43 protein-coding genes (2 of these 43 cut by a window edge) are annotated in these 57,671 nt (G+C 44.7%); 31 read left to right on the plus strand and 12 right to left on the minus strand.

Going from position 1 to position 57,671, the window contains the following annotated elements; translation table 11 throughout:
* Together A8708_RS12765 and A8708_RS12770 are read right to left on the minus strand one after the other, a co-directional pair.
* Positions 1-1,183, minus strand: the 5' portion of a protein-coding gene (locus A8708_RS12765; protein WP_068663908.1) for a DEAD/DEAH box helicase. 1,766 nt of this gene lie to the left of the window's left edge; the window shows 1,183 of its 2,949 coding nt (coding positions 1-1,183); the start codon lies at positions 1,181-1,183; its stop codon lies beyond the left edge, outside the window.
* Positions 1,180-2,736 (minus strand): SWIM zinc finger family protein, encoded by a 1,557-nt coding sequence (locus tag A8708_RS12770; protein ID WP_068663910.1) that lies wholly within the window; start codon positions 2,734-2,736, stop codon positions 1,180-1,182. Before A8708_RS12770 ends, A8708_RS12765 begins: the two co-directional genes overlap by 4 nt.
* Positions 2,737-2,971: 235 nt before the next feature.
* On the opposite strand from A8708_RS12770, the gene A8708_RS12775 reads away from it, so the two are divergent.
* From A8708_RS12775 to A8708_RS12810, 8 genes are all read left to right on the plus strand, one after another.
* Positions 2,972-4,228, plus strand: a complete 1,257-nt coding sequence (locus A8708_RS12775; RefSeq protein WP_068663912.1) for a carbon-nitrogen hydrolase family protein — start codon at positions 2,972-2,974, stop codon at positions 4,226-4,228.
* Between the two features lie 120 nt (positions 4,229-4,348).
* On the plus strand, positions 4,349-5,275 hold the full coding sequence (locus tag A8708_RS12780; protein WP_068663920.1) for an ABC transporter permease: 927 nt from the start codon (positions 4,349-4,351) through the stop codon (positions 5,273-5,275).
* 10 nt (positions 5,276-5,285) lie between these two features.
* The gene (locus tag A8708_RS12785; RefSeq protein WP_068663921.1) at positions 5,286-6,176 is read left to right on the plus strand and encodes a carbohydrate ABC transporter permease; all 891 of its coding nucleotides are present in this window, start codon (positions 5,286-5,288) and stop codon (positions 6,174-6,176) included.
* A 44-nt stretch (positions 6,177-6,220) separates the two neighbouring features.
* A complete protein-coding gene (locus A8708_RS12790) occupies positions 6,221-7,774 on the plus strand; it encodes a DUF3502 domain-containing protein (protein WP_068663927.1) in 1,554 nt (517 codons plus the stop codon).
* A gap of 106 nt (positions 7,775-7,880) precedes the next feature.
* Positions 7,881-9,452, plus strand: a complete 1,572-nt coding sequence (locus tag A8708_RS12795; RefSeq protein ID WP_068663931.1) for a response regulator — start codon at positions 7,881-7,883, stop codon at positions 9,450-9,452.
* A complete protein-coding gene (locus A8708_RS12800; RefSeq protein ID WP_068663934.1) occupies positions 9,449-11,263 on the plus strand; it encodes a cache domain-containing sensor histidine kinase in 1,815 nt (604 codons plus the stop codon). The genes A8708_RS12795 and A8708_RS12800 overlap by 4 nt, the downstream gene beginning before the upstream one ends.
* A 311-nt stretch (positions 11,264-11,574) precedes the next feature.
* Positions 11,575-15,378 carry an OmpL47-type beta-barrel domain-containing protein gene (locus A8708_RS12805; protein ID WP_082927465.1) on the plus strand — a complete coding sequence of 1,268 codons (3,804 nt, stop codon included), beginning with the start codon at positions 11,575-11,577 and terminating at the stop codon, positions 15,376-15,378.
* A 141-nt stretch (positions 15,379-15,519) separates the two neighbouring features.
* Positions 15,520-15,894 carry a hypothetical protein gene (locus A8708_RS12810; protein ID WP_068663938.1) on the plus strand — a complete coding sequence of 125 codons (375 nt, stop codon included), beginning with the start codon at positions 15,520-15,522 and terminating at the stop codon, positions 15,892-15,894.
* A gap of 657 nt (positions 15,895-16,551) precedes the next feature.
* Here the strand turns inward: A8708_RS12810 and A8708_RS12815 are convergent.
* The 3 genes from A8708_RS12815 to A8708_RS12825 form a co-directional block, all read right to left on the minus strand.
* Positions 16,552-17,379 (minus strand): 3'-5' exonuclease, encoded by an 828-nt coding sequence (locus tag A8708_RS12815; protein WP_082927466.1) that lies wholly within the window; start codon positions 17,377-17,379, stop codon positions 16,552-16,554.
* Between the two features lie 46 nt (positions 17,380-17,425).
* The gene (locus tag A8708_RS12820; protein WP_068663940.1) at positions 17,426-18,577 is read right to left on the minus strand and encodes an MFS transporter; all 1,152 of its coding nucleotides are present in this window, start codon (positions 18,575-18,577) and stop codon (positions 17,426-17,428) included.
* Between the two features lie 89 nt (positions 18,578-18,666).
* The gene (locus A8708_RS12825) at positions 18,667-19,464 is read right to left on the minus strand and encodes a helix-turn-helix domain-containing protein (protein WP_068663942.1); all 798 of its coding nucleotides are present in this window, start codon (positions 19,462-19,464) and stop codon (positions 18,667-18,669) included.
* A gap of 129 nt (positions 19,465-19,593) precedes the next feature.
* Here A8708_RS12825 and A8708_RS12830 point away from each other — a divergent pair, with 129 nt between their 5' ends.
* A complete protein-coding gene (locus A8708_RS12830; RefSeq protein ID WP_068663944.1) occupies positions 19,594-20,433 on the plus strand; it encodes a phytanoyl-CoA dioxygenase family protein in 840 nt (279 codons plus the stop codon).
* A 99-nt stretch (positions 20,434-20,532) separates the two neighbouring features.
* Here the strand turns inward: A8708_RS12830 and A8708_RS12835 are convergent, their stop codons facing one another.
* On the minus strand, positions 20,533-22,017 hold the full coding sequence (locus A8708_RS12835) for a glycosyltransferase (RefSeq protein ID WP_068663946.1): 1,485 nt from the start codon (positions 22,015-22,017) through the stop codon (positions 20,533-20,535).
* Positions 22,018-22,022: 5 nt separating this feature from the next.
* Complete coding sequence (locus tag A8708_RS12840; RefSeq protein WP_068663947.1) at positions 22,023-23,486, minus strand: glycosyltransferase; 1,464 nt, start codon at positions 23,484-23,486, stop codon at positions 22,023-22,025.
* A 203-nt stretch (positions 23,487-23,689) separates the two neighbouring features.
* On the opposite strand from A8708_RS12840, the gene rfbH reads away from it, so the two are divergent.
* The 9 genes from rfbH to A8708_RS35855 all read left to right on the plus strand — a co-directional run bounded on the left by rfbH (position 23,690) and on the right by A8708_RS35855 (position 35,895).
* The gene (gene rfbH / locus A8708_RS12845; protein WP_068663948.1) at positions 23,690-25,009 is read left to right on the plus strand and encodes a lipopolysaccharide biosynthesis protein RfbH; all 1,320 of its coding nucleotides are present in this window, start codon (positions 23,690-23,692) and stop codon (positions 25,007-25,009) included.
* 3 nt (positions 25,010-25,012) lie between these two features.
* Positions 25,013-25,783 (plus strand): glucose-1-phosphate cytidylyltransferase, encoded by a 771-nt coding sequence (gene rfbF, locus A8708_RS12850; RefSeq protein ID WP_068663949.1) that lies wholly within the window; start codon positions 25,013-25,015, stop codon positions 25,781-25,783.
* Positions 25,784-25,806: 23 nt separating this feature from the next.
* Positions 25,807-26,889 carry a CDP-glucose 4,6-dehydratase gene (rfbG, locus tag A8708_RS12855; RefSeq protein ID WP_068663950.1) on the plus strand — a complete coding sequence of 361 codons (1,083 nt, stop codon included), beginning with the start codon at positions 25,807-25,809 and terminating at the stop codon, positions 26,887-26,889.
* A gap of 15 nt (positions 26,890-26,904) precedes the next feature.
* A complete protein-coding gene (locus A8708_RS12860) occupies positions 26,905-27,843 on the plus strand; it encodes an NAD-dependent epimerase/dehydratase family protein (protein WP_068663951.1) in 939 nt (312 codons plus the stop codon).
* 13 nt (positions 27,844-27,856) lie between these two features.
* Positions 27,857-29,653 carry a thiamine pyrophosphate-binding protein gene (locus tag A8708_RS12865; protein ID WP_068663952.1) on the plus strand — a complete coding sequence of 599 codons (1,797 nt, stop codon included), beginning with the start codon at positions 27,857-27,859 and terminating at the stop codon, positions 29,651-29,653.
* A gap of 240 nt (positions 29,654-29,893) precedes the next feature.
* Positions 29,894-30,331, plus strand: coding sequence for a hypothetical protein (locus A8708_RS12870; RefSeq protein WP_068663953.1), 438 nt, complete (start codon positions 29,894-29,896; stop codon positions 30,329-30,331).
* A 232-nt stretch (positions 30,332-30,563) separates the two neighbouring features.
* Positions 30,564-32,528, plus strand: coding sequence for a collagen-like triple helix repeat-containing protein (locus tag A8708_RS36450; protein ID WP_239696657.1), 1,965 nt, complete (start codon positions 30,564-30,566; stop codon positions 32,526-32,528).
* Positions 32,529-32,883: 355 nt separating this feature from the next.
* Positions 32,884-34,200 (plus strand): exosporium glycoprotein BclB-related protein, encoded by a 1,317-nt coding sequence (locus tag A8708_RS12880; protein ID WP_068663954.1) that lies wholly within the window; start codon positions 32,884-32,886, stop codon positions 34,198-34,200.
* A gap of 456 nt (positions 34,201-34,656) precedes the next feature.
* Complete coding sequence (locus A8708_RS35855; protein WP_068663955.1) at positions 34,657-35,895, plus strand: glycosyltransferase family 2 protein; 1,239 nt, start codon at positions 34,657-34,659, stop codon at positions 35,893-35,895.
* 55 nt (positions 35,896-35,950) lie between these two features.
* On the opposite strand, the gene A8708_RS12890 is transcribed toward A8708_RS35855, so the two are convergent.
* On the minus strand, positions 35,951-37,678 hold the full coding sequence (locus A8708_RS12890; RefSeq protein ID WP_068663956.1) for a sigma-54 interaction domain-containing protein: 1,728 nt from the start codon (positions 37,676-37,678) through the stop codon (positions 35,951-35,953).
* A gap of 230 nt (positions 37,679-37,908) precedes the next feature.
* Here A8708_RS12890 and A8708_RS12895 point away from each other — a divergent pair, with 230 nt between their 5' ends.
* Positions 37,909-38,823, plus strand: coding sequence for a proline dehydrogenase family protein (locus A8708_RS12895; protein WP_068663958.1), 915 nt, complete (start codon positions 37,909-37,911; stop codon positions 38,821-38,823).
* Between the two features lie 63 nt (positions 38,824-38,886).
* On the plus strand, positions 38,887-40,458 hold the full coding sequence (pruA, locus tag A8708_RS12900; protein ID WP_068663959.1) for an L-glutamate gamma-semialdehyde dehydrogenase: 1,572 nt from the start codon (positions 38,887-38,889) through the stop codon (positions 40,456-40,458).
* Positions 40,459-40,871: 413 nt separating this feature from the next.
* Here the strand turns inward: pruA and A8708_RS12905 are convergent, their stop codons facing one another.
* The 3 genes from A8708_RS12905 to A8708_RS12915 form a co-directional block, all read right to left on the minus strand.
* Positions 40,872-41,516, minus strand: a complete 645-nt coding sequence (locus tag A8708_RS12905; RefSeq protein ID WP_068663960.1) for a transcriptional regulator — start codon at positions 41,514-41,516, stop codon at positions 40,872-40,874.
* A 182-nt stretch (positions 41,517-41,698) separates the two neighbouring features.
* Positions 41,699-42,013, minus strand: coding sequence for an MGMT family protein (locus tag A8708_RS12910; protein ID WP_068663961.1), 315 nt, complete (start codon positions 42,011-42,013; stop codon positions 41,699-41,701).
* A complete protein-coding gene (locus A8708_RS12915; RefSeq protein ID WP_239696659.1) occupies positions 42,010-43,098 on the minus strand; it encodes a lactonase family protein in 1,089 nt (362 codons plus the stop codon). The genes A8708_RS12910 and A8708_RS12915 overlap by 4 nt, the downstream gene beginning before the upstream one ends.
* A 397-nt stretch (positions 43,099-43,495) precedes the next feature.
* Between A8708_RS12915 and A8708_RS12920 the strand changes: the two genes are divergently transcribed.
* From A8708_RS12920 to murI, 10 genes are all read left to right on the plus strand, one after another.
* Positions 43,496-45,247 (plus strand): sensor histidine kinase, encoded by a 1,752-nt coding sequence (locus tag A8708_RS12920; RefSeq protein WP_068663963.1) that lies wholly within the window; start codon positions 43,496-43,498, stop codon positions 45,245-45,247.
* Between the two features lies 1 nt (position 45,248).
* Entirely contained in the window at positions 45,249-46,856 is a 1,608-nt protein-coding gene (locus tag A8708_RS12925; protein WP_167355881.1) for a response regulator, read from the plus strand.
* Between the two features lie 112 nt (positions 46,857-46,968).
* Positions 46,969-48,375 carry an ABC transporter substrate-binding protein gene (locus A8708_RS12930; protein WP_068663966.1) on the plus strand — a complete coding sequence of 469 codons (1,407 nt, stop codon included), beginning with the start codon at positions 46,969-46,971 and terminating at the stop codon, positions 48,373-48,375.
* A gap of 86 nt (positions 48,376-48,461) precedes the next feature.
* Positions 48,462-49,364 (plus strand): carbohydrate ABC transporter permease, encoded by a 903-nt coding sequence (locus A8708_RS12935; protein WP_068663967.1) that lies wholly within the window; start codon positions 48,462-48,464, stop codon positions 49,362-49,364.
* A gap of 14 nt (positions 49,365-49,378) precedes the next feature.
* Positions 49,379-50,278, plus strand: coding sequence for a carbohydrate ABC transporter permease (locus A8708_RS12940; protein ID WP_157264740.1), 900 nt, complete (start codon positions 49,379-49,381; stop codon positions 50,276-50,278).
* 84 nt (positions 50,279-50,362) lie between these two features.
* Entirely contained in the window at positions 50,363-50,497 is a 135-nt protein-coding gene (locus A8708_RS36810; RefSeq protein WP_157264742.1) for a hypothetical protein, read from the plus strand.
* 97 nt (positions 50,498-50,594) lie between these two features.
* Entirely contained in the window at positions 50,595-54,272 is a 3,678-nt protein-coding gene (locus tag A8708_RS12945) for a family 16 glycoside hydrolase (RefSeq protein WP_068663968.1), read from the plus strand.
* 173 nt (positions 54,273-54,445) lie between these two features.
* Positions 54,446-54,976 (plus strand): ATP-dependent Clp protease proteolytic subunit, encoded by a 531-nt coding sequence (locus A8708_RS12950; protein WP_068663969.1) that lies wholly within the window; start codon positions 54,446-54,448, stop codon positions 54,974-54,976.
* A 126-nt stretch (positions 54,977-55,102) separates the two neighbouring features.
* A complete protein-coding gene (locus A8708_RS12955; protein ID WP_068663970.1) occupies positions 55,103-55,873 on the plus strand; it encodes a Cof-type HAD-IIB family hydrolase in 771 nt (256 codons plus the stop codon).
* Positions 55,874-55,943: 70 nt separating this feature from the next.
* The gene (murI, locus tag A8708_RS12960; RefSeq protein WP_068663971.1) at positions 55,944-56,714 is read left to right on the plus strand and encodes a glutamate racemase; all 771 of its coding nucleotides are present in this window, start codon (positions 55,944-55,946) and stop codon (positions 56,712-56,714) included.
* A gap of 60 nt (positions 56,715-56,774) precedes the next feature.
* Here the strand turns inward: murI and greA are convergent, their stop codons facing one another.
* The gene (gene greA / locus A8708_RS12965) at positions 56,775-57,245 is read right to left on the minus strand and encodes a transcription elongation factor GreA (protein WP_057314376.1); all 471 of its coding nucleotides are present in this window, start codon (positions 57,243-57,245) and stop codon (positions 56,775-56,777) included.
* A gap of 302 nt (positions 57,246-57,547) precedes the next feature.
* On the opposite strand from greA, the gene A8708_RS12970 reads away from it, so the two are divergent.
* On the plus strand, positions 57,548-57,671 hold the beginning of the coding sequence (locus tag A8708_RS12970; protein WP_068663972.1) for a sensor histidine kinase. Its footprint extends 1,628 nt past the window's final position; 124 of the gene's 1,752 nt are visible here — the first part of the coding sequence; the start codon lies at positions 57,548-57,550; its stop codon lies off the right edge, out of view.

Consider the following 57,671-nt stretch of genomic DNA (forward strand, 5'->3'; position numbering starts at 1 on the left):
GGAAACGAACTAACCGTTCGTTGCGGGTAAGCAGGCTGTTGAATTCTGCTTCGCTCAATTCGGAATCGCCAATCGCGATCCGCCAGTCAAAATTGACGAGTGAATTCATGCCGAACAATGACTCGCTCTTGCCACCGCCTGCTTCAGCAGCGACTTTGGCACTGAGGCGTGGTTTCCGCTTCGCTGCGGCTTCCCACCAAGCTGGCAGCATGACGTTCCAGCCATCCTCCAGCAAGATGCGGCTGTCCTTGGTCAGGAACGTCCAGGCGGAGTCATCGCTCATTGGATGTGCGAGCAGTTCCCCGTCATCAGCCATGCGCGGCAGTGCTTCTAAAAGGCGTGTTACCCAGCCAGGCGCTCGCTCCACTACATGAGGCGTCCATTCCGACGCCCATTGACCTGATGCTGTTCCATCCACATGCAGTCGAATGGGGGTGAGCAGGGTACTGTCTTGCTTGTCCTGAAGGACGAGTCTTAACCGCCAGTCTTCTTCAAGCTCATCAGGCTCGAGAAGTTGCAGAGCAGGGCGGAAAGGCGCTAAGTCTGGTCGCCACCCCATCGCAGAGAGCCATTCATTTTCTGTAAAAGCAGCAGGGGAATCGTCTGCAATATTAGCCTTCCGATTCGCCGCAAATAAAGCCGGATAATCTCGACGCAAATCTGCCATGGCCGTCTCATTCGAATAATGAGCTTCTACCACTGCTGCCGAAAACGCGGCTCGCAACCCTGCTTCGCCAAGGTCATCCGTTTTCCCAAGAACAGACCAATCGATGTCTGCAAGTATTTCCCCATTTCGATCCCAAGTCCATACTAATCGGCCATTACGGAAGTCCTCATAGCTAGGTATATAGAGCCCTTTCTTAGCAGCATCTTGGAGAAGTGGAGCGACATGCAACATCATATTCGCAGCTTCTGTGCCCATGTCCCAACTGACGATCTCCATGAAATTCGGCTCAGCGAAAAATCCAAGTACCTGCTCCGCAGGGAGAATTGTCACAACAAGCTCTCCGGCTTGCTGCGTTTCTAATAAAGTGCCATAGAGAGAAGGCTCATGCCATGTGAATACAAGCTTACGAAAGTGGTCGCCCGAGACATCGCGGCCATCTTTGAATCCCCAGAGCAGGGCATCTCCACTATCCGTTAGAGACATGCATAACGTCATTTCGTGCAGTTTGGTACTCATTCTAACAGCTTCCCTTTCTTCAATTCTTCTTGCAAAGCGCGCAGTCTGCTAAACCGACTAACGAATCGTGTGAAGAACGCTTCCCATCGTTCGGGTTGCTTCATTTTTTTGTAGACCTTTTCCAATCGTTTCAATAGCCGTACAGCGGCTTTATAATCGTGACGGTTTTTGAGCCGAATATAGTGCTCTACCGCTTGATGATAGTAGGGGAGGAGTAGTTCTGGCGACTCCTTCTCGATAGGCTGAAGTACATGAACTCGATGCGTAAAAGGGTCGTAACCCTGTGCAATTTGCATCTCAATCCACCGTTTCCATTGTCGCCTCTCATAATAAAGATCCTCGATAATGCGATATGTCGTAGGCAACAGTTCTTCTAATGACTGCCACATGTCAGCCTCTGCTTCAGGTAGTTCAGCGATAACTAACTTCCAATAGAAGACATAGACGTCAATTTCGAGGTGTCTTTTGCCGCGATAAAATGAACACATTCTTCGCAACCACAGAATCATCTCTTGCCAATCCTGCTTCTGTTTCAATTCATCCAGGAAAGGCCTGAACAGAAGTGTTGGGGCTTCCTTGAATGCAGCATGAGAGGCTAACGTTTCCCAGGAAAGCGCCTTTCTTCCATGCATAAGATATAGATAGGCTCGTCCTGCACATAGGGAAAAAGAAAGTTCTGCCTCTTGCATAACCTCGAAAGCGACAATCTCTGAGGCTATCTGGCTTTCTTCTAGCATTGGATGAGAGGCTAAGAACGCCGTAAACACACTGAAATGGTGTAGTTTCTTAGGCGATTCTACTGACATTTGCGTACGAAAATAGGCTGTTGTTTGTTGGAATCTCTCGCTACTAATGAGTCCATTTAGGAGACTAATCGTTGGATTGATCCACTCCATCAATTCATCGACCAAATGATAGACGGTTGCCGCCGTGAAAAAGGTAACACCTGCTTGCGCGTTCTGCTCTACGATTTTACGTAAAATGAACAGCCGCTGATGAAACTCGAAGTAAAACTGATCCGTTTCTGAAAACGTAATGGGGGTACGCTTGAGATTTGCGAATTGCCCCCTAAGTAACTCAACAAAGTTCCATTGATCATAGTTAGGTTTAAGATGATACGTGTAATGCTCCATGAACTTGTGCCAGCCTTCTACCGTCATCCCTGGTAATTGCTCTAAGGTTGATACATTGGCAGATTGGGCGGCAACGCGTTTCAACGCCATCTTGGCATTCATAATTTGGGAGGCTGGATAGCCTTGGCGATCTGCCAACTCCATGAAGGCTGCTGCTATATGTTTGCACGATGTCTTAACAGGGCAGGTACAGGAACTAGCTTTCAATTGATTCAAATCAATCGCTACTTGGCACTTCTCGCCGAACTCTTCCACAACAGCATGAACTTTCCTAAGCTCTGCAGCAATATTCATGGAGAGTACCATCTGCTGCTTATAGAAATGAAAGCCTCGACTTAGCGTAACTTCGCTATACGATTCTGCCACATATTCGAGCAATTTCGACCAGTTGTCATCATTCAAAACGGGTGTAGAAGACATAAGTTAACTCCTTTAGAATCTTACGATAAGCTATCATGCCTATATTATAAAATATTTACAGCAACTTGTCTCATTGGAGGCTTATATGATGCATAGTCACAATTCCCTCTATGAGGACTGCACAAAATGTGTAAGATATCGCTCATTACTATAACTTTACATAATTTTCACGTCATATACCCGATGCTATACTTTACAAGTAGCAGCAGAATAATTGAAAGGAGGGAGAACGACGATGGTTAATCGCATACAAATGTTCGATTCTACGGATTGGATAAGCTGGTCTCCACACGAAGCGCTTGCTCCGGAATTTATAAGGGACGTATGGGATGAAGAGCCAGTATTGGTTATGCATGCCAACGGTACTTTGGAGAAATACGGAAAATGGATAAGTAAAATTACCGGGATAAATGGCAGAAAGACATATGAAATCAGTGTCCAATATCGGGGAACCGATATAGAAGTAAACGGGCTTAACTGCTATGTAATGCTCACATGGTCTGATTCAGACGGCGTATTACTGACAAGAGACTATTTGGATCAAACAAGAGAGCTGGATGACCAGTGGGTGAATTTGCATAGAACAATGGCTGCGCCGGAAGGGGCAACAGCTGTTGAGGTGGAACTTGCTTTCCGATGGTCAACGCGTGGTAGGATCGTCTGGAGAAGGCCGTCTTTCATTGAGAAACAGTCGGAAGGTTCTAGAAAGATCAGGGTAGCAACTACGCTAATCAACAAGTTTTCTGGTAATAGACAAGACAATTTAGCTGCAATGGGGACAATTCTTGATCAAGCTGGAGTGGAACGGGCAGATGTTGTATGTCTAAGTGAATGCGTTTATGAGCAAGGTTGTGAAGGTAGGGGCTACGGACTCTTTGGTGAGTCGATACCAGGTACATTGACGAATTTCCTTTCGGATTATGCTAGAAAATATGAATATTACATCATTACTAGCTTTTTCGAAATGGATGGGGATGTCCTTTATAATACGGCGCTCTTGATAGATCGAGCAGGCCATGTAGCAGGGAAATACAGAAAAACGCATGTGCCCCTTGATGAAGCTGAGATTGGGGTTACGCCAGGACGCGAATATCCGGTATTTGATACCGATCTGGGTCGAATCGGCATGATGATTTGCTGGGATTGTTACTTCCCTGAAGTAGCAAGAATACTAACGCTGAAAGGTGCGGAAATATTATTCGTACCAACGCAGGGAAATACCTTGATTCAGTCTCTTGCAAGAGCGATTGATTGTGGGGTTCACGTCGTGATCGCAGGAATGTGGGGAGAGAATCCCAGCAGAATCATCGATCCACAAGGCCAAATCATTGCAGAAATTTCCGATCAAACGCAAGGCATAGTGATGAGTGAAATCGACCTTGCTGAGTCTTATTACCAGCCATGGCTGTCTGTAGGGAATGCAAGCGGCGAAGCTCGCGTCTTGTTTAGGCAGGAACGGCGCCCGGATAGTTACAAGTATTTATTCGACTAACTTGCAAAGTAGAATATATCGCTGATCATTATAAGATTGTATGATTTCAACGATGTGAAAGCGCTGTTATAGTGGGTTTATAGCTTTAATGACTACTAAATCAATAAACGGGGTTGTTACATGCACAAAGCATCCGGCTTATTAATGGAAGTAAAGAAAAACAAAATGTTGTTTCTTATGTTAGCCCCTGCGGTGATCTATTTTATCATTTTCAGTTATCTTCCGATGGGAGGGATCATAGTTGCTTTTAAATACTTTGAGTTTGATAAAGGAATCTTGTTTAGCCCATGGGTTGGGTTCAAAAATTTCACCTTTTTCTTTCAATCCGGGCAAGCTTGGCTGCTTACCAAAAACACGATTCTTTACAATCTAGCCTTTATTGTAGTCGGTGTAGTGTTTCAAGTGGGAGTAGCTATCCTTTTCTCCGAAGTGAAGGGAAAACTTTTCAAGAAAATCACGCAATCAACGATGCTTTTACCGTATTTTATTTCTTGGGTTGTTGTTGGTTCCTTTGTCTATGGCATATTCAACTACGAGTTCGGTAGTTTAAATACGCTGCTGAAAGCATGGGGGATTGAATCGGTCGATGTGTACGGCAGGCCTTATTTATGGATCTTCATCATTGTAGGATTTTATTTGTGGAAAATTATCGGATATGGCAGCATCGTGTACCTAGCGGCAATTATGGGGATAAATCCTGATTTGTATGAATCGGCTGAATTGGACGGAGCCAATATTTTTCAGAAAATTACTTATATCACTTTACCTCTCTTGAGAGTCACGATTATCATCATGGTTCTATTGCAAGTCGGTGGTATTCTGAGAGGGAATTTGGACATGTTTTATCAATTAGTGGGTAATAACGGATTGCTATTTAATACGACGGATGTGATTGATACGTTCGTGTTTCGTGCACTGAATCAGCAAGGGTTGGATTTGGGATTGCCTGCGGCAGCAGGATTGTACCAATCTGCTGTTGGTTTCATTATCATAATGACGTTGAATTACCTCATTAAGAAGGTGAATCCGGAGTATGCCTTATTTTAGGAGTGGTTTCATGAGAGGGAACAAAATCATAAAAAAAGATGATCTCTTTTTCAACATCATCGGCTATTTACTCATTGGAATTATATCATTATTATGTCTCATTCCGTTCCTTCTTACGGTTTCGGGATCGATTACGAAAGATTCTTCGCTTTTTGAGCATGGATATAGGCTCCTCCCGAAAGAGTTCTCATTGGAAGCCTATAAGTTGATCTGGAAAACGCCAGAAGTCATCGTAGGGGCCTATGGTGTTACGATTTGTTTAGTTATTGCAGGTACCGTTCTAGGGCTCTTTCTAACTTCTATGACATCGTATGTGCTTCACCGCAAAGATTTTAAATACCGCAATAAATTCTCCTTCTTTTTCTTTTTCACGACCTTGTTTAGTGGAGGATTAGTTCCGTGGTATCTCATCATGATTAGTTTAGGGATGAAAAACAACTATTTGGCGCTGCTTCTTCCGCATCTGTTGGCAGTGTTTCACATCATTATTATGCGAACTTTCTTTACAACAATCCCTGATAGCATCGGTGAATCTGCCAAAATGGACGGTGCCGGAGACTTCACCATTTTCTCTAGGCTCTATCTTCCGTTGTCTCTTCCCGCTTTATCTACAATTGGCTTATTTATTGCCCTTACGTATTGGAACGACTGGTATCAAGCGATGTTGTTTATTACGAAACCGCACATGATGCCTTTACAGTATCACCTTTATAAAGTGTTTAACTCCATGCAAGCTGCACAGATTGTCGCGCAAAAAACAGGCATCCCTGTAGTTGAAATGCCCTCAGAAACGTTCAAGATGGCCATGACTGTGGTCGTAACGGGGCCGATTATATTGGTATATCCGTTTATCCAAAAGTATTTCGTTAAAGGAATGACAGTAGGCGCAGTGAAAGGATAGCTCTGGAATACTCCAGTTATCAATACAATATAGGGGGAAATGATATGCAAAGAAAGTGGTCAAGGATGGGCAATGTGCTGGTATCTATTCTGGCAATAGCGATGATTGCAATCGGATGTTCCAAGGATACGGGGAGCCAAACGGGGAGTTCATCGAGCCCTACTCCAGAAGTTAAAAGCACGGCTGCTGCTTCGGGGGTCGACACCTCCAAAAAAGTTGAACTCAGTATGTATTTGCCATCGGATGGAACGCCTGATGCCAAGCTGATCCACGAGGAATTGAACAAATTGACCCTTAAGGACATCAATGCAACGGTCAAAATCAATTTTTTATCCAACGATGCGTATAACTTAATGCTATCTTCCGGCGAGAAATTCGATCTGATTTTCGCAGCGAATTATATGAATTTTGCGGACAACGCCAGAAGAGGCGCTTTTAAGGAAATCACTCCTGCCATGTTGAGCACCTATGCTCCTATCTCAGCCAAAGAAGCGAAAGATAAGATTGCGGGCGGTTATGTGGGTGGCAAAATGTATGCGTTGCCTACGCTTGCAGCAAGTTTTAATTACAGTACGTATGTCGTTAGAGGCGATCTGATGAAGAAGTATAACGTACCGGATATCAAATCGTTGGATGATTTCGGCGTCTATCTGGACGCGGTGGCTAAAAATGAAAAAAACATGATCCCTTTTAATATGGGGAAAAATGATGCATGGATGCTATGCTCTCTCTATTTCGGAAATAATGATTTGATGGCGCCTGGAGCTCCAAACTGCACGAGCCCTATTGCTATCAATAAAAACGATGCTTCCTTAAAGCTCCAGTATACGTTCGATTTACCGGAAACTACGCAATTTTTGAAGAAAATGAAGCAATGGAAAGATAACGGTTACTGGTCGAAGAATGCACTTTCTAACACGGTCGGGCTCAATGATTCTTTCAAGAACGGCAAGAATGCAGCGTTAATCTCAAGTATTCCGGGTGCTAATAATATCTATAATGAAGTAAGCAAAAACCATCCAGAATGGGATGTAAAGGTCTATCCAGCTTTTACGAAAGGCTCCATTGATCGTTACTCCTATATGGCAGGAGGAATGGCAATTGGTGCGAAATCCGAAAATGCAGAAAGAGCGCTCATGCTGCTGGATTTGCTGCGATACAATGAATCCTACAATATGCTAACACAATACGGATTGAAGGGTACTCATTATACGGTCGATGACAAAGGAGTTATTAAGTTCCCGATCGATAATAAATATCCGCCGAATGCGGCTGGCACATGGGGCTGGACGAATGAAGCCTATACCAAAGTGTTTGATGGATCATTTCCCAACTATGCAGCTCTAACTGATGATGCCAAAAAACGCTATAAAGCGAATCCTTTGGTCGATTTTGCCCTGAACACCAAGGAGATCAATGATGTAAGTACCAATCTGAGCAATTTGTTTGCACAATATGCCGGACCGCTTTATATGGGTTTCATTGATGATGTGGATGACGGGATCAAAGTTTACAAAGAAAACTTGAAGAAGGCCGGCGTTGAGAAATACATGGAAGTCGCGCAAACACAAATCAATGAATATCTGAAAAATAAATAATTCCTATTAATACCTCTAGAGGCTTCGGCAGTTGACGCCATGCAAGAGCCTTTAGAGGTAATATATGGTATGCTTTTCCAATCAGGCCCAAGGAGCGTACACGTATATGATAAAACTTATTATTGTAGATGATGAGAAGTCGACAAGAGAAGGATTAGCCCAGTTTATTCCATGGAATAGCCTTGACGTTAGTAGGGTTGAATGTGCTGGTTCAGGTGATGAAGCGTTGAGGCTGGCTGAACAAATACGACCCGACATCATTCTTTCAGATATCAAGATGCCTGGTATGAATGGCATTGAATTCGCTGTCTTAGTAAAGGCTATTCTTCCGGATTGTAAATTCATTTTCTTAAGCGGGTATGCGGATAAAGAGTACCTGAAATCGGCTATTCAATTGCGTGCAATCAATTATCTAGAGAAGCCTGTCAATAGAGAAGAAGTGAAACGCGCAGTTAGTTTGGCTGTTCGTGCCGTCAGGGAAGAACAAGTTAAAAATGCGGAGAATAACGCAATTCTCAAGGAAAAACTAGCTTTGGACATGGCTGGTATGCGAACACCTCTCCCTGATATTTTGCAACGATTACAACAAATGAACAAAGATATTTCATCTTATGGGAATGTTATCACCGCTATCATAAAAATCGACATTCAAACAGAACCGTCTACAGATATCGAGCATAATCATAAAGGACTTATATATAAAGCGATAGATTTGGTATTCGATAATCCTGTGATGTACCATCTTGCAGGGTTTAAAGACAACCAGCATATTGTCATTCACTTTTACGGAAAAGGGGTTAGCCATCGAGATTTTCCCCCAACGATAATTAGTTCTCTGAAGAAAACGATAGAGGAATTGGCAAGCGTGAAAGTCGATTTGTTTATGGGTATTGGAATCAAAGTAGATGGGGTGAAGCAGGTTAGAGAATCGTATCGAACCGCTGCGCTAGCCTTGCAGAAACAATTTTTTATCGGGGCTAATCAGATGGTTATTTACGAGGATCGGGTTGATAACGGTAAGACATATCGATTGGATGCAGTTGTTATTAAGCAATTTGTAGATTGCTTGAGTGAATGCGATAAAGATAAGACGCTGCGTTTCATTGTCCACATGCATGACGAAATTAGAAAGCATACCGAATTGCCCATTAAGCAGGTCAAAGACATTTTCTGCAGCATGCTCCTAGAATTAAATACTTTTGCAACAGGATACAATATCGATCTCTTTGAAAAACAGGAACAAGTGTATTTTTGGGATATCATCACGAGTATGTCCAGCTTGACAGAAATCCAAAACTATATGGTGGACCGAATTTTGGTTGTTTTCGACAATATCCAATCCAAGAATAGTATCGGACAAAATGTATTTATGATTATGCAGGTTATCCAGGAGCATTACCATGATGATCATTTAACGATTAACATGCTAGCGCAGCATCTGTTTCTGACACCGACCTATCTCTGCATGATTTTTAAGAAAAAAACAGGAAAAACCATTAACCAATACATAACCGAAGTTAGAATCGAAAAGGCTAAGGAGTTTTTGAAGGAAGAAAGAGTGAAGCTTCTGGAAATATCGAGAAAGGTAGGCTATCAAAGCCCCAATCATTTCACTAAAATATTTAAAAAAATGACCGGAATGAATCCTTCCGATTATAGAGAAAGGCATTACTTATGATGGGGAAATCAATTCGTGTTCTCTGGCAATACATCCAGGATCTCAAAATCAAAAATAAACTCGTTTTGATTTTTTTCTTCCTCATGATCGTACCGCTCTTCGGCTTTACTTATTTAGCCTACAAACAGGCAGCGCAAGTGATCGAGGAAAATACGGTGTATGCTGCCAAGCAGTCTTTCGAACAGGCAGCGTCTTCTCTTGCATCCAAAGTGAACAGTGCTTCTACGATTTCGGATTATATTATTCTCGATGAAGAGGCAACAAGGGTGTTCGGTAGAAATGGAGCGTCTTATGAAATCCCAATGCAATTGAAAGATAGTTCATATCTGTTAAGACTATTTCAATATTTACTTCGTAACGAGGATATCCATCTCATTCGTTTGTTCGTACCGGATGAATTCATATATGCGGGGGACGGACAGCTCATCTACAGTATGGAATCGATTCGTGATGACTCCTGGTATGAGCAATTATTAAATAGTAACGCCAGAGTTTTATTATCTCCAACCACGACCCACTACACGGAAAAGACTGGCAATGTGACAGAGGATAAAGTGTTATCCGTACTGCGTCTTGTCAAGAATCCTAATGATTATTCTAAAAACATGGGTGTACTTAGCGTTGATATCTTACTAAGTGATGTACTGAATATTATCGATAAAGCAGCCAACATTACCGATACAGGCATGATCTATATAGAAAATAGCAGGGGGCAGATCATTCAGTCGACGGCTTCACTTGAACAGATCAATCTTTGGAAAGTTCCGAACTTGGCGACAGAGCAAGAGAATATGTGGCAGAAAACTACCGTTAAGGGTAAGGGGGCGATCGTGGGTTATAAAACGATTGAAGGTACGGATTGGCGAATGGTCAGTATAATCCCAATTACGGATATTCTGTCTGCCAGTTCCCGTCAAAGAAACGTGCTAATCCTGATTATGATCGTTATGGCAGCAGTGGCCTATGTGCTCGCTTATGTAAGCTCCGTGTCCAGCACGAAACGGATTTATCGCTTAATCTCCAAAATGCGTAAGGTCCAAAATGGCGAATTGTCCGTCATCACGCAGAAGTTCGGCAGAGATGAGATTGGGGAGCTGGCGGAATCTTATAATTTTATGATCAAAAAGATTGAGAAATTAATTGATGAACAGTTCAAAACCGGGCAAGAGATGAAGAACGCGGAGTTGAAGTGGGCCCAAGCAGAGCTTAAGGCCTTGCAATCTCAAATCAATCCCCACTTCTTATATAATACGCTGGATTCAATAAATTGGATGGCCATTAAACATAATTGCACGGATATTGAATCTTTGATTTCATCCTTATCGAACTTCTACAAGCTCAGTTTGAGAAAAGGTCAGGATATCGTGAAGATCGATGATGAAATCCAACATGTTCAAACCTATGTGGAAATTCAGAATTATCGATTCGATAATAGCATTAAACTTGTTTTGAATATCAAGGACATCCTGTCGTATCAAATACCTAAAATAACATTGCAGCCCCTGGTCGAAAATAGCATTATGCATGGCATTCAGATGAAGCCAGATCGAAGCGGGACCATCACGATAAGCGGAAAGCTAGAAGCCGGATTGATACTTCTGTGCATTGAAGATAATGGTATAGGTATGATGGAGGATGCTCTGATGAGCATGTTCCAGCAGCAATCCAAGGATGATTGGCGCGGGTTTGGCGTTCATAACATTAATGAAAGATTAAAGCTTTATTTCGGTGCAGAGTATGGTTTGAGCTATACGAGTGTATCAGGAATTGGCACCAAAGTGGAGATAAGAATTCCACCGGTGATCGGATAGGGAAAAGAAAGCTTCATAGATATAAACATGGTTCCCACATAGGTATTGGATGATCTACTTTTATTTTAAAAAATCCAAGTCAATCGTGGTTTATTTGCTGTTCGTTGAATTCTATATGGTTTGTCGCAGCAGCTTGTTTTAACACAAAAAATGATAACGCTTTCAAATGCATTCTGAAGCTAAAGTTAGTAAGTGGTAAGCAACCTAGCAGCAAGGAGAGGGGGTGATAATCACAAAAAAATAGAAATGATCGCTTCTTTCATGATGGATTGGAAGGATGTAGCCGAAATTAATAAAGGAGATGAAGGAAATTGATAAGATCAAAGGCGTATTGGATACTGACAGTAGTGAGTATGTTTATAAGTATATTGGGGATAGGAATGGGAGTTCCTCCTCAGGTTGTTCACGCAGCAGGTGTAACCTATTATGTCAGCCCCACTGGGAGTGCATCGAATAATGGTTTGTCGACAAGCACGCCTTGGTCGCTGACCAAGGCAGCTTCTACAGCTGCGGCTGGAGATACTGTACTCTTTATGGACGGAATATACAGTGATCAACTCGTTCCACAGAATAGCGGCACAGCGACGAACCCGATACTATTTAAAGCGTTAAATAAAGGACAAGCGACACTTACTTATCCGAACGCGGATTCGTATATTGTGCAAATCAAAGGTAAGTCCTTCATAACGTTGAATGGATTTAAACTAACCTCACATCTGAATCTTGGTAAATGGCTAAAAATAGACAGCACCGACGGCACCATGTATTCAGCAGGTACAGCGAACGGAACTCCTAACAGCAACATTACGATTTCAGATTGCGTCTTTTCGTACGCCACGGCTGGATGGGGTTACCGTGCTCCTATATTCATTAACTATACCAGCCAGTTAAAGTTACTAAACAACATTGTTACAGAGGCTTATTTAGGCGATGATTTGATTACGTTCTCCAATAGTTCCAAATTGTTAATCGAAGGCAATAACTTCAGCAAGGCAAGGCATACGGTGTTGAATTTCTCTTACTTTGACACGAACTATAATACTGTAAGCGATGTTGTCGTGCGAAACAATGTATTTAACAGCCAGTGGAGTCGGAATTTCGAAATCTTCCCTAACAATAGAATTCTACTGGAGGGCAATGTGTTTGCTGAACAAAGGTATGGATCTGGAAATGCATCATCCAGGAACTCCGTCCACGCCGATGGGACTATTTTCCGATATAACCGTTTCATTCGTAACTATAGTGGAGGTACGTTAGGCAGCGCTCCGTATTCAGCCAACATGTCTTTTCAAAATTCTGTCTTCTATAACAACATATATGCAGAGAACGAAATGTTTGTGTATTTGTTTGGCGGTAATGGCGTCTTCACGATCAAAAACAATTTCTTTAAGAACAACATTTTTTATAACAATGATAACAATGCGTCGAATACGAATCTCCGTTATTTCGAAAGAGCATTTAATGATGACGGTTCTAGAACACTTAGCTTTATCAAAAACAACTTCTGGCACGGTCCGGGAGTGACCCCGTACTTCCTCGGAAATAATAATAGTTTTCTGTTTAATAGTGACTATAAACTATGGTCACTGTCCGAAGTGGAGTCGATGTCAGCGGCAGTCGGAACGAAAGTTCCGCTGTTTGCGCAAAACATGAACATAAATCCTTTATTCACGGATCCAAGCAATTACAATTATACGTTACAGCCAGGGAGTCCGATGATCGACAGTGGTACGGATCTGACAACAGCAATAGGTGCAGGAAGCGGAAGCACTTCGCTTACAGTCAACAATCCGAACTATTTTTTTGACGGCTGGGGGATCGACAATCAAGTGGGAGACATCATTTCTGTGGGTACATCCGCAAATCGGGCGCGTATTACGAACATTGCTTACACGAAGAACGCAGCGACCGGTGTAATTACAAGTGGAGTTCTCAGTTTGGATACGGCTTTAAGTTGGGGGGATGGAGCCTCCGTCAATCTGGCTTATGATGGAAGTGCACCGGACATGGGGATTGTTGAGACTGGAGCCGATGCGCCGGATTCCTTGCAAGTAACGAGTAGTCAATTCAAGGCGGTTACCGGTTCTGCAGTACCATTTTCGGCTACTGTGTTCGGCAGTTTCATACCTGCCTCCTATTCATGGAGCTTTGGCGATGGTTCAACAGGAACAGGGGCTAGCCCATCTCATGCTTACACCCAACCAGGTCAATATGCCGTATATAGCAAAGCGACAGATGCATCTGGCAAATCGATATCCGGCATAATGTATGTGATTATTAACGCAACCGACTATCTGAGTCAGCCGATGCTGTACAATTCATTTGATGCCGATGACAATTTATATACGCAAATTTATAGACACAGTTCACGTGGGAATGAGGTCACGAACTATGAACGCATCTATGAGAATGGTACAAACGGAGTCATCCACGTCTACTATAAGAGTGGCAACGATGAGACTGAACAACTGAGATTTGGGAATTACCCGCCAGACTGGAATATCAATCAATTTCCTATTGTGAGCGCCAAGTATAAGGTGAATCCGGGAACGCCGCTTGTGTTAGCATTGGAGGCATATCCGATACGACTGGATAATCGAACATATCCAATTGCGGCGACCGCTTCTTCCAACGAGCCAACAGCTGCATATACGTTGATTGATGACGGTCAGTGGCATACGATAGAGGTGGACGTGAGGGCAATCCGGAATCTGGGAGGAACCTATGCGGGGTTGAATTACCTTCGTTCAGCCAGCTTCAGAACCATGGCTGCAGGCTCCACAGGCCAAGAATATTGGATGGATGATTTCACCATCAAACCAGCTCCGATCCCACCAACGACAACAGACAATGCTCCGACAGGGTGGGTCAATCAAGACACTACAGTAAATTTGAGTGTAACCGAGGGGACATCTGTTGTAGCCGCTACTTACTATACGGTAGATGGCGGAACGCAACAAACCGGCACATCAATCGTATTGACGACAGAGGGAGTTCATACGCTAACGTATTGGAGCGTGGACATCTCAGGCAATATGGAGACCCCTCACACGGCAACGGTTAGGATTGACAAGACAGTACCAGCAGATGCGACTCTAGCGGCAGACATTACAGCGCCGACTAATACAGATGTCACCGTCACGATCAGCTATCCGGCAGATGCAGCAGTGAAAGAATACAAAGTGGGTACTAGCGGCGCATGGACAGCTTATGTAATTCCTGTGGTTGTTTCTGCAAATGAAACGGTGTATGCAAGAGGGACGGATGCTGCTGGCAATGTGTCCAATGTCTCTATATATGTAGTCTATAATATTGATGATACGATTCCTACAGCAACAGTGACCTATAGTTCGATAACCGCGCAAAGTGTCACCGCCACAATCACACCGAGCGAACCGGTGACGATTACGAATAATGGAGGTTCAAGCAGCTACACGTTTCTCTATAATGATAGCTTCACTTTCGAAATCGTCGATGCAGCAGGGAACCACGGAACAGCTATGGCCACTGTGGCCAATATTGCAGCAAAGAGCAAAACCAAACCAAGTACACCTATTCTTTCTGATTCCAATGGGAATGATACTGGCCTGCAAGATGGTAATTACAGGATAGCGATGAACATGTGGTACGGTGAAAATGGTAGAATCTATAAGCTGTATGAGAATGGAAAATTAATCGATACACAAATTCTAACTGATCATTCACCATCAGCTCAATCTACCGTTACATCAATTACCTATAAGCAGAATGGGACTTATCGTTACTATGCCGAACTTACTAATGCCTTTGGCACAACGATGAGCGGCACGCACGTAGTAACCGTAACAAAAGCAGCTCCGGGCAAATCGGTTCTATCGAACGATAACTGGGATGGTGATGGCAACTTTAAAGTCAGCATGAACATGTGGTGGGGAACAAATGGCGGGACGTACAATTTATATGAAAACGGTGTTCTCATCTATTCAGAAGCACTTGCCGACCATACACCGGATGCACAATCATCCGTATCGACCTTAGTAAATAGAGCTAAGGGCAACTATGAGTATCGAGCTGAGCTCATTAACTATGGTGGAGCTACAGCTAGCGAAATTATGATTGTAAATGTTACGAAATAGTTAATTAATAAGTTACTTCATTTCTATGGCATACTGGGTCGATGATGTCTTCTAAGTAGTTTAACCTTCTCTTGACAAAGCATACTGTAATAATTATAATTACAGTATGCAGTAACATTTCGAGTGAAGGTGGCGAGGCATATGTTAAATGTTGCAATTGGTGATTGGGTCGTCGCAACAACGAGTGAAGATGAAATGGTACATGGTTATGTAGAAGCGATCGCGGGGCAGCATGGTATTGCCTTCGTTCATGTCATTGCTTCTGATCAAGATGACATCATCGGTCATCAAATTGAAGTGAAACTCTCCAGTGTAAAGGCACTGCCAATTAGCGGACTTGATACCGAAGACGGCGTGCGTAGTATGATCGACATTGCGCTTAGCATCAAGGATGAGATGTGGTTTATGGAGCTAACCGATACTTTATATACTTTACAATCTAGTGGATCCAAGTCGGCTAAAGACAAAGTGGTCTCCAGTTTCTATACGAACCGTCTAGGTGTGGATCAACTGTGATAGCTGGAGTCATACAAAGCCAATCTAATTGATAACTTGCAATTGCAAGGTTTATCGGTTGGGTTGGCTTTTTCGTTGAGTTCGGATCGACATGTGGGGATGATTGTGGCGGATTCAGCGATTGGTTGCAGGAGTGGGAGAGTGGGACGTATCCGTGGAACATAAATTCTGAGGTATCTACAACAATTGTCGCGTACTTAGGGTGGTTGAGATGCATCGAGGGGAATTGTAGAAGGTGTGATGCAATGTGCTGGATCGAGGGGAGTGGTAGGATGTGTAATGCAATATGCTGGATCGAGTGCAAGAGTAGAATGTGTGATGCAATGTGCTAAATCGAGGAGGAGTAGTAGAATGCGTGATGCAATATGCTAGTTCGAGTTCGAGCGGAGAGGAAGGAACAAGTTTGTTTTAGAAAAGGACCTCCGCTCCGGACTTGAGCAATTTTGGAGAAATTGCTTCAGAGTAACGGAACGAGGATCCCTTATTTAGGTACTAAACATGAATTTGAAAAAGTTACGGAACGTGGTTCCGTTATTGTAGACGAATTGGTGTTGTAAGGTGTGAAAACGTAATAATAGCGGAACTACGTTCCGTTTCTTTGTGCATATATCCGTTTTCAGCAGAATAGCGGAACCAGGTTCCGCATCTCGAACGTCGCTACGTTGATTCCGTCGTATTGTCTGCTATTTGGTCTGGTTTGATCACCGCGGTATTACCCGCAGACTTCGCGACTGGCACGCCTTTCGCCACTTCCGCGGCGAATAATGTTTGCATTTCGGCGACTTTCTTAGCGTCGGCAGCTTCAATTTTATCGGCGAAATATTTCTCGACGAAAAGCTCCCATGTCGGCGCGACTTTTTGTGTATGGATGGATTTTACGGCTGTCTTAATCAGCCTGCGTTCCTTGGCATTCGTGTACATGTCGACGTATTGCTGTTTGCGTTCGAAGTCCAGCTCGGTGAAGATCGAGCGGAAGACCTCCGCTGTCATCTTAGCGTCGTCCAACGCTCGGTGAGCCGTGCCTTCGGCGACGATGTTCAAATCTGTAAGCGCAGCTTCGACACTGACATCGTTCGTTACTTTTTTGAAGCGCGTGTACCCTTTCAATAAGTCGAAATAGTGAGCAGCCATCCAATACGCATCATCTAATTTGTGCATCCGCGTATCAAACACGATTCGCTTGAGATCCTCACCACCCCAAGTGACAAGCAACACTTCTTCACTTCGTCCGAGCCAAGCCAAGAAATCGGCAATTACTTTGCGGAAACCAGCTGCTTCGTCAATATCTTCTTGGGGAATCCCCGTTTTTTTCTTAATAAAGGCGTTTAATTTAGAGAAATATACTGGCTTAATCAAGGCTGAGAATTCATCCACTTGCGTAAGTGAAGCATCTAAACGGACAGCGCCAATTTCAATTACTTCCATCGGTAAATCACTGGCAAACTTGCGGCCGTTAAATTCGATATCTAATATAATGTAATCCATGATGTGCCCCCGTTTCTTCCTATCCTACCATTTTAGCAGAAAAAGCTTACGTTGCCAGCTTCTGTTTACGATAGACCGCTCGCAGCACCAGACTTAATAGGAATCCAGAGAAAGACATGACCGACACCCAGATGAATAAGGTGTGTACACCATAGGTTTGATAGAACCATCCTCCAAGATAAGAAGCAACGATTCCTGAGACCCCGAAGAAGATGATAGCCAGCACAGTTTGTCCAGTAGCACGCCATTCCTCTGGAACAATTTGATACAAGTATTGAATCGCAGCTGAGTAGAAAATAGGGAACGTGAACGTCTGGAGAAGCTGAATCGTAACAAGCACATGGGGATCTGTGACCCAAGCGCTGACCAAGAAACGCAAGAAATAGAAGAAGGCAGCGAATGATATAAGCGCTAATTCTCTTCCTTTTCGAAGCCACCAGAAGCTTAAAGCGAATACTAGAATTTCACTCCCAGCTGCTAAGAAGAAGGCAATGCCAACCAAATGATTGCTGCCGCCTAATTCACGTATATAGACTCCAAGAAATGTATCATTAATCCGTTGTGGAACTGCGCATACGAAGATTAGAAGCATGAACCAAATGGTTTCTTTATTACTCAGAAATTTTCGCAGACTACGCAGTGAGATAGGTTTCCCCGTCACAGGAGCATCAGGCAGCGCCAAGCATATGATCAAGCTCAATATCCCAATGCCGCCAAACAGGTAAGCCAAGCTATGAATGCCGAAATATTGCGCCGCATAGCCCACAATTAATGACATCACAGCGTAGCCGACAGCACCAAATGTACGAATGGAACCATAGCTTGTTCCCAGGCGTTCAGCAGTTTGAAAGTTCAAACTTTCTGTCAAAGGGTCCAAGGGCATTAAGAAAAAGTAGAGCAGCATCGTAAATAGAAGCAACACGATAAAGCTTTTGGAATCGTACAGCAAGTACCCGATGATGGTGGAACAGAATAGAAGAAGAAGCATAACTTTCTTGATCGTTTTTGTTCGATCACTGATCATACCCCATAAGGGCTGCGAGAAGATGGCGATGAAACCGCCAGTCCCAATAATGAGACCAATTCGTGATGTGGAAAGTCCCTGTGCGTCCAAATAAACCGGTAGAAAAGAGACGAAGAGGGCAAGTAATGCGAAATACATAAAGTTAAACGAACGCAATAAATTGGATGAATGCATTGAAGACCTAACCTTCCTTGATGTACTAGCGCGATGCTGTCATGAAAGTACATTTTATCATGCTCAGCCAAAGTTGCAAAAAATATTTATCAAGAGCGCAGCTGCGAGGGGTTCGTTCCTGTTACTTTTTTGAATTGGCGGCTAAAAAAATAAATGCTCCGATAACCAAGTGCCTCAGCGACTTCACTGACATTCATGCCTAGTTTAAGCAAGTATGAGGCACGTTCAATTCTGGACTGAATGAGATAGGATTCAATCGTCTGGCCCATGATTTCTTTGAATTTAAGTGAGAAATAACGTGGAGAAAGATGCGCTTCTTTGGCTAACTCTTGGATACTATGCTGACGTCCGGGATCTTGTCGAATATGAGAAGCGATATCCATCATCACACGGTTCAATGAGCGCCGCGCTGGATCACCTTGAGGTTGATGGTCAGGGGCTTGTCGTTCAAACAATAATAGAATCAGCTTAAGAAGCGTCTTCGCTTCATCCTCTTGCCCATAAGCCTCCGAATGTCTGACTTGTACGAAACGATCTAGATAGCTCTCATGAAATTCAGCGGGATCGAAATGGACGAAAGAAGGGAGTGACATCGGGTACGAATGATCCCCTTCCGCTGAGAAATGGATAAACGTTACCGTAAGCGGACGTTCTGGATTATGCTTCGCACTGGTCAGGTCCCCTGGCTTAAACAAGAAACAATCGCCGCTGCTAACGGGATAACGTTTGCTATTTAAGGTGACCTCACCTTCACCATCCCATACATACCAGAAATCGAAGTCTTGGAAAGGGTCATCCTCGCGGCTGCTCCATTTCCAGTTCACTTCACAGATTACTTTACCGAAATAAGGATTAAGCTGAATGGCTTGGGATGTGAAAACGGACATGAAGACTCACGGCCCCTCTATGTAGAATAGTGCAAATTGTATAGTGCTTGAATGCATTTATTTTACTACTTTCTATTCATATAATAAAGTTATGAATGGTCAAATTATTTAAACGGAGGGGTTACCGTTATGCCTAGGACTGAACTGACTGAGCAATCGCCGGAAGAAATATCAGCGAGACTGTACCGTTACGACCGTATTGCAGATAAAATTGAAGGCAGTACCCATTGGAATGAAACCCATCTTGCTGCTTATTGGCGAGACGGATTTGCCGCAATTGAACATGTATTAAAGGAAGAAGATATTCAAAATTCGAAAGAAGCTTTGCATGAGCTTATTTTTAAAGATAATAAAGGGGCACAAATTCAATTCTCTAAGCCAAAAAGTGAATTGAAAACGGACGAAGAGAAAGAACTAGCTGTTAGGAAGGTGCATGAGTTCGTCAACGTGGACGAACGTCTGCGAGGGATTGCGGAACATCCTGCGATCATTGCCATTGTTCAAGATATCCTGGGGGAAACGCCGCGGCTTGTGCAGGATATGGCATTGCTTAAACCTCCGCATGGCGGTGGGGAAAAGCCGTGGCATCAAGATATGGCGTATGGAAACTTGGCTTATGAGAAACCCGTAGTCGGCGTGTGGATTGCCCTTGATGAAGCTGCGCTTGATAATGGCTGTATGCATGTCATCCCGGGTTCTCATGCAGACGGGGCAACACCCCATTATGCGATTAGAGATTGGCAACTCTGCGATAGCCATGTGCAAGTGGAGAGAGATGTTGCAGTCCCTTTACTGCCAGGAGGCATACTATTGTTCCACGGGTTACTCAAACATGGAACTCCGTATAATCTATCAACGAAGAAGCGCCGCGCTCTACAGTTCCATTATGTAGGTGAATCAGCTGTTAAGCTTACGCCGAAAGAATACAAGCGATTTTTTACTAATGAGATGAGCGGTGCTGAATGCTAGCGCTTATTAGATAAAGTACACTTAAAAGGCGTGCCCCAATAGGGATGCGCCTTTTAAGTGTACACACACGAAGTGTTCAACGGTCATTTCTTGGCGTTCTTAGCCTGAACTTGCACGAATCGAACGAATGAACTGCAGGGTGGATTCAAAGTATGGTTCATCCTGGTAGTATTGAATGAATAAGTCTTCAAAACCCTCGGTGTTCGTCGTCATTCGGTAGGAGATGATTCCGTGGTACCAAGGAATGATCTTGTTGAATAAGGCTTGCCGCTTATCAAATCGAATATCTTGCATGGTTAGCCCTTTGCCCAGAAAATAGCTCAGAATGGTTTGATAACTACGGAAAACGACGTTTCCGAAATTGTAACCGCTTGGTTCATTAGCTGCGAATTGATACATACTGCGGTTTATGATGCAGAAGCGAGGGTTTCGCTGCAAGATACAATATTGGATATACATTTGGTTAAAGGAAGAATCCAGAAACCGATCGGGAGTGTCTACCTTCAATAAATCTTCTCGGCGTAGGACAGTGCCCGTAATAAAGGTTGACATAATGGACGTTTCAGCTAGAAAAGCAGGTAGTCCCTCTTTCACATAAATACGACCGTCATTATTATGCACATTCACATGCAATACGCCACAATCAGCATGACGCTCAATCGTGTCCAGAAGTGGCAGGAGTGTTCCTTCTACTTGAAAATCATCGTCTCCTTGTAACTTAATGAACGTTCCTGTTCCTTGGAACATGACTCGAAAAATGTTTCGGTCTGCTCCGATGTTCTCATCATTACGGGTATACCGTAAATTCTCGTATTGTGCACGATATTTGTCTACCACTTGCGGAGTCCCATCGGTTGAAGCATTATCTGACACAATAACCTCAACCTTATCGTTGTTTCCCACCTGAGACAAGATTGCTTGGAGACAAAGATCCAAATTCGCTGCACGGTTGTAGGTTGGCAGGCAGATCGACAAAAGCTTTTGCTGACGGCGAGCTAACAATCGCTGCTCCGCTTCTTCTTCGGAACTTACATCTTCCCAGATCCCGCTTACTGGTTCATAGACTTGAATGATGCGCGCGGGTGATCCCTCAACAACACAATAGTCAGGCACATCCTGTTCTACGAGACTATGGGGCCGAACCACACTTCCTTTACCGATATGAAGATTTCCGATAATGACTGTGCTGTCACCTAGGCAAGCTCCTTCTCCAATATAGACATGGTCGGATTGCGAAGTTAAGCCTTGTGACAAAACGGGAATGCCTACGTGGCGATAATGATGGTCCGTATCGGAGATGAATACGTTCGAACCTATTTCAACATGAGGTCCTAATTCTACCCGATTCGCTGCCGAGATTATTAAGCCTGGACTGGATTTGCAGCCGTCGCCGAGGATGATTCTAGGGTATTTCTGCGGATCTTGACTGATGATGTTGAACCAGTAATGGGCTTGGATGGATACGTTATTGCCAATGGATATGCCTTCTGGGCAGAAGATCTGACCGCCTTCCTCCATCTTTGAGTTTTCGCCGTAATAGTGAAACCTTGCCGTGAAATCGGCATGTAAATAGGGTGTTGACATTCGATTCACTCTCCGTCAATTAAATTCGATGTTGGCGATTGGATGCTTCGAATAATGGCCAAAGCCTCATGATAGTAAGGTTCATCCTGATAGTGCTCGGTATAGATGTCTTCAAATCGTTCTACGTTCGCAATCATACGTGTTTCAATAATCCGTCTGTACCAGGGGATCGCATATTCATACAAGGTGCGTTTTTTCTCGCTGCGAAGCTGATCTATCGTTAATCCTTTGTCAATGAAGTAAGACAGAATGGATTGATAGCTGCGGAAAATGATTTCACCAAAATTATAGGAGTCGGAAGAAATACCTGCGTACGTATACATGTTAGCGTTCATGATACAGAATTTTGGATTTTCCATTAGAATGGCATATTGCAGATACACTTGATTAAAAGAGGAATCAATAAAATGAGCAGGATCCTTAATTCTTTTCAATTCTTCACGCCGCAAAATGGTTGAGGTAATGAACGTAGCATAAATCGATGTCAGCTCGAGGAAAGCGCTCATGCCTTCATGAACTTGAACTCGTCCATTGCCATTTCTAACATTGATATGAACGACTCCACAATCGCCATGCATATGAAGAACGTGAATCAGGGGCATGAGCGTTCCGTCAACATAGAAGTCGTCATCGCCTTGCAGCTTCACGAACTTCCCATTTGCTTGATTCATAACATGATAAATATTTCGATCTGGGCCGATATTTTCTTCGTTACAGATATAAGTTAAGTTCGGATAAAGTTCGAGATATCTGTTCATAAGAGCAGGAGTCGAATCCGTAGAAGCATTGTCAGAGACAATGACTTCAACCAGGTCGCACGTTCCGATTTGTGAGAATATGCTAGTTAAGCAATGTTCTAGATGAGAGGCTCGATTGTAGGTTGGGATGCATATCGATAGGAGCGGGTGTTGTTTGCGATAATTTACGAAATGTTCAGCTTCTGAATGGGGTGGAATATCGACCCAGTGCCCTATGTCAGGTAGGTAAATTTGGGTGATTTGGGCTGGATCTCCTGCTACGACACAGTAGTCTGGCACGTTGCTTGTGACTACACTGTTGGGCTTAACGACAGCGCCTTTGCCGATGGTTAGAGGTCCTTTAACGATTGCATTTGCACCGATCCAAGAGCCTTCACCAATGCGCATGTGCCCACTTAAGACCCGGTTATTGTTAGAGGTATCTGTAAGTGTAACATTCGGTCCGATAAGCACATTTCGTTCTAACTCAATATGGTTATCAGCAATAACGCTGACACCCAAATTGAATTGGCAGCCGTCACCAATTACGATCTTGGGGGAATTCTCCGCACGAGGAGAAACGGTATTAAATACATAAGGAGCGCGCATAAAAACACTGTTCCCTAGGCTTATTTGATCTGGATGCTCAAAATGGCCCCCTTTCTGGATGAAAGTATGACTTCCGAATTTATGAAATTGTGAAGCGAGCTCTGGACTAATATATGTTGTCAAATTTCTCTCCTCCAAGTACAAATTCCATCAATTTTGTCCACTAGTATTCAACATATTCAACTTACTCAAGAGTTTCACTGGGTATTAATGGGTTTATTTAAACTTAATTCCATGGCCTATCGGCATTTGTCTCAGTCCAACCAGAAGTTAAACTCATAGGATAATAGTGGTTGAATTTTAATTGAAACGGAGGCAATTTCCGTATGGAACAGTCCAGCAGTGAACTTCGGCAACAAATTGTTGCTTTAACTAAACAATATTATGAAGCGAATTGGCCCCAAACGGTGTTCGAACCGGGAGTTACCAATGTTCCCGTAAGTGGCAAAACGTTTGATGGTGAAGAGTTGAGCCATTTAGTTGATGCATCGCTGGATTTTTGGCTAACAACGGGCCGTTATGCGAGTGAATTCGAGCAAAAATTTGCTTCTTTCATTGGTACACGTTATGCCTTGCTAACGAACTCAGGTTCGAGTGCTAATCTACTTGCTCTATCTGCCTTGACGTCTCCATTATTGAAAGATCGGCGACTGCAGCCAGGAGACGAAGTGATTACGGTAGCAGCGGGGTTCCCGACAACTGTAAATCCAATTATTCAGAACGGGCTTGTACCAGTTTTCCTTGATGTCAAACTCCCTACTTACAATATTGACACAACCTTATTAGAAAGTGCGGTCAGCCCGCGTACGAAAGCAATTATGATCGCTCATACGTTAGGTAACTTGTTTGATCTGGCTGAAGTGAAGCGAGTGGCGGATAAACACGGGTTATGGCTGATTGAAGATTGTTGTGATGCTGTCGGGTCGGAATATGGGGGACGTAAAGCAGGGACTTTCGGAGATTTGGCGACTGTCAGTTTCTATCCTGCACACCATATTACGATGGGTGAAGGCGGGGCTGTTCTGATGAATTCTCCTCTACTCAAAAAAATAGTCGAGTCTTTCCGTGACTGGGGACGGGACTGCTGGTGTGAGCCAGGCAAAGACAATACATGCTGCCGAAGATTCGGCTGGCAATTGGGTGATCTGCCTTTTGGCTACGATCATAAATATACGTATAGTCATATCGGCTACAACCTGAAAGTAACGGATATGCAAGCAGCGATTGGTGTGGCTCAAATGCAGAAGCTGCCAGATTTCATCGCGAAGCGAAAAGCTAATTTCAACCGACTTAAGGAGGCGCTCCAACCGTTGGAAGAATACCTGCTTCTGCCTGAACCCACGCCGAATAGTGTTCCGAGTTGGTTCGGGTTCCCGATTACAGTTAGGGACGAATCACCCGTAACTCGCGAACAGCTGACAGCAGCTCTTGAGCGGAATCGCATCGGTACTAGATTGCTGTTTGCAGGGAATCTGTTGCGTCAACCTGCTTACAAACATACTACTCATCGCATTGTTGGGAACCTGACGAATACAGATGTGATTATGAATAGAACGTTCTGGATCGGCGTTCATCCTGGTCTAACGCAGGAGATGCTTGATTACACGGTGCAAACGCTTCGTGATACCTTGAAGAAGAGGGGTTAGTCAATGAAGGTCGTTATTCTTGCCGGGGGATTCGGTACGCGAATTAGTGAAGAAACACATGTTAAACCGAAGCCAATGATCGAAATCGGTGACAAGCCGATTCTTTGGCATATCATGAAGACCTATTCGTCACATGGTTTTAATGATTTTATTATTTGTTTAGGCTATAAAGGATACTTCATTAAAGAATATTTCGCTCACTATTATTTACATGAAGCGGACATTACATTTGACTTCGGTAATCATAACGAAACAATTGTTCACCATCATAATGCACCACCCTGGAAGGTCACATTGGTGGATACCGGTAAGGATACGATGACAGGAGGTCGTGTCAAACGCATACAGAGCTATGTCGGAGATGAGACTTTTCTGCTTACTTATGGGGATGGATTGTCGGACCTAGATATTGGGAAGCTCATTGAATTCCACAAGGCCCATGGGAAACTTGCTACGGTAACTGCTGTTCAGCCTTCTGGGCGATTCGGATCGCTCCGTCTGACGAAGCAGGATCAAGTGCTCGGCTTCCAAGAGAAACCTGCAGGAGACGGAGGCTGGATTAATGCTGGATTTTTCGTCATGGAGCCGGAGGTTTTCGACAAGATCGACGGTGACAGTACGGTACTGGAGAAAGAACCACTGGAGAATCTGACGCAGAATGGACATTTAATGGCTTTTAAACATGAAGGTTTCTGGCATCCCATGGATACACTGCGCGACAAGAATTATCTAGAAGACTTATGGAAATCGCAGAAAGCTCCTTGGAAAAAATAAAGACTGGGAGAAAGGGGAGCCGTATGGTCAATTCAGCTTACTGGCGTGGAAAGAGAGTCCTCATTACTGGACATACTGGCTTCAAAGGAGCTTGGCTAAGCATGTGGCTGCTATCACTTGGTGCCGATGTCATCGGCTATGCACTGCAACCTCCGACTAAGCCTAGTTTATTTCATTTATGTGGATTGGATAAGGATATGCAATCGACCTTTGCGGATATTCGTGATCTAGAGCGACTGCGGCAAGTGGTGGCTGACACGGACCCGACAATCATCTTTCATATGGCCGCCCAACCGATCGTAAGGAATTCCTACAAGCATCCAGTAGATACGTATGAGGTGAATGTGATGGGCACCGTGAATCTGCTGGAGGCTGTTCGACTGGCTGCAGCTGGCGGTAAGAGCTCGATTCAGGCTGTAATTAATGTAACAACAGACAAATGCTATGAGAACCGCGAATGGGCGTGGGGATATCGAGAGAACGACAGTCTAGGCGGATTCGATCCCTATTCGAACAGCAAAGCTTGTTCGGAACTCGTCACTTCGGCTTATCGCAATTCTTTTTTTCAGTCCGAGACGGGTATAAGTATAGCTACTGCTCGAGCAGGCAATGTAATTGGCGGAGGGGATTGGGCGGAAGATCGATTAATACCGGATTGTATACGCGCATATTTATCTAAGAACGTTATGAGCATACGTAATCCTGCTGCAATTAGACCATGGCAACATGTATTGGAGCCGCTTGGCGGCTATTTGTTACTGGCTGAACACATGGTGCAGAACACGGGCAAATATGGGGGAAGTTGGAATTTCGGGCCACAAGACGCTGATGTACAAAGTGTGGAGTGGGTGGTACAGCGGCTTGGTACGAAATTAGGGAACCACGACTTCTATGAGATTGAGCCAGCAACCAATCAGGTCAAACATCCACATGAAGCTAACTTGCTCAAGCTTGATTGTTCCAAATCTAGCAGTTACTTGAACTGGCATCCGAGATGGCCGCTTGATACGGCACTGGCTCGAATTGCAGAATGGCTACTTGCATTCAAGGAACAACGTGATATCCGTACTGTCTGTTTGGAGCAGGTTGAGGCATACATGGCTTAAAGGAGGTAGTTCGGATTGCGAATTTTGGTGACCGGAGCTACTGGTTTTGTTGGGGCGTGTTTGGCAAGGCGATTAGTAGCGGAAGGATACGACGTACACATCTTTACTAGAGCGCTATCTGACAAATGGCGGATTCGGGATCTACTTCCGCATGTCACTGAGCATGACGCGGATTTGCGGAATTCAGAGCGGATTCGCGAACGGATAGCAACTATTCGGCCAGAAATTATTTATCATGCTGCGGTTTATGGTGGGTTTTCTTTTCAAAATGAAGCCGAATTCATCTATGCCTTGAATTTCCAAGGGACCGTTCATCTGTTATCAGCTTGCGAACAGGTGGGATTCTCAGCTTTCATCAATCTGAGCTCCTCGTCTGAATATGGAATGAAATCTACTCCGATGCAAGAGGATGATCTACTTGAACCTATTGGCGATTATGCTGTTTCGAAGGCCGCAGCAACGTTGTATTGCCGTACGAGGGCGGTAGAAAGGCAGCTGCCGATCGTTACGCTGCGACTATTTTCTCCCTATGGACCATGGGATGACCCTAAACGCTATATCCCGTATGTTGTACGCACGCTGCTTGCTGGTCAGCAACCGCAATTGACCGTTCCTCATTCTGTTCGTGATTACATCTATATAGATGATGTGGTTGAAGCTTGTATGTGCGTTATGCGACAAACAGCGTGCTATGGAGAGATTATCAATATTGGTTCAGGTGAGCAAGTGTCGATCGGCAAGGTCGCGGATCTTCTGACGGAACAAATCGCGAATGGCATCGAGCCTAAGTGGGGGGTGTCCTTGCGTACGAAGATGGAACCAACGGATTGGAGAGCGAATATTGAGAAAGCCAATAGGTTATTACAGTGGGAACCAAAGATAACATTGCTAGATGGTCTTGCCCGGACGGTAAATTGGCATAAGGAACATCTGAAAAGGGATTCTGGCAATTAAAGGGGGGACAGTGATGAAGTGTTCGGATTATGTGATTGATTTTATCCAGAAGCAGGGAGCTTCACACGTGTTTGAGATGATCGGGGGTGCAATTGCCCATCTGTTAGATTCCATACATTCTCGTGACGACGTGCATTGTGTCTCTATGCATCACGAACAGGCAGCGGCATTTGCTGCTGAAGGTTACGCACGTATGAATGGCGTGATCGGTGTCTCCATGGCGACGAGTGGGCCTGGTGCATTGAACATGCTGACAGGCATCGGTAGTTGCTATTTCGATTCGGTTCCCTGCTTGTTCATTACCGGTCAAGTAAATACGTATGAATTTAAGTTTGATAAACCAGTTAGGCAGATCGGATTCCAAGAAACGGATATCGTTAGTATCGTAAAGCCAATCGTTAAATATGCAGAAATGGTTACGAACCCAGACAGGATGAGATATTGCCTTGAGAAGGCTGTTTATATGGCACAGTCAGGTCGACCAGGGCCTGTTCTGCTGGATATTCCGATGAATGTTCAGCGGGCTGATATTGATCCAGATAGGTTAGAGAGCTTTATGGACAGCGAGGAATTTCGCAACTTACAAGCTCAGGAAGAAGTGACTTGCGATTTAGACAAGTTGGACGAGGTAATAGAGTTAATAGCACAGTCAACACGTCCGCTTATTCTAGTTGGAGGAGGAGTGAGAGCGGGAAGAGCCACTGAGGAATTCCTTGCTTTTGTTGAGCATACAGGCATTCCTGTTGTCCACTCTCTCATGGGTCTCGATGCTCTCCCAGCAGTCCATCCTGCAAGTTTCGGTTTAATTGGCTCTTATGGAAATCGATACAGTAATTTGGCGCTTGCCAACTGTGATCTCGTGCTGATCTTAGGATCTCGTCTCGATACGCGCCAAACGGGTACACGTCCAGATACCTTCGCTCGTGCTGCACGCAAAGTGCATGTGGATATCGAGTCCGTCGAATTGAATCATAAGGTTAATGCGGATATTGCATTGTCATGCGGTGTGAAACTTTTTTTAATAGAAATGAATGCACGTTTGGATGGTTGGGTCAAGAAAGACATCTCTGAATGGGTTCACATTCTAAAGGAGTATCAAGAACGCTATCCAACTATGAGTCCTCCGACTGAAGAAGGGGGAATTGATCCGAATTTGTTCATGGAGAAAGTGTCTGATCTGTGCAGTGAAGGTGACATCATTTGTTTGGATGTAGGTCAGCATCAAATGTGGGCGAGTCAGTCGTTCCGATTAAAGAAAGACCAACGTTTGTTGAATGCGGGTGGTATGGGGGCAATGGGTTTTGGGCTTCCAGCCGCAATTGGTGCCTCTATCGTTGAACCGAATAAAAGGGTGATTGTAATTGCAGGAGACGGTGGTATGCAAGTGAATATCCAAGAATTGGAAACTATTTACCATCTGAACCTGCCGATCAAAATCATTGTGATGAACAACCATGCCTTAGGTATGGTCAGACAGTTCCAAGATTTATATTTTAATGGTCGTAGGCAATCAACGGTAAAGGGATACAGTTGTCCAGACTTTGTCCGAATTGCTGAGGCGTACGGAATTCCCGCTTACGTAATCGAGAAAGATGTTGATGCAGATGAAGTTATGAAACAGGTATTGGCTGAAGATGGTGCTGCGTTAATTGAGGTGAAATTGCATCAGGGCACGATGGTGAACCCCAAACTAGTCGTCAACCGTCCGATTGAAGATATGTCGCCATTACTAGATCGGGAAGAATTAATACAAGTGATGGTGATAGACGTGTTGGAAGAGAGAAAGGATGAGAAAGAGGAGTCGGAGTGATAGTGGTTAATATCGTTTAGGAAGTGTAAGCGTCTTGTTTCCATTCTAGTGAATGGGAATCGGACGTTTTTATTTTTTCATTCTCGTGCTCGTTGATACGCCCATGCCGTTCAATGCTCTATACATATCATATAAGAGGAACAAGATTAGTTTTATTTGAAGAGAGGAGGCAGTGGTACGCATGAGATTGTTTATCAATGATAGAGAAGCTGCAATCTAATTCTTAGGAGGTAGGAGGCTTTGAGTAAACTTGCTCGGTTAATGAATCTAGTTGAATACGTCGTTATTATGCATATTAAAAAGATCGAAATCGAGTATTTTAACGGAATGGCATACAAAATAAAATTTAATATGGGTGATAGTGAACCTCAAAGATTAACGGAATTGCAGAGTTTTTTGGCAACCATAGATTGGCTGCAAGTTGAAGCGATTGAGATTGAACTTTACAATGGACAAGCATCCGAGATCGAATTCCTTAATGAGTTAGTTGGTTCTAGCGAGGCTATGGGAATTGTGGATGAGAGAGCGGAGATAGGAGGGACAGGAGCGGTAGGAACAACACTAGCAGTGATAGGGGGTATTGGAGCAACGGCAGGTATGGATGAAACGGGGGCAACGAGTGAGATAGGTGCAACGGGGGCAAATGGAACGGCAGGATCCTCCATCGATCCTATGTGAATGGGAGGAAGTTGCAGAAGGATATTACTGATAGAAAGATCAATATTTTACAAAATATGTTTTATTCCATCATTTGTCCTCTCTCATTCGTCCATACACATTAAATTTGTAAACATACTATATAAGAGGATGCTAGAGTATTTTTATTTTAAATAAGGGAGGTAGGCTGAAAAAAAGAAATAGTTTCCTTTTGTAATAAATAGTTTTCAAATTCATAGGAGGTGTAAGGCTTTTGAGTAAACTTGCTCAGTTAATGAATTTAATTGGTGTCGTAGGTATTATGAATGTTGAGGAAATTGAAATTAAATATTTTAATGGTGTGAAATTCGAATTAGAATTTGATGAAGATGAGAGTTTAATTGTAAGAGAATCTGCACTTGCCAATTTTTTAGCACTAATGGATTGGAATCAGGTTAAAGAGATTGAAGTTGAACTTTACAGTGGAGAAGAGCTTGAAATCAAATTTCCTGAAGATCCGATAGGTCCGACAGGAGCAACAGGAGCAACAGGTGCAACAGGTGCAACAGGGGCAACGGGAGCAACAGGAGCAACTGGACCATACGGAGAAGGTGGAACAGGAGCAACAGGAGCAACAGGAGCAACAGGGGCAACAGGTGAAACAGGTGCGACAGGAGCAACAGGAGCAACAGGAGCAACAGGAGCAACAGGAGCAACAGGAGCAGGAGTAACAGGAGCGACAGGTGATACAGGTGCGACAGGGGCAACAGGGGCAACAGGTGAAACCGGTGCGACAGGAGCAACAGGAGCAGGAGTAACAGGAGCAACAGGTGATACAGGTGCGACAGGGGCAACAGGGGCAACAGGTGATACAGGTGCGACAGGGGCAACAGGGGCAACAGGTGCGACAGGAGCAGGAGTAACAGGAGCAACAGGAGCGACAGGTGAGATGGGCCCTGCAGGACCATCAGGTGGAGCAACGGGAGCCACTGGTGTAACAGGAGCAACAGGTGAAACCGGTGCAATCGGACCGACAGGAGCAACAGGTGCAAGTGTGACAGGAGCAACAGGTGCGACAGGTGAAACAGGAGCAGCGGGAGAAGCAGGGCTTGCAGGAGCAACAGGAGCGACAGGAGCGACAGGTGAAACAGGAGCAGCCGGAGCGGCAGGACTTGCAGGAGAAACAGGAGCGACAGGAGCAACAGGTGCAACAGGAGCAACGGGTGCAACGGGTGCGACAGGTGAAACAGGAGCAGCCGGAGCGGCAGGACTTGAAGGAGCAACAGGAGCAACAGGAGCAACGGGTGCGACAGGTGAAACAGGAGCAGCCGGAGCGGCAGGACTTGCAGGAGCAACAGGAGCAACAGGAGCAACAGGAGCAACGGGTGCAACAGGAGCGACAGGAGCAACAGGAGCGACAGGAGCAACAGGAGCGACAGGAGCAACAGGAGCGACAGGTGAAACAGGAGCAACAGGAGCAGCCGGAGCGGCAGGACTTGCAGGAGCAACAGGAGCGACAGGAGCCACAGGTGAAACAGGAGCAACGGGTGCGACAGGTGAAACAGGAGCAGCCGGAGCGGCAGGACTTGAAGGAGCAACAGGAGCAACAGGAGCAACAGGTGAAACAGGAGCAACAGGTGAAACAGGAGCAGCCGGAGCGGCAGGAGCAACAGGAGCAACGGGTGCGACAGGTGAAACAGGAGCAACAGGTACAACAGGTACAACAGGAGCAACAGGAGCTACTGGTCCAGATGTTCTTGCTCAGTCATTCTCAGCTTTCTTACCTGCATTAGCAACAGCTGCATCAGCTCAACTCACAGGATGGACCGTAACAAGTCCTTATTATAATGGAACTTCATTTAACCCAGTTACTGGTGTCTTTACAGCTCCAGCAACAGGAAGATACGCATTCGAAGCAACGATTAACTACTCGACAACAGCAGCAGTAACCATTTCACTCGGTGCTGGAGTAACACCTTCATTTGTAATCCGTCGTATAGCACCAACTACAGCAGATTTAATAACAGGATTGTTCCCAGTACTGAACGTCAATGTCGCACTCGTTTTAACATTGAGAGCAATCCTAGGAGATGGCACGGTCACGTTGGCAGGAACAGTAGAATTGACAGCAGGAGATACAGTTGGTCTCTTCTATGAAGCTGATGGATTAACGATTGCCCTTGATTTAGGAGGAGCCGACTCATCAGGAGTTGTTTGGTCAGCGTTCCGTATTCTTTAAGATTAGCTATCCTATCTAAATACAAGATTAACCTTAGTTTATGGAAGAGCTGGCCCTAGAGTCAGCTCTTGTTTTATACATAGAGGTTACGCTTAGAGCGAAAACAAGAGATTACTAGAGTTGTAGAATTTATAAAAATATAAATTTCAGGAGATATATGTAAAATTATACGATTTTATTTAAGAAGTTCGGGTGATTAAGTGTTAACTATTTTTTGAAAATTTTAATGAAGAAACGTACTACATTGATACATAGTCATATGCATATTTTAGGGTGGACAACCATCTATTGCCAAAAAGCACAGACAAACCCTGTTGGTAATTCGTATGATGAACTATCACAGGAGGTGTTGTAATTGAGTCTCTTAGTTGGCAAAAAGAAAAGTTCGTTCTCTTCAAAAAAGCGACTAACAATTAAGAAAAGTGGAGTTAAGCTCCATAAAGTAAGTGGTTGTGGATGCCATAGAAGAAAGAAAAAAAGATGTCACAAAATTGTCGTAGTAAAAGTTGGACGCAAATGCTGTAAAAGAGGTCCAAAAGGAAAACGTGGTCCACGCGGCTTTAGAGGATTCCGTGGTGCGATTGGAGCGACTGGAGCAGCAGGGGCAGCAGGAGTAACAGGAGTAACAGGGGCGACTGGAGCAAATGGAGTTGGTACGACCGGGGCAACAGGTGCAACAGGTGCAACAGGAGCAGCAGGAGCAACAGGAGCAACAGGAGCGACGGGAGTAACAGGACCAAGAGGCAAGAAAGGTGAAGATGGTGACCGCGGCCGAAGAGGTCGAACTGGCGCAACTGGAGCAACGGGGCCATATGGTGAGGGCGGAACTGGAGCAACAGGTGCGACTGGAGCACCAGGCTTAATCGGACCTACAGGCCCAACTGGCCCTGGAGTTGGAGCAACAGGAGCAACAGGAGCGACAGGAGAAGCTGGATTAGCTGGAGCGACAGGAGTAACGGGAGCAACCGGAGCAACAGGAGCAACAGGAGCAACAGGAGCGACAGGAGCGACAGGAGTAACAGGAGCAACAGGAGCAACAGGAGCAACAGGAGCAACAGGTGCAACAGGTGCAACAGGTGCAACGGGAGCAACGGGTGCAACAGGTGCAACGGGAGCAACGGGTGCAACAGGAGCAACAGGTGCAACAGGTGCAGGGGCGATAATTCCATTGTCATCAGGTGGTCCAATTGCCATGACAACTGTTCTAGGCGGACTAGTTGGTACTGTAGGGGTTATCGGGTTTGGTAGTTCAGCAGATGGTATTAGTCTTCTAGGTGGAGCAATTGATTTAACAGGTGATGTTCTTGGCCCGATTATTGATTTTGCTTTCTCAGTCCCTAGAGCTGGTACAATCACTTCGATATCTGCCTTCTTTAGTAACACGCTTGCACTGAATGTTCTTACAACTGAAATCTCAATCACGGCCCAATTATTTAGTGCACCGGCGACAAGCAACCTCTTTACTCCGATTCCAGGAGCAACAGTGACCCTATCGCCAGTGCTTAGTGGAATCGTCTCACTTGGTGATATCAGTAGTGGTATTACATCAGTTTCAATTCCAGTAGCAGCAACAACACGTTTGTTAATGGTTTATTCAGCTACTGCAAGTGGTGGATTAAGCTTAGTTAATACAGTTGTAGGTTATGCAAGTGCAGGATATACAATTGCCTAATAAAAAATAAAGAACGGGGCTCAACGTTACTACTATTCATTAACTATGAGCACACCTAGAGATGAATGGTAGTAAGTTGAGCTTTTTTTTATAAAAGTTTCGAAATATAGAATGACATACGAGAATTCGCCCTAGTTCGATATCGCATTGTGAATGTCTGTGATAACCATTTCATCTTGTTCAGACTTTCAATGTTTGTATCACTTCCAAAACGCGATTTTCGTACATATAAATGCAAGCAACAGTGGAGCGAATGATCCTTTCATCCTCGCATCCTATCCAACAAATCGTGTACTCTTCAATTTATGCCTATTCCTAAGTGGAAGTGACGAGAAATGAGGAAATAATTGTGTTTTTTTGCATAGGCAAAGCTCAGAGGCAAATGACGGGGATGCTCAATATGATATAAGAGAATAACGGGATTATTCCCTTTACTATAAAGTTGAGGTGAGAGCTTTGAAGACCAGTATTATAATCTTAACGTATAACCAATTGCCTTTAACTCATGCATGCTTGTTAAGTATCCGAAAGCATACGACTGAACCGTATGAAATTATTATTGTGGATAATGGTTCTACTGATCATACAGTACCTTTTCTGCGCTTATTTCCGGAGATTAAGGTAATTAGTAATGAGGTGAATTTGGGATTCGCTAAAGGTTGTAACCTAGGTTTAGAAGCGGCAACTGGCGATTATATCTTATTCCTCAATAATGATACAGTAGTTACCGAAAATTGGCTGACTAACATGATCCGAGTTCTTGAGCAGGATCATAGGACGGGGATGGTAGGCCCAGTAACCAACTATGTAAGTGGATATCAAAAAATTCCCGTGACTTATACGGACCTGTCACAATTGGAAGAATTTTCGCAAACTCATCGTGCGTTGCATGCCGGACTAACCATGGAGGCTCGCCGGTTGGTAGGGTTTTGTTTGTTGACGAAGAAACGCATTCTTGATGAAATCGGGGGTTTCGATGAGAGGTTTGGCTTAGGCAATTATGAGGACGACGATCTATGTCTTCGTGTACTTTATGCTGGATATAAGTTATACATCGTCCGAGATTCGTTTATTCATCACGTTGGACATGCGACAATGAATCAATTGAATGGATCGAGCTTGTCACAGTTGTTGGTGACGAATCGCGATAAAGCTGCTGAGAAGTGGGGAGCAGAAATTATTAGCTTATTATACAGACCGCCAGTCACAATTTCCTTTTGTATACTGGTAAGGAATCTGGATGAACAATTTATGATGTGTATGAAGTCAATTGATGATGTAGCAGATGAAATCATTCTCGTAGATGCCGGCTCCGCTGGTCTTACGAAAGAACTTGTAGATGCGTATACAGATAAATGGTTCATTACAAATGAAATCGAAGAGTGGGAGGCGCGCAATATGGCTTTCCGACAGGCATCCAAGGATTATCTGTATTGGATGGATTCCGATGAGATGTTAACGGAAAGGAATCAGCGCAAATTAAGAGGGTTGAAACATTCACTAAACCCTATGGTAGATGCTGTGACGATGAAGAGTTATCGTGAAGTCGACACTGTGAACGAAGCGTTGGGAGTTGAGCGCTTAATTCGACTGGTGCGGCGAACAGTTCCATTCACGGTGCATGCACAGACGAAAGAAATCGCAGTAGAAGGAACAGTGTATCACAGCGATGTGGAAATTAATAAAACGCCTTAATACAAAACGAAAAGGGCCAACCTGTATAGGTAAGCCCTTTATTATGTAGGCGTAGTTACGCCAATTCAAATTCTTTCATTTTATTATATAAGGTTCCACGCGAAATTCCGAGCAGTTTAGCTGCCGCGCTCTTATTGCCAGCTGTTTTGGCCAATGCCTCTTCGATCAAGGTGATCTCATCACGCACATTAACGGATTCTTTTAACAGCATAGGGGGAGTTTCGGTATCCTGAAACACACTCGCTTGCTGCTCTTGTATGGCCAAAGGCAACTGATCTAACATAATCATCTCTTCTTCGTTTAAAATCATACTTCGCTCGATTGCATTTTTCAATTCCTGGATATTGCCAGGCCAATTGTATTGTGACAAGGCCAACATAACTTCTGGGGCTAGTGTAGGTGCTGGTTTCTGGTATTGCAACGAAAACTGTTTGAGATACATATGAACCATCGCCGGAATATCTTCGACACGCTCACGCAGAGGTGGGATTCGAATGGAAACGACATTCAGTGCGTAGTATAAATCAGCTCGAAATTCATGGGAAGCAAGCTTGCTGGCCAAATCTTGTGTCGTTGCAATAATGATGCGCGTTCTAACATTGATGGGTTGGTTCCCGCCAGAGCGGACAAGGGTTTGCTGGGAAATGTAGCGATAGAGCTTCGCTTGGAGTTCCAGTGACATTTTCTCAATATCGTTAATAAATAATGTGCCCTCTTTGGCCAATTCTAATTTGCCGGGCTGCCCATCTTCACTTCCACTGAAAGCTCCACCCTGATAACCGAATAGTTCGGTCTCCAATATCCCCCCAGGCACAACACCACAATGTACAGTTACAAAAGGATGCATAGAGCGCGTGCTGGACTGGTGAATAATTTGCGCTAATTGTTCTTTACCAACCCCAGATTCACCGATAAGGAGGACGGGGGTTTCGGTGGGTGCTACTTTTTTGGCCCATTGGATCACCTTGCCAATCGCTGGTCCTTTTCCTTTAATAAGGGCAAATGGGTCTTCTTGCGACGTTTCAAAAGGGAGTCCTACAGACTCAACAGTTGTTAATTGTTCATTCAATCGCACCAATTGTGTGATATCTTGTTCGGTTGCAATTCCACCAATGATCGTACCCGCGGCATCTTTGATGGGTGAAGCATTAATGAGGACATGCGTTTCGGGCCTCGGACGGTGGTACGTATTACGGATGAGCCGGCCTTCATCTAACATTTTGAGAACCATCAAGGTTTCTACGTCAAAATGTTCCCCAATGCGCTTGCCTATAATGTCAGCCCGCGGCAAACCATAGAGTTCTTCTGAGACAGGATTCCAGCAAATGACGGCACCATCTCGATCAACAACGGTGACGGCATCGGTCACTGTATCCGCCAGTGCTGTGAAGTATGCGTGCCACTTCTGACGCTCTTTCATAGCGTAAACCGTATACGCATGTAAGCTGAAATAGCCTATAATCACGCCATTTTCATCCCTGCAAAGATTGAATCTTTTCAAATCGTGTAGCAGTGCTTGCTCATCATCCTGTGCCAATAATTGCGCGATGTAATGCACTGGTGTATGGAAGAAAGATGTGATTTGTAGTAAATCCTCTACATTCACAGCTGTAAAGGTATGTAATAGGTCAACCTCGTCAGGAGTAAAAAGTGCAAACGTGTGATTGTAATGAACGATTACAGCCGTACCTGTATGCAAAACTGCTATAACTTCAGTTAGTTTCGTGTCATAAGGGAGTGTTTGAATTGTAATTTGTAATGGAAAGTGTTCAGGAATGAACATGTTACCCCTCTTTTATCCGCCATATTTGGTTTTAATTTACCATGAATAGGTAAGCGATTCAACACATCTTGGCCTATAGCTGAATATTGTACAAATATAGAAGGGGTTTGAGAGGTTGTACTATATTTTGTATAAATTTGAACAAATAGTGTTCAATTATAGAATGATGTTGTATATTAAATATATAAAATAAACATAAGTGTACAAATTCTTCTTGGAGGCAACCACAGATGGAACTCATGATGCGCAATATGTTTCAATCCTTAGGCAAAAGTCGCACAGCCAATCGCTTAGCGAAGAAATATGGACTTCGTTTCGGTGCAGCACGTTTTGTAGCAGGTGAGACGATTCAGCAATCGATCAACGCGGTGCAAGGTTTGAATCAAGATGGCCGCGTGGCAACGTTGGACCATTTGGGCGAATTTGTTTATAGCGTGGAAGAAGCGTTGGAATCTGCTGCGATGTGCATCCAAACCTTGGACGCGATTGCGGAGTCGGGTGTTCGCTCCAATTTATCGTTGAAAATGACTTCCTTAGGACTAGACATTAGCCGGGAGCTTTGCGTAAGCAGCATGAAACGAATTCTGGATCGTGCTCGGATGCATGGGAATTTTGTTCGGATTGATATGGAGGATTATGCGCATTGTCAGGTTTCGTTAGATATTTACCGTGAGTTGCGCGAAGAATACGACAATGTTGGGATTGTCATTCAGGCCTATTTATTCCGTACTGGGCAGGATATCGATGATTTACATGAACTTGGAGCGAATTTACGATTGGTGAAGGGAGCTTATAAGGAGTCTCCTGAGGTTGCATTTCCAGAGAAAAGTGCTGTCGATGAAAATTACAAAGCCATTATTCAGAAGCATTTGTTGAACGGGCATTATACAGCTGTGGCTAGTCATGATGCGGCGATTATTCAATTCACGAAACAATTCGTAAATGAACATAACATTGGCAAAGATCAGTTCGAGTTCCAAATGCTTTACGGGATCTGTGAAGATTTGCAAAAGCAATTAGTAAAAGAGGGCTACCGCGTTCGCATTTATGTCCCGTATGGCGTGGATTGGTTCGGTTATTTCATGAGAAGGTTAGCGGAGCGTCCAGCCAATGTCTGGTTTGTTCTTAAAAACATGTTCAAATAAAGTTCAAATCAACACGGATTAACCAAATAAATTAGTTTTCTAATCGGAGAGGAGCCATTATACATGACTACACAATCAACAAAGGTAATGCCATACGCGAATGAACCGTTTACGAATTTTGCACAAGAGGACAATAGGAAGGCGATGCAAGCGGCGATCGCGAAAGTGAAAGGCGAGCTTGGACGCGAGTACCCGTTATATATTGGTTTCGAGAAGATCATGACAGAAGCGAAGATTAGATCGATTAATCCTGGGAATGTAGATGAAGTCATCGGTTACGTCAGTAAGGCGGATCAGGCTTTGGCTGAAAAGGCAATGAACACCGCGCTCGCAACGTTTGAGTCATGGAAAAGGGTTCCCGCTAGGGAACGTGCAGAATATTTGTTCAAAGCGGCTGCGCTTATGCGTGAGCGTAAGCATGAATTCTCCGCGTTAATGATTCTTGAGTCTGGCAAAAATTACGTAGAAGCCGATGTAGATACCGCGGAAGCGATCGATTTCATCGAGTTCTATGCGCGTGAAATGATCCGTTTGAGCGGAATCAATGAGACACAACCATTGGTACGCATACCTGGTGAGAATAACCAGATTTCCTATATCCCGCTTGGCGTTGGTGTAGTGATTCCTCCGTGGAATTTTCCGCTGGCGATTTGCGTGGGAATGACGGTTTCTGCTGTTGTTTCGGGGAATACAGTGTTGTTGAAACCAGCATCAACGACACCTGTTATCGCACATAAATTCGTCGCTTTGATGGAAGAAGTGGGTCTGCCTGCGGGTGTCATTAACTTCATCCCCGGCAGCGGTGCTGAGGTTGGAGACTACTTGACGACACATCCGAAAACACGGTTCATTTCCTTCACGGGGTCCAAAGAAATTGGCTTACGAATTAACCGTCTGGCTGCTGACGTAGCTCCAGGACAAATATGGATTAAGCGAGTTATCGCTGAAATGGGCGGCAAAGACGGTATTGTCGTCGACGAAACGGCGGATCTGGATGGTGCTGCGGCTGCGATTGTGGCTTCGGCCTTTGGTTTCCAAGGGCAGAAATGTTCCGCGGGTTCCCGCGCTATCATCGTAGAATCAGTCTACGATGAAGTAGTTGAGAAGGTCGTCGCTTACACGAACAGACTTCAAAGCGGACTGCCGGAGTTAAACTTTGCGGCAGGTCCGGTGATTGATAAAGCATCGTATGAGCGGATATTGGACTACATTGAAGTTGGCAAGAGTGAAGGCACGCTGCTGGTTGGTGGTGGCAAAGCGGAAGGGAATGGCTATTACATTCAGCCAACCGTGTTCGGTGATGTGAGCGGCAAAGCGCGCTTGATGCAGGAGGAAATCTTCGGACCTGTCCTCGCGATTGCGAAAGCCGCGGATTGGCAAGAAGCAATTGCGATGTACAATGATACAGAGTTTGGGTTAACGGGTTCATACTTCTCCACGGACGAAGATCGCATCGCAGAAGCGTTAGAGACCGTTCATTGCGGTAACTTGTACATCAACCGCAAATGCACGGGAGCACTTGTCGGCGTGCACCCGTTCGGCGGGTTCAACATGTCGGGTACCGACTCCAAAGCAGGCGGTTACGACTACTTGATGCTATTGACGCAGGCAAAGTTGACTTCGCGTAAGGTGTAAGGATTAACGCTCCACAGGATCGCCCCCACTTCGCCTGAAGTGGGGGTTGTGGTTTGTGGATGCTTGTGTTTTCAGGCAAACACCACCACTTCATCAGTTATTGGAAATATGCTAGTTAACCTCAAACCCGAAACCGGAAACCTCGAGCCCAATCCCCAGCATTTTCTGCAAAATCCTTCTGACACTGAAATACGGAACGTAGTTCCGCTATTTAATCACTTTGATCGATTCTGCGGGAATTGCGGAACGAAGATCCGCTATTCGGCTCCAAATGCGCAGAATAGACTGTTAAACAGCACAATAGCGGAACGACGTTCCGTAACTTTGTGATTAGGCTCAATGTGAGCCAAATAAGGGAACGACGTTCCGTTACGAGGTGTGGAAACCATAATGTTGCTGGCTGGCAATTAGAATTACATATTTAACTGATAGCTGCGAAATCTCACTTTACCGCTAGCAACTTTTAAGAGCTGCTTATCCGTCAATTGGTGTAAGAGAGTTCTGGCGTGCTTGGTGCTAATTTTTAGATGCAGGGACAACTCAGCGGCAGTTAGGGGGAACGGTGATCTTCGTGCGTAGCGGATGATTTCACTTTCTAACCATGAAAGTGTTGATGGGACATTGGTCGAGACAAATTTGCCAACGAGCGAGAGGATGAGTTGTTGGCACTGCTTAGGAGATTCGATGATGGAAGGATAAGCAATAGGCAGTACGAGCCATCCGTCTAAGGCAAGATTGGCATGGCGGAGACAGAGATCTTTGAACCGCGAAACCTCAAGGTCACGAGCATGTGATGCGTACCCATGTACTTCAACATTTGACTTGGCATTGCGTGGCATATAAGCTAAATCCAAATAGCGATACCTATTCGCGTAATCGCGTACTTCCCATTCAGGATACAAATCATTGAAGTTTCCTATGGCTGGATACCAGATTGATCGAAGTAATTCGGTCTCGCCATGACCTAGCCCTCGTTCTAACCGTTCTCTCCTACGCTTGTTGGTTTCTCCTTCAATTTGTTGTGCCATAAATGCATCGAATGCTTGTTCGAAAGTCATCTTTCATATCCTCCTCAAGTGGGTCACCAAACAAAACGCCGCCCCCACCAAGATTCCGATAAGGAGTAACTCCTTAGAAATCTGGATGAAAGCGGCGTGTGCTTCACGACCAACTATTTTTTATATAGGGTAGTATACCAAATAGGTCAAGCGACGTGAAGTATGAACAGGTCACTCAGAATTCAATCCTCATCAGGACGATGTTGATATTCCTCTAGCCATACAACCCCATCATCAGAAACATGAACCCCTTCAGCTTCTAACAGAAACCTTTGCAATTGTGCACTCTCATCATCCTGAATCGCGATTTCTCCACGGACGTTGAGGACACGGTGCCAAGGTAAGCGATGCTTTTTGCTCATGGCGTGTAGGATGCGAACTACTTGTCGTGCGGCCCGAGGACTTCCCGCTTGCCGAGCAATCTGACCATAGGTCATCACTTTTCCTTCGGGAATGTCACCAATGACACCAATAATTCTCTCGGTAAAAGGTGTCATCTTACGGCTAGGAACTTAATGCATACGGGCTGAGACATCTCAAGAACACTTCCAGTAGGAACCAGTTTTCCAGTGGCTTCATCACGTGCAAAACTCACGATATTATCCGAGTCTTTATTGGCGACAAGGGCAAAACGGCCATCGGGCGATAAACCGAAATTCCGAGGATGCTTACCTAGCGTAGGAGCGTGTTCGATCGGTTGGAGTTTCCCGGTTTGCTCGTCAATGGCGTAAACAACAATGCTATCATGTCCACGGTTGGAGCCATAAAGGAATCGACCGTCGGGCGAAACATGGATGTCAGCGCAAGCATTTTCACCATCGAAGGAGGCTGGTAGCGTTGAAAGTGTCTGGATTTCGGCTAGAAGACCTTGCTCTTCATCATAGGTGAAAGCAGAAACTGTTGATCCTAACTCATTAATCACATAGCCGTACTTATATGATGGGTGGAAGACAAAATGCCGCGGGCCAGAGCCTGGCGCAACGGATACTTCACGATGTGGAAGAAGTCGTTTGTCAGCGAGATCAAGTTTGTAAATTATTATTTTATCCAGTCCTAAGTCACATGCGCCTATGTATTGATTGTTTCTATCTACGAAAACAGAATGCGCGCGCGGCCGATCCTGAACAGGAAGAAGACTGGCCCCCTGATGCTGTCTAATATCAGCGTTAGTTCCAATCTGACCATCTGCTTCAATTGGTGACAATCCAACCATACCACCATGATAGCTGGTTACCATAATGACTTGATTGGAGTTATCCAACTGAATGTGACAAGTCGTTGCAGGCAGCGTATTTACCTGATTAAGCAGTGATAATTCGCCAGTTTCTGGTTGAATTGCGAAAGCGGAAGCTGCACCACATTTCTGTCCTTCGTCTCCAATTCCTTCACCTAGTGCATATAACCGCCAATTCACTTCATCAATTGCTAGAAATGTTGGGTTTTGTAAACCACTTACGTTATGAGTTAGCTCTAAGCTTCCTGTCTCTGCATCAAATTGTGCTGTGTACACGCCTGGATTTTGCGCATCCGCGTAAGATCCGATAAATGCTAGGGTTTGTTTCGTGTGTTGTTGCTTGTTCACTGAAGTCACTCCATTCATCAATTTCTCTAGAAGCATTATCTCAAATCCGCACCGCAGCGGCAACTGTTGATGATGATTTGGGAGGTTAACTAAATAAATTTCATAGTTTAGCTACTGGTGGTTTATGTTGAGGTAGCTCAGATGAGCATAGTTTGCGTGGAAAGTGCACGTTTGGTGGGGATCGGTTCTCTGAGTAGCTAAGTTTGAAACGATGCTACAAACTAGAGTTGTTAGTGCAGATAGGGGGCGATAATACGGAACGTAGTTCCGCTATTTCCCTATTTTGGATTATATAATCAGCGAATTTCAGCATACATCACTCGTTCCGCCACACCGGAAAATTCTATACCTCCCTGAAAGCGTTTGCGATACAATGTGAGCATGGAGGTGTACGTTCATGAAAACCATGCTATACAAACTTACGCTGAAGAAGCGCATGTGGGTGTCGTTCGTTCTGCTGATTGCCATGTCGATCGCAGCGACAGGAGGACTGTCTTATTATATAAGTGCGCGCGTCATTGAGCGGAACACGTTCCAACTCAGCCAGGATAATCTAAACACTTCTGCACGTGTGCTGGATGAGAAGGCGAAGCAGATTCTCGTATCGGTGTTGAATATTATGATTTCGCAGCCGTTTGTCCAGATGTCGAAGGATTCTGCCGCTGGCAAGAAAGATGGCTACTACGGTCACATGACGGCGATGAACTCGGCGTTCACGCAAGCGAAGCTGGCAGAGCCGTCGATCGAATCGATTTTTATTGCGACGCCGATTGGGGAGTTCTATTCTGCCAGTTACTATCGGAATCAAGGCTACTCTTTCTACGATTCGCCTCTGTACGAGAAAGCGCAACTAACCAAAGAGCCATTCTGGGTAGAAGGGCATGAAGATCTTCTTTTTCAAGGGAAAGATCGCGTTATTTCGTTAGTCATGAAATCGATTAGTGATAGTCCAAACATGTATTTCGTTGTGAATTTGAACGAGAAGGCGATCCAAGGCATGCTGTCCGACCGGCATACAGAGAAGGAAGATCAGAATTTGTTCCTTGTGAATCGGAATGCTGCAAGCGTGCTATTGAATCAGCCGAATTTACCCAAGAGTTATGACAAAGATTTTCTTGAGAAACATATAGGGACGAGCTTGAGGGGACATTTCGAGGTAGGGATCACGGAGGAATACGACCTAATTAACTACGCGACTTTGCAATTCAATCCGGACTGGCTGTTGCTCAGCGTCCAATCGAGATCTGATCTGCTCAAGGATTTGAGCTGGATTCAATGGGCGACCTGCATCATTATGCTCGTCTGCATCATTATGGCGGTACTGGTGTCGAATGTGCTTTCGGCGATTTTGTTGAAGCCGCTGTATCATTTGCAAATGCTGATGAGTAAGGTAGGACGCAATGATCTGTCTGTTCGATTCCAGAGCAACTATCAAGATGAGGTCAGTCAGGTAGGCCATAAATTTAACAGCATGCTGCTGGAAATCAATGAACTCATCGACGAAGTGAAGGACGCTGAACGAGAGAAACGCAAGTCCGAAGCCAAGGCGTTGCAGGCACAGATCTCACCGCATTTTTTATATAACACACTCAATACGATCATTTGGAAAATGGAAACGGACGAATTGGACAACTCCAAGTCGATGGTCATCGCCTTATCACAGCTCTTTCAATTAGGCCTCAATCATGGCGAAGAATGGACGACGGTCGAGAAAGAACTGCGTCATGTGCGGCAGTATTTGACGATACAACAGCTGTGTTATGAGGAGCTTTTTGACTTTGAAATTGTGGTAAGCCGTGATACCAGCCTAGCACTGCCCATTATGAAAATCATGCTGCAACCCTTGGTTGAGAACAGTTTGCTTCACGGGTTTGAGCATATGGAATCTGGCGGTAAGATTCGTATCGAACTTACATCCGATAATCAATCGCTGCATATTGCTGTTGAAGATAACGGTTCCGGGATGGATGCAGATAAGCTGCAACTGAGCCTGAATCAACCTAACACAGAGAAGAATGGCTATGCGCTCCGGAATGTTTTCAACCGCTTGCAGCTGTATTATGGCGGCGAGGCAACGATGGTTCTATCGAGTGAGCCTTTTGAAGTGACAAAGGTGTATATAACGATTCCGATCAAGGGGGATGTCTAATATGAGTAGGGCTGATATAACACTTTGTGTCATTGATGATATAAGAAGTGTCGTTCGAGGGATTGCTGATTTGATCCAAATCGACACACATGGTGTGCAAGTAGTAGGGACAGCAGGCAATGGAGAGGACGGCTTGCAGATGGTCTTAGATCTCAGGCCAGATATCGTCTTAACGGATATTCGGATGCCGCGGATGGATGGTTTGGAAATGACGAAAGCGATCACAGCGGTGATGCCCAATTGCAAAGTAATCCTGCTTAGCGGCTATACCGATTTCGAATATGCGCAGCAGGCGCTTCGTCTAGGCGCGTTCGATTTTATAGCGAAGCCGTTCCTGAAAGCGGCGATTGAAGCGGTTGTGCAGAAAGCGAAAGAGCAAATTGAGCTGGATCGTGTCCATTTTGCTAAACAAAGCGAAATGGAACGTCAAATTAAGGAAAGCATGCCGCTGCTGCGCCAAGAATATTTGCATCTGTTGCTGCGTTACAACGCCAATGAAGCCAGACTGAAGGAGCGTTGGGACTATTTGAAGCTCGAGCTAAATCGGGAGCGCCTCGTCATTATGTGCATTGAAATCGATGGCTTTGCGAAGCAAGTGGATACCCATGGCATTCATGACGTGGAACTGGCCCGTTTCGCAGTCAAAAACATCCTCGAAGAAACACTCGCTTCTGCCACGAAATCCATTGTATTCCGGGAGCAATTGAGCGGCTTCATTTGTTTGCTAAATGTACCAAATCACATAGATATCGTTACGCTTGCTGAACAGTGTCGCGAGCATATGCTGAACTACTCACGCTACACGATCTCGATCGGTGTCGGACTCGAGGCCAGAACGATTCACGAGCTGCCCCAATCTTATCAACAAGCAACAGAAGCCTTATCCCACAATTTCTATACAGGCGGGAATAGTGTTTTCTTCTATGAAGACATACAACATCATGCGGCTGCACGTTCTAGACATAGTTCCGAGCAAGAAAAAGAGTTGTTCAATTACTTGCGCATGGGCAATAAAGAGAGAGCACTGCCTCTTCTGCAGAGCATTGTACATAGCTATCCGGGGGTACAACCTAGCGATGTGATGAATGTGTGCCATGAGCTAGGGCTGCTTATGCATCGCATTTTCGCTGAGAAGATTACGATGCCAGGCGGGATGGACGAGCTGACAGCGAAGCTGGATTTTCTGAAAAAGGGAGAGCGCTTGACGCTGCGTGAGTTAAATGAATTACTCGATCAATTGGTTTCAGCAGGTTGCGACGCTTTGCAGAAGCAGCGTGAGCTGGAAGCGGATTCGGTCATCGCCCAGGCGATTCACTATATGAGAGAGAATTTGGACAAGAATGTAACGGTCACTGATTTAGCGAAGCATGTGTATTTGAGCGGGAGTTATTTTGCGAATCTGTTCAAAAAGGTGACAGGGACGACGCTTATCAATTATATGAACAGACTACGAATCGAGAAAGCGAAAGAGATGCTCCTTGATGATAAGCAGGTGCAGGAAGTTGCGATTCATCTGGGGTACGAGGATCGTTCCTACTTCACAGACGTATTCAAGAGACATGTCGGGATGACACCGACGGAGTTCAAGCAAGGCTATAAACCGTCCTAATACAATCATATTTTCCTAGTGAATAGTGGTTTTACCCTCCTCACAGCAAGAGTGAATTCGCTTACACTTTAGAAGTAAACACATGGGAAAAGAAAAGGGAGGCCAACCATTTATGCGTAAGAAATCGTTTCATCTCGCTGCATCCGCAGCTCTGCTAGTCACCTTATCTGCTTGCGGGAGCAGCCATACAGCGGATACATCTGCAAGCCCTGCAGCAACAGCAGCGGCAAGTTCTGTAGCGCCAGCAACAGCCGGCCCAAAAACAAAGCTAACTTACTGGACGAACGACCGTGGTGCATCGGATCATATCAAAGCGGAGATCGCGAAGTATAATGCCGAGAATAAGGACAATATCGAAGTAGAAGTCACGATCATGGCTGACAACTATGAGCAATCTTTGGATGTCGCTTTCGCTAGTAATCAAGCACCGGACATTATTAAGACATCAGGATCTAATTTTGCCCCCTTCATTAAGAAAGGCTACTTAGAACCATTAGATACCTACATGACCCCTGAATTCAAAAACCGTTTCAAGAACCTCATCATCGACGACGGGAACCGTGTGGATAATAAAATTTACTCTTTACCGAACTATGGTATTACTTGGCGCCTTATCTATAACGTCGATCTTTTCCAAAAAGCGGGTATTACTGCACCACCGAAAACGATTAATGAATTGGTCGAGACAGCCAAGAAGCTTACTGTTGCTGGGAAGGATATTGGTGCGTATGGCTTCGCAGGAAACTTCAAAAATAACGGCGGCTTTGGCCGGTCCGCTTCACCAATTGTTGCGCTGAGCACAGGGATCCTGGATGGCTTTAACTTCAAAACAGGCAAGTTCGACTTCGCCAGTCAAATCCCAATGCTTGAGGCTCTGCGCAAAATGAAGCAGGATGGCAGTATGATTCCTGGTTTTGAACTACTTGATATCGACCCGCTCCGTGCACAATTTGCGGAAGGTAAAATCGGCATGTACATCAACCATGCAAGTGAGCCAGGTGTATACAAGAACCAATTCCCTGCCAAAATCAAATGGAGTGCGGCCCCGCTTCCTACGGTAGATGGCACAATCAATGGCGCTTCGCCATTCTCAAATGCGACGGTATGGCTCGCGATGAGTGCGAAATCGGCGAACAAAGCGAAGGCGTGGAAATTCATTGAAACGATGTACGGTCCAGAAGTGTTGAAAACATACCAAGAGGATAGTGTAGGGATCTCCGCTGTACCAGATGTGCTGGCTATTGCGAAAAAACCAGGATTAGCCAATATGGACTTGTTCCTACCTAACAAATACGACGCCTTGTTCCCAGTTGTCCCAGTGGTGACGCCAGAAGGTAAAAATTTGGGCGATGAAGCCTTGCGATACATCCTAGAGGGCGGCGATGTGAATAAAATAACGACAGATTTGTCGACACGCTATAACGCCGCTTTGGATAAAGCTAGGCAATCAGGTACGACCAAGAACCAACCCATGCCTGACTTTGATGCCAAAAATCTGCACGGCAGTTTAGTTAAATAAGATCACGCTAGAAGAGGAAGCTATCCGCCTGAAACCGTGAGTTTGAAGCGGGTAGCTCTTTTTCTCAAGTAGAAAGGAGCCTTGCAATGATGAAACGCAAGCATGCGCTTGCCCCTTATATCCTTACATTTCCGAGTCTTTTTCTGACCTTGGTGCTTAGCATTTACCCGTTAGGGTGGGCCATGCGCTATATGTTTTACAGCTACCCTGGCTATGGGGCTAAGACATTCAATGGCTTAGATAATTTCAGAAGACTGTATGAGGATGAGACGTATTGGCAATCCGTTATTAATACCTTGGTGTATGCTGGGGGCAAAATCATTCTAACCTTACCCATCGCCTTAGTGCTCGCCGTGATACTTAACGGGGCATTGCGTGGACGACATCTGTTTCGTGCGATTTATTTTCTACCAACGGTCATTAGTACAGCTGTCATGTCTGTCGTTTTCTACGTTATTTTTAATTCGTATAATGGGATTCTCAATCAATATCTTGTGAAATATGGCATTATCCACTCGAATATCGATTGGTTGGGAACGAAATTCGCCATGCTCACGATGATCATCATCGCCGTTTGGGGTGCCATCGGGAATTACATGCTGCTGTTCCTTGCCGGATTGCAAAATATACCGCAGGATGTCTATGAAAGTGCCGCCATTGACGGGGCAAATGGTTGGAAGAAATTTATTTACATCACTGTCCCTATGTTAGGCCCGGTGCTGCAAATGATCGTACTACTCGCCATAACAGCAGCCTTAAAAGGCTATGAGAGCATCATGGTGTTGACCGAAGGTGGGCCCATTGGCAAAACAGAAGTCATGTATCTTTATGTGTATAAGCTCTTCTTCCCCATATCGTCGGCAGGCGGTGCTGTTCAGCAGCAAATCGGTTACGGCAGTGCAGTTGGTTTCGTATCCGCGCTGATTGTTGGCGTTGTAACGTTAGGTTATTTCTACTTATCTAAACGCTTGAATCAGATTAACGAATAGGAGATGAGGTTTACATGCAGACGGTTCCAACTCGTATAACGAATAACAAAACAACCTCGCTACCCACCTATATCTCACTGTTCATTGCGAAACTAACGGGTAAGCTCATACTATGGGCATTTTTGATTGTAATCGTGGTGTTCACCTTATTTCCAGTCATCATGGCTGTGCTTGGTTCTTTCAAAACAAATGCAGAAGTAACCACAGGTGCAACGTTCTTGCCATCGGTCTGGCAATTTTCCAATTATGTGAAAGCGTGGAAGGGCGCGAATTTTGCCCATTTTACGATGAATAGCTTATTCGTTAGTATTGCAACCACAATAGGTAGTCTACTAGTAGCTTCGTTAGCTGCTTATGCCGTGGATCGACAAGAGTTTACGGGAAAAAAAGTCTATGTGGCGCTGCTCGCGTCCACAATGTTCATCTCGATCGGCGCGGTTGTACTGCGCCCGCAATTCGAATTGATGGTGCATTTGAATCTGCACAAGTCCTTATGGGGCGTTGTGATCATTCTGATCAGTGGTCATGCAGCTACCTTCTTTACGCTGATTGGTTTCTTCAAAGGGATCCCGCGAGATCTAGATGAAGCAGCGAAGATTGACGGCTGCAGTGTTTATGGCATTTATTGGCGGATTATATTGCCGCTACTGGCGCCTGGGCTAGGCGTTGCGGGGTTATTCGTTTTCCGCAATGCGTGGAACGAATACATTTTGCCTTTGGTATTCACGATGACGAAGCCAGCGCTTCAAACGTTGACCGTAGGGCTAGCCAGCCTGCGCTATGGCACCTCAGCCGCTGCGGAGACGCACATTATGCTCGCTGGCGCCTGCATGTCGATTTTGCCGATACTCGTCGTGTATATCCTTGCGAACAAATCGTTCATTAGTGTCACAGCGGGTTCTGTCAAAGGATAATTCGTGTGAGCACGAGTTGGATCGAGCAGAATCCAAAGCCAACTTCGGTCAACCATTGTCATCCCCGATAAGGGATATTATGTGATGCAAGATGCGCAGCAGGTTGTGTTCTTTGACGCAGCACTGTTAGGCGGGGCACCTGGTCATGCGGATGCTTTGCATGTTGCATCGAAGATGGCTGTTGATGATCAGCGAGGTGTTTCTATAGAGGGAAATTGAGAAATAAGGGATGTGAAATGAGAGGAGGGGATTAATAGTGAAGGTATTGTAAGCGCTTACCATTTATTTGGCTTGCTCATTTGAAGGAGGATGTTAAATGCGAATACCATGGAGTTTAGGCAAATTGAATCTAAGGATCGTCTTGTTGTTATTCACTTCGTTAGTGATAAGTACACTGTTTGCAGTTACAAACAACGCACAGGCAGACACGAGTCGAGAGCAGATTTCATTGAATGGGGTGTGGGACTTTTATCCGAATGGCGGAGCAACCCGCTACGATATTACGGTCCCTTCTTATTGGGATACATCTGCTGGCTTTGGGTACCCATTATCATGGAATACACTGAATTATGGGGTATATAAAAGGAATTTCACGGTGCCCTCATCAATGACAGGGAAGGAAATCTTCCTAGACCTCGAGAATATCGGCCCGCTGTCCAAAGTGTTTGTTAACGGCACACAACTAGCGACAGAAACAGACGGCTACTTGATGACGAGATTGCCGTATAAGCTGGATATCACACCTCTAGCTATTGTTGGGGGGACGAATACGTTAGAAGTACGAGTGTGGGGTTACTATGCGCTGCCAGCCGATGCCAAGGATGCAAGTGGAAAATCTCTGTATCCCATTGGTGTGGACAATCAAAGCTGGGGGCAAGGTCGCGGGATCAACGATGACGTAGCCTTAGTGGCGTATCCCAAAGTATTTGTTTCAGATACATTCGTCATCACCGATTTGAAAAATAACACGTCACCTTCCGACGACGAAATAACGGTGAAATCGACGGTGACGAACACGACAGCGATCAGCCAAACGGTCACAGTCAAAAATAGCGTGCAGCTCGTTGGCGGAAGTACAGAGAAAACTTTCTCTGACCAAACCGTGACGGTGGCGGCCAATAGTTCGCAAACGGTGACATGGTCATCTGTATCTTGGACGAATGCGAAATATTGGTGGACGCACGACCCTAAGCTGTACAATTTGAACACAAGTCTTACTCAAAGTGCGGTCACGATCGATAGCTTGGCAACACGATTTGGATTTAGACAATTTGCTGTAAACACGAATTACTATCAGCTCAATGGTATCAAAACGAATCTCCGCGGAGATGCGCTGCAGTTCAACTGGGCAACGGGTAGTGGACACGGGGCAGCATATAGCTCTTCACAATCGTATGCGAATGCGAGCATTGCCGAGGTTAAACTAACCATGGACGAATGGAAAACCACCTACAACGTTGCGCGAACGCACATTCACGGAGGGATCAAGCAAGTATACGACTATGCGGATGAAATCGGCTTACTTCTCATTGATGAGACGCCTTACTGGCAGTATCACAGTGTGCATAGTTATACAACTGATGCAATGGATCACATTACGAAATGGGTTAAACAATGGGTGAATGCGAGGAAGAATCATGCAAGTATTGTGATCTGGAGCGGAGGTAATGAAAATTGGAGTTCAACGAGCAACAATACGACAATTTTGCATCCAACCATTGAAGCAGCGATTACATCAATTGATACTACGAAACCAATTATTCAGGATGATTTTACAACGACTGATCAAGAGAATCATCACTATACGGGCGGTTACCAAATAGGCTGGTTGAACAATAGCACGATGTATGGACTATACACGAACAATAGTACGAAGCCGAAAGGCGAGGGGGAAGCCTATACACCTTCGGGTGGATGGCCGACGCTCAATGCCAATGGAACGTATAATTCAACGTTGGCCAAGGATATGTTGAACGATAATCTCGTTTCACAGGCGGTTTGGCATCGTGCGGCAGATCGGATGACCAGAGCAATGCGGTATGCGGGCTTTGCGGATATTCGCTATTATGCGAATTGGATCTATGCTTATGAAGTGACGGAGGATACCTTGTATCCGACGTGGCCGGATATGACGGCTCCTGGATTGAAGCCGGTAGCAATTAGGAGACCTATTTTTAACGCGTATGATCCATCGAAACCGACCTTTATCAAATCAGACTCGTATGAGTACACACAAGATACGTATTCGCCGGTTGCTGCTTTTGACAAGGATGGAGATAAGAATAATTTAATAGGTGTTGCACCTATCGTATTTACGGGCGGTACGGCAACGAATCGGACCATTATTGTCTATAACGATGAACAGCGGGACGGAACGAGCGTGGATGTGATTTGGGAAGCGGGATACTTGAATCCGGTGAATAATACTTACACGAGTTTCCAAACGGGTACGTTCAATGTCTCGGTTCCGTATGGCAACAAAGTGGAGCAAGCGATTTCCTTTACGCCACCTTCTGGTGTTGCTGCGCAATGGCTGCAATTGAAATTGACAGCCAAAAAGGGAACGATAACCAAATTCCAAGAAACGAATCAGCTTGGCGCATTGGGAAGCATCCCAGCCGCGAAGATAGATGTACCAGCTAGCATCAACGTTGGTGTTAAAAATGTGACGAACAGTTCTCAAAAGCACAAATTGAAGATCATCAATAAAGGCGGCGGTTTAAGCACGAATTGGACGGTTAGTGGTCAAGGCGATTGGCTAGAACTTTCACAATCCTCTGGAAATTTGCGAGGGGAGCGGGAGATCTATTTTACGATTAATACGTTCGGTTTGGCGCCGAATTCAAGTTACTTCAAGACTTTAATGTTCAGTGAAGCAGGCGGTACATCGGATACGGTTACGATTAGTTTTCAAACAGATGGCAATCCGGGTACGGCAAGCACCAGTTCAGTCACACTTCTGAGTGATGATTTCGAATCTGGCTCAGCAGCAGGGTGGTCGACAACGGGCGGAATGTGGAGCGTCATCACTGATGGAACGAAAGTATACAACCAGTCGAATACCGCGGTGGGGGGAGCTACTGCTTATATTGGCGACAGTACTTGGCAGCACTACAGCGTCTCAGCGAGGCTTAAAGCGGATGCCTTCGATGCAGGGAATTACGCGGGGATTGGTGTGGTTGCACGGTATGTGGATAGTAGCAATTATTACGCATTCATGTACTACAAGCTGACGAATACGCTGAAAATCACGAAGTTGGCTGCTGGAGTTGCAAGTGACGTTGTGACGATGCCTTATACGCTCAACACAGGCACTTGGTATGACTTCAAAGCTGTTGTCAATGGGTCCACAATGGAGTTGTGGGTGAATGGGATAAAGCAGTTGACGGGGACGGATACAACGCTTACTTCAGGCAAAATCGGTATGTACGCTCATCGGGCAAATGCCAAATTTGATAATGTGAGCGTGGCGCCTATTTTCGGTGATGACTATGAGTCAGGATCAGCCTCAAGCTGGGCAACAACTGGAGGCACATGGAGCGTTGTGACGGATGGTACAAAGGTATTTACCCAGTCGAACAATACGGTAGCTGCTGTCAGTGCGTATTCCGGACTTAGTACTTGGCAGAGCTATACTTTTGCGGCAAAAGTGAAAGCTGACAGCTTCGATGCCGGCAATCTAGCTGGACTTGGTCTTATCGCACGACGTGTGGATGCGAACAATTACTATACATTCATGTACTATAAGTTCACGAATAGTCTGAAGATCATCAAAGTCGTCGGCGGAACGCCTACCGACCTCGTCACCGTGCCATTCACATTCACCACGGGGACCTGGTATGACTTCAAAGCTGTAGTGAATGGCAGCGCGTTGGAATTCTGGGTGAACGGAACGAAACTGCTGACAACGACGGATACGAGTTTCACCTCGGGGCAAATTGGTCTTTACTCGCATCGGGCGAGCAGCAAATTTGATAATGTGAATATGTACTAAGAGTCGCTAGGAGCGCCGCTTCACTCCCGTTGGGAGTGAAGCGGTTCTATTTGTCTATGCACATGGTAGTTGGTAACGCCCAAAAATTTGAAAACAGCACACAAAGAGTTACAAAGTTTCGAAAGTGAGAATAGACTACTGTAATACAAGGCCATACGGACAGGAGGCATGTTATGAGTGACAGAACCCTTTATCTATTCGATGGCATCAATAAAACCTCTGTAAAACTGATTGTTGAGCAAATCATGAAAATTAATCAATGGGATGATGACAAAGATAAGAAGGAAAAGGATTTTAAACGCGTACCCATCGACCTCATTATTAATAGTAACGGAGGCAGTGTATACGATGGTTTTGGTCTTATTAATGTGATGGAGAATAGTAAAACCCCCATTCACACCTATGTGTACGGACTTGCGGCGAGCATGAGTCTACTGATCGCAGTTAGTGGGCACAAAAGGCACGCAGGCAGGTTAAGCACCTTTATGTATCACTCTGTATCTACACATATTGATGGTCATTTGGAGCATTTAAAGAACCGCGTGGATGAAACGCAACGATTGCAGAACATCTACGATGAATGTATGTTGTCCAAAACGAACCTGCAAGCAGAAGAGTTGGCTCGTGTGAAGGAACATCAACGGAACTGGTATATGAGTCCAGAAGAAGCATTAGCCTTTGGCATCATTGATAGTATCGTTTAGGCATAGTGGGAGAGAAGCCCAAGGGATTCTCTTTTTTCTTTGTTTTTTCTGGGCATTTGGTGTTTAATTGAGAGAAAGAGACATGGGGCAGCAACTGCTGCTTCCGAAAGTAAAGGAGAACCTACTGTGTACAAAATTGTATTTTTTGATATTGATGGTACCTTAATTAATGAGGACAAGCAGGTGCCCGAAAGCACCGTTAAAGCGATTCACCAACTGAAAGAGAGCGGGATTGAACCCGTTATTGCGACTGGACGAGCACCGTATTTCATCAAACCATTGGCTGAGCTGCTTGGTATTGATTCTTATGTATGCTTAAATGGTGGCTATGCCGTGTACAAAGGCCAACCTCTTTATCACCGAGTAATCGCCAAGAGCGCAATCGAGGCTTTAGTTGAGCTAGCGGCTGCTCACCAGCATTCGCTTGTATTTGAGGGGCAGCATACATTTGCGACAGATGCGCAGGATCACCCTTTTGTACATAGTTCCGTATCTTCGTTGAAGGTTGACTTGCCAAGTTATGATCCGCATTTCTGGAAAACGAATGATATTTATCAAATTTTCCTGCATTGTGAAGCCAAAGATGAACATTTGTATGAAGGTCTGAATTCGGAGTTTAAGCTCATCCGTTGGCATGAACATGCGATGGATGTCCTGCCAGCTGGCGGGTCCAAGGCGCAAGGTATTGCCGCGATGCTAGAATTGGTTGGCTTGAAACCTGAAGATGCGGTAGCATTCGGTGACGGTTTGAATGATATGGAAATGCTTTCCTATGTCGGCTTCGGCATCGCAATGGGGAATTCGCACAAGGATTTACTGCCATACGCTGATCATGTGACTACACATGTGGATGAAGAAGGCGTACGTAATGGACTTATAACAGCAGGACTTCTTTAAAAAGTTGTTCATAAAGTTCATTCTGGGTCATGTATGTTAAGTCAGAATGCTAATAAATAGGGTGAATAGGATGAAAATTGCTTTTTTTGATTCAGGTCTAGGTGGAATTACAGTTCTGAATGAAGCCATGAAGCGCATGCCTGGGGAAGATTTTGTTTATTTGGCAGATACTGCACATGTTCCCTATGGTGTGAGGTCGAAAGCTGAGGTTCTCACCTTCGTCAAGCAATCCGTAGATGCAATAATTCAAGAAGATATTAAGGCGCTTGTCATCGCCTGTAATACAGCAACGAGTATTGCGATCACAGAGTTGCGGAGAATTCACCAGATCCCAATTATTGGGATGGAGCCAGCTGTGAAGCCAGCTGTCGAAATGAATCGATCTTCAGGCAAGAGAGTGCTCGTATTCGCCACACAGCTCACACTTCAGGAGGCAAAATACAGAGAGCTGGTATCCCGTATTGATGATATGGGGATGGTAGATTCCGTACCGCTTCCGGAGTTGGTCCAATTTTGTGAGAATCTCATGTTGGATGGTCCGCAGATTGTGGATTATTTTATGACTAAATTAGCGCCATTTGATCTAAGCACATTTGGAACTGTTGTTCTCGGTTGTACACATTATCCTTTTTATCGCGGGATTTTGACTCAAATTCTACCCAACCATATTCAAATTGTGGATGGAAGCAAAGGGACTGTAAATCATTTAATGCAAGTGTTGCAGGACAGTGACCAGTTGCAAGGTACGGGGAACGGACAGGTGAAGTGGATGTGTTCCAGCTTAGATGACGCGTACATACAGAAGATGGCAAAGGCGCTTGCCTTTCTTCAAGCCATCTAAATAAATAAGCAGTTCATAACTAGAGGCACTAGTTATGAACTGCTTTTCTTCAGGTAATGTTTATATGCGGATCTCGAGTAACTCGTAGCTGATAATGCCCATGGGTGCGTTCACGCTAATGACATCGCCAACCGATTTATTCATGAGTGAGATGCCAAGTGGACTTTCATACGAAATTTTATTTTCGTTGACGTTGGCTTCTTGTGTACCAACTATTTTGTACTCAATTTTCTCAGCAAATTCAACATCATTCAATACGACTGTAGAGCCAACTTGTACTTTAGATGTGCTCGTATTCGTTACAACCTTGGCTTTCTTGAGCATCCGTTCAATCGTTAGAACGCGCGTTTCCATAAAGGATTGGTCATTCTTGGCAGAATGATATTCGCTGTTTTCCTTCAGATCGCCGTAAGAGATCGCTAATTTAATACGTTCGGCTAGTTCTTTGCGCTTTACAGTTTTCAAATCTTCAAGTTCCAGCTCTAAACTGCGCAAACCCTCAGGGGTCAAAATGATTTCATCATTGGACAAAAGTCTAGCACCTCGTTTCATTCGATATTAGCTATACTACTAAAGTCCTTGAGACAAGTAAAGTCACGGCTTGAGGAATTATTTGCGATGACCTATTGAAAATTGGTTATTTATTCCATATATTTATTTTATTTCTAAATTAAGACGGGAACTCCTTTTCATATATAGACAATGATTTCTACAGCTACTATACTAGCATAACGTGGAGTGATTTTTCCGCAAATCGTCGATAATGAAATATAAATTTTTTTTGCGCAGAACTGTAATGTCCAGCATACAAAATGGGAAAGTGTGACAACTTCATGAGAGTAAACAGAAGAGTAATTTATATCACTTTTATTATTGTAATTCTGTTATTAATTACGAACAATAGTTCCTATTATTGGTATGCTAAATCTTTGTTAACACAGGCGATGTCTGAACAGA

The organism is Paenibacillus oryzisoli, from assembly GCF_001653565.1.
Taxonomy (GTDB): domain Bacteria; phylum Bacillota; class Bacilli; order Paenibacillales; family NBRC-103111; genus Paenibacillus_E; species Paenibacillus_E oryzisoli.

Coding starts and splice junctions, on each gene's coding strand:
- A8708_RS12825 (WP_068663942.1), bottom strand. CDS start 19,464: ATGTCCGTTTTCACATCCCAAGCCATTCAGCTTAATCCTTATTTCGGT.
- A8708_RS12935 (WP_068663967.1), top strand. CDS start 48,462: ATGATGAAACGCAAGCATGCGCTTGCCCCTTATATCCTTACATTTCCG.
- A8708_RS12945 (WP_068663968.1), top strand. CDS start 50,595: ATGCGAATACCATGGAGTTTAGGCAAATTGAATCTAAGGATCGTCTTG.
- A8708_RS12895 (WP_068663958.1), top strand. CDS start 37,909: ATGGAACTCATGATGCGCAATATGTTTCAATCCTTAGGCAAAAGTCGC.
- A8708_RS12940 (WP_157264740.1), top strand. CDS start 49,379: ATGCAGACGGTTCCAACTCGTATAACGAATAACAAAACAACCTCGCTA.
- A8708_RS12835 (WP_068663946.1), bottom strand. CDS start 22,017: ATGTCAACACCCTATTTACATGCCGATTTCACGGCAAGGTTTCACTAT.
- rfbF (WP_068663949.1), top strand. CDS start 25,013: ATGAAGGTCGTTATTCTTGCCGGGGGATTCGGTACGCGAATTAGTGAA.
- A8708_RS12815 (WP_082927466.1), bottom strand. CDS start 17,379: ATGGATTACATTATATTAGATATCGAATTTAACGGCCGCAAGTTTGCC.
- A8708_RS12790 (WP_068663927.1), top strand. CDS start 6,221: ATGCAAAGAAAGTGGTCAAGGATGGGCAATGTGCTGGTATCTATTCTG.
- murI (WP_068663971.1), top strand. CDS start 55,944: ATGAAAATTGCTTTTTTTGATTCAGGTCTAGGTGGAATTACAGTTCTG.
- A8708_RS36810 (WP_157264742.1), top strand. CDS start 50,363: ATGCAAGATGCGCAGCAGGTTGTGTTCTTTGACGCAGCACTGTTAGGC.
- A8708_RS12795 (WP_068663931.1), top strand. CDS start 7,881: ATGATAAAACTTATTATTGTAGATGATGAGAAGTCGACAAGAGAAGGA.
- A8708_RS12930 (WP_068663966.1), top strand. CDS start 46,969: ATGCGTAAGAAATCGTTTCATCTCGCTGCATCCGCAGCTCTGCTAGTC.
- A8708_RS12830 (WP_068663944.1), top strand. CDS start 19,594: ATGCCTAGGACTGAACTGACTGAGCAATCGCCGGAAGAAATATCAGCG.
- A8708_RS12925 (WP_167355881.1), top strand. CDS start 45,249: ATGAGTAGGGCTGATATAACACTTTGTGTCATTGATGATATAAGAAGT.
- A8708_RS12905 (WP_068663960.1), bottom strand. CDS start 41,516: ATGACTTTCGAACAAGCATTCGATGCATTTATGGCACAACAAATTGAA.
- A8708_RS12890 (WP_068663956.1), bottom strand. CDS start 37,678: ATGTTCATTCCTGAACACTTTCCATTACAAATTACAATTCAAACACTC.
- A8708_RS12780 (WP_068663920.1), top strand. CDS start 4,349: ATGCACAAAGCATCCGGCTTATTAATGGAAGTAAAGAAAAACAAAATG.
- A8708_RS12865 (WP_068663952.1), top strand. CDS start 27,857: ATGAAGTGTTCGGATTATGTGATTGATTTTATCCAGAAGCAGGGAGCT.
- A8708_RS12950 (WP_068663969.1), top strand. CDS start 54,446: ATGAGTGACAGAACCCTTTATCTATTCGATGGCATCAATAAAACCTCT.
- pruA (WP_068663959.1), top strand. CDS start 38,887: ATGACTACACAATCAACAAAGGTAATGCCATACGCGAATGAACCGTTT.
- rfbH (WP_068663948.1), top strand. CDS start 23,690: ATGGAACAGTCCAGCAGTGAACTTCGGCAACAAATTGTTGCTTTAACT.
- A8708_RS12785 (WP_068663921.1), top strand. CDS start 5,286: ATGAGAGGGAACAAAATCATAAAAAAAGATGATCTCTTTTTCAACATC.
- A8708_RS12775 (WP_068663912.1), top strand. CDS start 2,972: ATGGTTAATCGCATACAAATGTTCGATTCTACGGATTGGATAAGCTGG.
- A8708_RS12800 (WP_068663934.1), top strand. CDS start 9,449: ATGATGGGGAAATCAATTCGTGTTCTCTGGCAATACATCCAGGATCTC.
- A8708_RS12920 (WP_068663963.1), top strand. CDS start 43,496: ATGAAAACCATGCTATACAAACTTACGCTGAAGAAGCGCATGTGGGTG.
- A8708_RS12770 (WP_068663910.1), bottom strand. CDS start 2,736: ATGTCTTCTACACCCGTTTTGAATGATGACAACTGGTCGAAATTGCTC.
- A8708_RS12910 (WP_068663961.1), bottom strand. CDS start 42,013: ATGACACCTTTTACCGAGAGAATTATTGGTGTCATTGGTGACATTCCC.
- rfbG (WP_068663950.1), top strand. CDS start 25,807: ATGGTCAATTCAGCTTACTGGCGTGGAAAGAGAGTCCTCATTACTGGA.
- A8708_RS12810 (WP_068663938.1), top strand. CDS start 15,520: ATGTTAAATGTTGCAATTGGTGATTGGGTCGTCGCAACAACGAGTGAA.
- A8708_RS12820 (WP_068663940.1), bottom strand. CDS start 18,577: ATGCATTCATCCAATTTATTGCGTTCGTTTAACTTTATGTATTTCGCA.